Annotated in this window: 51 protein-coding genes, 1 tRNA gene and 1 pseudogene; 27 read left to right on the top strand and 26 right to left on the bottom strand. The window is 67.3% G+C overall.

Features of this window, described 5'->3' with window-relative positions; translation table 11 throughout:
• Together QM682_RS15335 and QM682_RS15330 are read left to right on the top strand one after the other, a co-directional pair.
• A pseudogene (locus QM682_RS15335) lies at positions 1-387 on the top strand (cobaltochelatase subunit CobS); the annotation flags it as partial.
• A gap of 1 nt (position 388) precedes the next feature.
• Complete coding sequence (locus QM682_RS15330) at positions 389-877, top strand: hypothetical protein (RefSeq protein WP_415131272.1); 489 nt, start codon at positions 389-391, stop codon at positions 875-877.
• 67 nt (positions 878-944) lie between these two features.
• Here the strand turns inward: QM682_RS15330 and QM682_RS15325 are convergent, their stop codons facing one another.
• Both QM682_RS15325 and QM682_RS15320 read right to left on the bottom strand, forming a co-directional pair.
• Positions 945-1,337 (bottom strand): type II toxin-antitoxin system HicB family antitoxin, encoded by a 393-nt coding sequence (locus QM682_RS15325; protein ID WP_415131270.1) that lies wholly within the window; start codon positions 1,335-1,337, stop codon positions 945-947.
• The gene (locus tag QM682_RS15320) at positions 1,334-1,534 is read right to left on the bottom strand and encodes a type II toxin-antitoxin system HicA family toxin (protein ID WP_415131268.1); all 201 of its coding nucleotides are present in this window, start codon (positions 1,532-1,534) and stop codon (positions 1,334-1,336) included. The genes QM682_RS15325 and QM682_RS15320 overlap by 4 nt, the downstream gene beginning before the upstream one ends.
• A 75-nt stretch (positions 1,535-1,609) precedes the next feature.
• Between QM682_RS15320 and cobT the strand changes: the two genes are divergently transcribed.
• From cobT to QM682_RS15305, 3 genes are all read left to right on the top strand, one after another.
• A complete protein-coding gene (gene cobT / locus QM682_RS15315; protein ID WP_415131266.1) occupies positions 1,610-3,472 on the top strand; it encodes a cobaltochelatase subunit CobT in 1,863 nt (620 codons plus the stop codon).
• A gap of 65 nt (positions 3,473-3,537) precedes the next feature.
• Positions 3,538-4,551: a hypothetical protein gene (locus tag QM682_RS15310; protein WP_415131264.1), complete on the top strand. Its 1,014-nt coding sequence runs from the start codon at positions 3,538-3,540 to the stop codon at positions 4,549-4,551.
• The gene (locus tag QM682_RS15305) at positions 4,535-6,343 is read left to right on the top strand and encodes an aminopeptidase P family protein (RefSeq protein WP_415131262.1); all 1,809 of its coding nucleotides are present in this window, start codon (positions 4,535-4,537) and stop codon (positions 6,341-6,343) included. The genes QM682_RS15310 and QM682_RS15305 overlap by 17 nt, the downstream gene beginning before the upstream one ends.
• A 720-nt stretch (positions 6,344-7,063) precedes the next feature.
• Here QM682_RS15305 and QM682_RS15300 read toward each other — a convergent pair.
• A complete protein-coding gene (locus QM682_RS15300; RefSeq protein WP_415131260.1) occupies positions 7,064-8,125 on the bottom strand; it encodes a DUF475 domain-containing protein in 1,062 nt (353 codons plus the stop codon).
• Positions 8,126-8,254: 129 nt separating this feature from the next.
• Between QM682_RS15300 and QM682_RS15295 the strand changes: the two genes are divergently transcribed.
• Positions 8,255-8,935 (top strand): DUF1045 domain-containing protein, encoded by a 681-nt coding sequence (locus QM682_RS15295; RefSeq protein ID WP_415131258.1) that lies wholly within the window; start codon positions 8,255-8,257, stop codon positions 8,933-8,935.
• Here the strand turns inward: QM682_RS15295 and QM682_RS15290 are convergent, their stop codons facing one another.
• From QM682_RS15290 to QM682_RS15270, 5 genes are all read right to left on the bottom strand, one after another.
• The gene (locus QM682_RS15290) at positions 8,936-9,889 is read right to left on the bottom strand and encodes a magnesium transporter CorA family protein (RefSeq protein ID WP_415131256.1); all 954 of its coding nucleotides are present in this window, start codon (positions 9,887-9,889) and stop codon (positions 8,936-8,938) included. It lies immediately after the preceding gene.
• Positions 9,890-9,891: 2 nt separating this feature from the next.
• On the bottom strand, positions 9,892-10,842 hold the full coding sequence (locus tag QM682_RS15285) for a 2-hydroxyacid dehydrogenase (RefSeq protein ID WP_415131254.1): 951 nt from the start codon (positions 10,840-10,842) through the stop codon (positions 9,892-9,894).
• Positions 10,842-11,186, bottom strand: a complete 345-nt coding sequence (locus QM682_RS15280) for a tRNA-binding protein (RefSeq protein ID WP_415131252.1) — start codon at positions 11,184-11,186, stop codon at positions 10,842-10,844. The genes QM682_RS15285 and QM682_RS15280 overlap by 1 nt, the downstream gene beginning before the upstream one ends.
• Positions 11,183-11,989 carry a pyrroline-5-carboxylate reductase gene (gene proC / locus QM682_RS15275; protein WP_415131250.1) on the bottom strand — a complete coding sequence of 269 codons (807 nt, stop codon included), beginning with the start codon at positions 11,987-11,989 and terminating at the stop codon, positions 11,183-11,185. The genes QM682_RS15280 and proC overlap by 4 nt, the downstream gene beginning before the upstream one ends.
• An 82-nt stretch (positions 11,990-12,071) precedes the next feature.
• Entirely contained in the window at positions 12,072-12,575 is a 504-nt protein-coding gene (locus QM682_RS15270) for a YbjN domain-containing protein (protein WP_415131248.1), read from the bottom strand.
• Between the two features lie 252 nt (positions 12,576-12,827).
• Between QM682_RS15270 and cobD the strand changes: the two genes are divergently transcribed.
• Complete coding sequence (cobD, locus tag QM682_RS15265; protein WP_415131246.1) at positions 12,828-13,790, top strand: threonine-phosphate decarboxylase CobD; 963 nt, start codon at positions 12,828-12,830, stop codon at positions 13,788-13,790.
• Here cobD and QM682_RS15260 read toward each other — a convergent pair.
• The 3 genes from QM682_RS15260 to QM682_RS15250 all read right to left on the bottom strand — a co-directional run bounded on the left by QM682_RS15260 (position 13,774) and on the right by QM682_RS15250 (position 15,589).
• On the bottom strand, positions 13,774-14,817 hold the full coding sequence (locus tag QM682_RS15260; protein WP_415131244.1) for a 5-(carboxyamino)imidazole ribonucleotide synthase: 1,044 nt from the start codon (positions 14,815-14,817) through the stop codon (positions 13,774-13,776). The two genes, cobD and QM682_RS15260, sit on opposite strands and share 17 nt — an antisense overlap.
• Positions 14,810-15,295 carry a 5-(carboxyamino)imidazole ribonucleotide mutase gene (purE, locus tag QM682_RS15255; RefSeq protein WP_415131242.1) on the bottom strand — a complete coding sequence of 162 codons (486 nt, stop codon included), beginning with the start codon at positions 15,293-15,295 and terminating at the stop codon, positions 14,810-14,812. The genes QM682_RS15260 and purE overlap by 8 nt, the downstream gene beginning before the upstream one ends.
• A 75-nt stretch (positions 15,296-15,370) precedes the next feature.
• Complete coding sequence (locus QM682_RS15250) at positions 15,371-15,589, bottom strand: YdcH family protein (protein ID WP_415131240.1); 219 nt, start codon at positions 15,587-15,589, stop codon at positions 15,371-15,373.
• 158 nt (positions 15,590-15,747) lie between these two features.
• Between QM682_RS15250 and QM682_RS15245 the strand changes: the two genes are divergently transcribed.
• The 4 genes from QM682_RS15245 to QM682_RS15230 all read left to right on the top strand — a co-directional run bounded on the left by QM682_RS15245 (position 15,748) and on the right by QM682_RS15230 (position 18,257).
• Positions 15,748-16,386: a hypothetical protein gene (locus QM682_RS15245; RefSeq protein ID WP_415131238.1), complete on the top strand. Its 639-nt coding sequence runs from the start codon at positions 15,748-15,750 to the stop codon at positions 16,384-16,386.
• Positions 16,387-16,517: 131 nt separating this feature from the next.
• Complete coding sequence (locus tag QM682_RS15240; RefSeq protein WP_415131236.1) at positions 16,518-16,928, top strand: Hsp20 family protein; 411 nt, start codon at positions 16,518-16,520, stop codon at positions 16,926-16,928.
• Positions 16,929-16,941: 13 nt separating this feature from the next.
• A complete protein-coding gene (locus tag QM682_RS15235; RefSeq protein ID WP_415131234.1) occupies positions 16,942-17,169 on the top strand; it encodes a DUF1150 family protein in 228 nt (75 codons plus the stop codon).
• Between the two features lie 440 nt (positions 17,170-17,609).
• Positions 17,610-18,257, top strand: a complete 648-nt coding sequence (locus tag QM682_RS15230; RefSeq protein ID WP_415131232.1) for a Crp/Fnr family transcriptional regulator — start codon at positions 17,610-17,612, stop codon at positions 18,255-18,257.
• A gap of 6 nt (positions 18,258-18,263) precedes the next feature.
• On the opposite strand, the gene QM682_RS15225 is transcribed toward QM682_RS15230, so the two are convergent.
• The 4 genes from QM682_RS15225 to trxB form a co-directional block, all read right to left on the bottom strand.
• Positions 18,264-19,076, bottom strand: a complete 813-nt coding sequence (locus QM682_RS15225) for a glycosyltransferase family 2 protein (RefSeq protein ID WP_415131231.1) — start codon at positions 19,074-19,076, stop codon at positions 18,264-18,266.
• Positions 19,073-19,852 (bottom strand): hypothetical protein, encoded by a 780-nt coding sequence (locus QM682_RS15220; RefSeq protein ID WP_415131229.1) that lies wholly within the window; start codon positions 19,850-19,852, stop codon positions 19,073-19,075. The genes QM682_RS15225 and QM682_RS15220 overlap by 4 nt, the downstream gene beginning before the upstream one ends.
• A 193-nt stretch (positions 19,853-20,045) precedes the next feature.
• Positions 20,046-20,882, bottom strand: coding sequence for a hypothetical protein (locus QM682_RS15215; protein ID WP_415131227.1), 837 nt, complete (start codon positions 20,880-20,882; stop codon positions 20,046-20,048).
• Entirely contained in the window at positions 20,883-21,908 is a 1,026-nt protein-coding gene (trxB, locus tag QM682_RS15210; protein WP_415131225.1) for a thioredoxin-disulfide reductase, read from the bottom strand.
• A 164-nt stretch (positions 21,909-22,072) separates the two neighbouring features.
• Between trxB and QM682_RS15205 the strand changes: the two genes are divergently transcribed.
• From QM682_RS15205 to QM682_RS15195, 3 genes are all read left to right on the top strand, one after another.
• On the top strand, positions 22,073-22,573 hold the full coding sequence (locus QM682_RS15205) for an Lrp/AsnC family transcriptional regulator (protein WP_415131223.1): 501 nt from the start codon (positions 22,073-22,075) through the stop codon (positions 22,571-22,573).
• Positions 22,574-22,735: 162 nt separating this feature from the next.
• Positions 22,736-23,623, top strand: coding sequence for a hypothetical protein (locus tag QM682_RS15200; protein WP_415131221.1), 888 nt, complete (start codon positions 22,736-22,738; stop codon positions 23,621-23,623).
• 207 nt (positions 23,624-23,830) lie between these two features.
• The gene (locus QM682_RS15195) at positions 23,831-24,400 is read left to right on the top strand and encodes a YagU family protein (protein ID WP_415131219.1); all 570 of its coding nucleotides are present in this window, start codon (positions 23,831-23,833) and stop codon (positions 24,398-24,400) included.
• Between the two features lie 752 nt (positions 24,401-25,152).
• Here the strand turns inward: QM682_RS15195 and glmM are convergent.
• The 8 genes from glmM to QM682_RS15155 all read right to left on the bottom strand — a co-directional run bounded on the left by glmM (position 25,153) and on the right by QM682_RS15155 (position 35,313).
• A complete protein-coding gene (glmM, locus tag QM682_RS15190; protein WP_415131217.1) occupies positions 25,153-26,496 on the bottom strand; it encodes a phosphoglucosamine mutase in 1,344 nt (447 codons plus the stop codon).
• Positions 26,493-27,467: a dihydropteroate synthase gene (gene folP / locus QM682_RS15185; protein ID WP_415131215.1), complete on the bottom strand. Its 975-nt coding sequence runs from the start codon at positions 27,465-27,467 to the stop codon at positions 26,493-26,495. Before folP ends, glmM begins: the two co-directional genes overlap by 4 nt.
• Complete coding sequence (locus QM682_RS15180; RefSeq protein ID WP_415131213.1) at positions 27,464-28,240, bottom strand: dihydroneopterin aldolase; 777 nt, start codon at positions 28,238-28,240, stop codon at positions 27,464-27,466. Before QM682_RS15180 ends, folP begins: the two co-directional genes overlap by 4 nt.
• Before the next feature lie 75 nt (positions 28,241-28,315).
• A complete protein-coding gene (locus QM682_RS15175; RefSeq protein ID WP_415131211.1) occupies positions 28,316-28,852 on the bottom strand; it encodes a cell wall hydrolase in 537 nt (178 codons plus the stop codon).
• A 226-nt stretch (positions 28,853-29,078) separates the two neighbouring features.
• Positions 29,079-31,631: a putative PEP-binding protein gene (locus QM682_RS15170; RefSeq protein WP_415131209.1), complete on the bottom strand. Its 2,553-nt coding sequence runs from the start codon at positions 31,629-31,631 to the stop codon at positions 29,079-29,081.
• Between the two features lie 101 nt (positions 31,632-31,732).
• Positions 31,733-33,880 carry a glycine--tRNA ligase subunit beta gene (gene glyS, locus QM682_RS15165; RefSeq protein ID WP_415131207.1) on the bottom strand — a complete coding sequence of 716 codons (2,148 nt, stop codon included), beginning with the start codon at positions 33,878-33,880 and terminating at the stop codon, positions 31,733-31,735.
• Positions 33,880-34,350, bottom strand: a complete 471-nt coding sequence (locus QM682_RS15160; RefSeq protein WP_415131205.1) for a DUF6446 family protein — start codon at positions 34,348-34,350, stop codon at positions 33,880-33,882. The genes glyS and QM682_RS15160 overlap by 1 nt, the downstream gene beginning before the upstream one ends.
• Entirely contained in the window at positions 34,351-35,313 is a 963-nt protein-coding gene (locus QM682_RS15155) for a glycine--tRNA ligase subunit alpha (RefSeq protein WP_415131203.1), read from the bottom strand.
• 86 nt (positions 35,314-35,399) lie between these two features.
• Here QM682_RS15155 and QM682_RS15150 point away from each other — a divergent pair, with 86 nt between their 5' ends.
• Entirely contained in the window at positions 35,400-36,899 is a 1,500-nt protein-coding gene (locus QM682_RS15150) for a peptidoglycan-binding domain-containing protein (protein ID WP_415131201.1), read from the top strand.
• 3 nt (positions 36,900-36,902) lie between these two features.
• Here the strand turns inward: QM682_RS15150 and QM682_RS15145 are convergent, their stop codons facing one another.
• On the bottom strand, positions 36,903-38,351 hold the full coding sequence (locus QM682_RS15145; RefSeq protein ID WP_415131199.1) for a TrkH family potassium uptake protein: 1,449 nt from the start codon (positions 38,349-38,351) through the stop codon (positions 36,903-36,905).
• Between the two features lie 105 nt (positions 38,352-38,456).
• Here QM682_RS15145 and QM682_RS15140 point away from each other — a divergent pair.
• The 3 genes from QM682_RS15140 to truA all read left to right on the top strand — a co-directional run bounded on the left by QM682_RS15140 (position 38,457) and on the right by truA (position 40,498).
• Positions 38,457-38,530 (top strand) — tRNA-Gly (locus tag QM682_RS15140).
• A gap of 244 nt (positions 38,531-38,774) precedes the next feature.
• Positions 38,775-39,719, top strand: a complete 945-nt coding sequence (locus QM682_RS15135; RefSeq protein WP_415131197.1) for a 5-bromo-4-chloroindolyl phosphate hydrolysis family protein — start codon at positions 38,775-38,777, stop codon at positions 39,717-39,719.
• Complete coding sequence (truA, locus tag QM682_RS15130) at positions 39,719-40,498, top strand: tRNA pseudouridine(38-40) synthase TruA (RefSeq protein WP_415131195.1); 780 nt, start codon at positions 39,719-39,721, stop codon at positions 40,496-40,498. The genes QM682_RS15135 and truA overlap by 1 nt, the downstream gene beginning before the upstream one ends.
• On the opposite strand, the gene QM682_RS15125 is transcribed toward truA, so the two are convergent.
• The gene (locus QM682_RS15125) at positions 40,499-41,296 is read right to left on the bottom strand and encodes a sugar transferase (protein ID WP_415131193.1); all 798 of its coding nucleotides are present in this window, start codon (positions 41,294-41,296) and stop codon (positions 40,499-40,501) included.
• A gap of 228 nt (positions 41,297-41,524) precedes the next feature.
• Here QM682_RS15125 and QM682_RS15120 point away from each other — a divergent pair, with 228 nt between their 5' ends.
• The 9 genes from QM682_RS15120 (at position 41,525) to QM682_RS15080 (ending at position 49,236) form a co-directional block, all read left to right on the top strand.
• On the top strand, positions 41,525-41,980 hold the full coding sequence (locus QM682_RS15120; RefSeq protein ID WP_415131191.1) for a universal stress protein: 456 nt from the start codon (positions 41,525-41,527) through the stop codon (positions 41,978-41,980).
• Positions 41,981-42,087: 107 nt separating this feature from the next.
• On the top strand, positions 42,088-42,642 hold the full coding sequence (locus tag QM682_RS15115; RefSeq protein ID WP_415131189.1) for a NifU family protein: 555 nt from the start codon (positions 42,088-42,090) through the stop codon (positions 42,640-42,642).
• The gene (tsaB, locus tag QM682_RS15110) at positions 42,635-43,234 is read left to right on the top strand and encodes a tRNA (adenosine(37)-N6)-threonylcarbamoyltransferase complex dimerization subunit type 1 TsaB (protein ID WP_415131187.1); all 600 of its coding nucleotides are present in this window, start codon (positions 42,635-42,637) and stop codon (positions 43,232-43,234) included. The genes QM682_RS15115 and tsaB overlap by 8 nt, the downstream gene beginning before the upstream one ends.
• Complete coding sequence (locus QM682_RS15105; protein WP_415131185.1) at positions 43,231-43,632, top strand: GNAT family N-acetyltransferase; 402 nt, start codon at positions 43,231-43,233, stop codon at positions 43,630-43,632. Before tsaB ends, QM682_RS15105 begins: the two co-directional genes overlap by 4 nt.
• A gap of 93 nt (positions 43,633-43,725) precedes the next feature.
• A complete protein-coding gene (locus tag QM682_RS15100) occupies positions 43,726-44,712 on the top strand; it encodes a BMP family lipoprotein (RefSeq protein WP_415131183.1) in 987 nt (328 codons plus the stop codon).
• Positions 44,712-46,331: an ABC transporter ATP-binding protein gene (locus tag QM682_RS15095; protein WP_415131181.1), complete on the top strand. Its 1,620-nt coding sequence runs from the start codon at positions 44,712-44,714 to the stop codon at positions 46,329-46,331. The genes QM682_RS15100 and QM682_RS15095 overlap by 1 nt, the downstream gene beginning before the upstream one ends.
• Before the next feature lie 64 nt (positions 46,332-46,395).
• The gene (locus QM682_RS15090; RefSeq protein ID WP_415131179.1) at positions 46,396-47,490 is read left to right on the top strand and encodes an ABC transporter permease; all 1,095 of its coding nucleotides are present in this window, start codon (positions 46,396-46,398) and stop codon (positions 47,488-47,490) included.
• Positions 47,490-48,455 (top strand): ABC transporter permease, encoded by a 966-nt coding sequence (locus QM682_RS15085; RefSeq protein WP_415131177.1) that lies wholly within the window; start codon positions 47,490-47,492, stop codon positions 48,453-48,455. Before QM682_RS15090 ends, QM682_RS15085 begins: the two co-directional genes overlap by 1 nt.
• Complete coding sequence (locus QM682_RS15080; protein WP_415131175.1) at positions 48,439-49,236, top strand: purine-nucleoside phosphorylase; 798 nt, start codon at positions 48,439-48,441, stop codon at positions 49,234-49,236. Before QM682_RS15085 ends, QM682_RS15080 begins: the two co-directional genes overlap by 17 nt.
• Before the next feature lie 114 nt (positions 49,237-49,350).
• Here the strand turns inward: QM682_RS15080 and QM682_RS15075 are convergent, their stop codons facing one another.
• Positions 49,351-49,944, bottom strand: coding sequence for a L,D-transpeptidase (locus QM682_RS15075; RefSeq protein ID WP_415131173.1), 594 nt, complete (start codon positions 49,942-49,944; stop codon positions 49,351-49,353).
• Positions 49,945-50,035: the final 91 nt, after the last annotated feature.

Genomic DNA, 50,035 nt, shown 5'->3' with positions numbered 1-50,035 from the left:
CAGCAGATCAACCAGGGCCAGATGGACCGCTGGTCGCTGGTCTCGACGCTGAACTACCTGTCGCATGACGCCGAGGCCGCCATCGTCCTGGCCAAGAACCCGACCTACAACACCGAAAAGGGCCGCAAGATCATCAACCAGATGGTGACCCTGGCCGACCTGACCCGCACCGCCTTCATGCAGGGTGACCTGTCCACGGTGATGAGTCCGCGCACGGTGATCGCCTGGGCGCAGAACGCCCGCATCTTCGGCGACAACGTAGGTTACGCCTTCCGCCTGACCTTCCTGAACAAATGCGACGAGTTGGAGCGCCAGACCGTCGCCGAGTTCTACCAGCGCCTGTTCGACGAGGAACTGCCGGAAAGCGCGGCGGTCAAGGCGGGGTAGCGTGATCGACGCCTATGCCCATCACAGCGAGCTTACGGAAAAGCAATATACCGCCATCGGTTATATTGTCAGATCTTTCAGCGTGCTTGAACGCGCTATGGGTGTGGCTGCTCTAGATATTTTGGCTTGGCCTAATCCCCTTGACGAGGAGCCGCCTCAGGCAAAGGAAATATGCAAGGCAACGTTCCAAAAACGCTTGAAGCTTTTCTTATCTCACTACCGCGCTCGGATACGCTCCGACCAATGGTCGAATGAGTTCGAATACGGGGTCAGCGATCTTGGTCGCTGGCGAGACGGAGTGTGTCACGGCATTTGGGAGTTTCTGGACCAAGACACAATGCGATTGACGTTCTTCGACCGTGCATCGGCTGACGGTATAACGGCTATTCCAGAGCAGATTGTCAGCACCAAAGAGGTTTTCGGACTCGCCAACGCTGCAAACTATTGGTCGTATATCCTAGAGCAAAAACCATGGCGGAACACCTCATGAAAAAATCCGACAACCCCGCCGATCCGTTCCATAGGGCTCTTACCGAGGCTACCGGCGCCGGGGCGTGCTAATGCCCGCCCTTGATCTCGTTCAGCGCCGCCATGGCGAGGAAGCCCGAGCGGGTCAGGCCCAACTGGCCCGCAGCCGTATCGACCGCCTCCAGCGTTCCCGTATCCATGCTGACGTTGACCCGGCGTTGCCGGGTGCTGCGCCGGACATGCGGAACCGCGATCAGGAAGGCTCCGCCCGCCAGTTCCGGCGCACATTCCGACTTGATCGCGCTCAAGGGGCGCGGCTCGGTCTGGGGCATGTCCTCGAACCACAGTTCCAGCGCCTCGACCGCGTTCGGCAGGATGTCCTTTTCGTCGTCGGCCGCCGAAAAGCAGCCCGGCAGGTCCGGGAAACGGATGCCATAGGCGCTGTCGGCATCCTTTTCGACCAATGCCAGATAGGTTTTCATTCCTTGTCCTCCAGCCAGCCGGCGATGCGGGCGATGCTGCGCGCCGTGCCGATGGGCAGATCCTTTTTCGGGTGCGGCACGATTACGACCCGCCCGTCCTTGCGGAGCTTGTGATGCGAGCCCCGGACGGAAACCTCGTCCCAGCCCTCGGCCGCAAGGCGGCGCAGGATGTCGCGGCTGTTCCGAGGGATTTCCATATGTGTATATATGTGCGCATGGCGCATGCCGTCAAGCCTCTCGACAGTGCTGGTAAACTGGCCCAGAAATAGCCCATGAAAAAATCCGACAACCCCGCCGATCCGTTCAAGAAGGCCCTGACCGAGGCCACCCGCGCCATGGCCGAGGATCACGAGTTGAACGTGACCTTCAGCGCCGATCCCTCGGGCGTCAGCGGCGACACCATGCGCCTGCCGCAGGTCAGCCGCCGCATGACCCGCGACGAGGTGCTGCTGGCGCGCGGCACGGCGGATGCCCTGGCGATGAAGCTGCGCCACCACGACGCCTCGACCCATGCGAGATACGTCCCCGCCGGCCCGATGGCGCGCGATCTGTATGAAGCGATGGAGACCGCGCGCTGCGAGGCGCTTGGCGCCCGCGACATGCCCGGCGCGCTGTCGAACATCGACGCCAAGCTGGGGCAGGAGGCCGACCGCAAGGGCTATGGCCAGATCAAGTCCCCCGCCGACGCGCCGCTGGCCGTCGCGGCGGGCTATGTCGTGCGGCAGGCGGCGACGGGGCGCAAGCTGCCGGCCTCGGCCCAGCATGTCGCCGATCTGTGGCGCCCCTTCATCGAGGAACAGGCCGGCGCCGATCTGGGCCAGGTCCGCCAGGTGCTGGCCGATCAGGCCGCCTTCGCCCGCCTCGCGCGGAAGGTGATCCAGGACCTGGGCTATGGCGACCAGCTTGGCGAGGACCCGGACCAGCCGCAGGAGGACGAAGCCGAGGAGAGCGCCGAGCAGGACGAGGCATCCGGCGACAATCAGTCCAACGACCAGGACGACGACCAGGAGGCCGAGGCCAGCGCCGAGCGCAGCCAGGAGCAGACCCAGGACGAGCGTCAGGCCCAGGTCAGCATGGACGACCAGTCGGACGAGGAAATGGCCGACGAGGCCGAGATGTCCGAGGCCGAGACGCCGCCCGACCTGCCGCCCCCCGTCAGCGAGGCGAATGCCGATTACAAGGTCTTTGCCCAGGAGTTCGACGAGGAGATCCGGGCCGAGGATCTGGCCGATCCGGCCGAGCTGGAACGGCTGCGCGCCTATCTGGACAAGCAGCTTGAGCCGCTGCGCGGCGCCGTCTCGCGCCTGGCGAACAAGCTGCAACGCCGCCTTCAGGCGCAGCAGAACCGCAGCTGGGAATTCGACAAGGAAGAGGGCGTTCTGGACGCCGGCCGCCTGGCGCGGGTGGTGGCGAACCCGACGACTCCGCTGTCGTTCAAGGTCGAAAAGGATACCGAGTTCCGCGACACCGTGGTCACGCTGCTGCTGGACAATTCGGGATCCATGCGGGGCCGGCCGATCAGTATCGCCGCGATCTGCGCCGACGTGCTGGCGCGCACGCTGGAACGGTCGCAGGTCAAGGTCGAGATCCTGGGCTTTACCACCCGCGCCTGGAAGGGCGGCCAGAGCCGCGAGAAATGGCTGGCCGAGGGGCGCCGCGCCCATCCGGGCCGCCTGAACGACCTGCGCCACATCATCTACAAGGCGGCCGACGCGCCCTGGCGGCGGGTGCGCCCGAACCTGGGCCTGATGATGAAAGAGGGCCTGCTGAAGGAAAACATCGACGGCGAGGCGCTGGAATGGGCCCATCGCCGGCTGATCCGGCGTCCCGAGCAGCGGCGCATCCTGATGGTGATCTCGGACGGGGCGCCGGTCGATGACAGCACCCTGTCGGTGAACCCCGCGAATTTCCTGGAAAAGCACCTGCGCGACGTGATCGCCATGATCGAAAAGCGCAAGCAGGTCGAACTGCTGGCGATCGGCATCGGCCATGACGTGACGCGCTATTACCAGCGCGCCGTGACCATCACCGATGCCGAGCAACTGGCGGGCGCGATGACCGAGCAACTGGCCGCGCTGTTCGAAGCCGATCCCAGGAAACGCGCCCGCGCGCTAAGCCAGCGCCGCATCGGCTAACCTTCCTGGCGGGCTTCGCTTGATTGCGCCGGCCCGCCATGCGACCAATGCCCGGATGCGGAGGCATGACCATGTTGCGGATTGGTTTCTTTATTCCCGAATTTCCCGGCCAAACCCATATCTTCCTCTGGCGCGAGCGACAGGCCCTGGCCGAATTGGGGGCCGAGGCAGAGCCGATCTCGACCCGGCCGCCGCCGCGCAAGGTCGCCTCGCATTCCTGGACCGCCGAGGCGCGGGAACGGACCCGCTACCTGACCCCGGTGGGGGCGGCGGGCCTGGCCGGGGCAGCAGCCGAGATGCTGCGCAATCCGTCCGGCACATTGCGGGGCTTGCGCGCCGCGATGCAGGCCGAGGCCAGCGGCGGCGCCAAGGCGCGGCTGCGGATACTTGGCCTGCTCGCCATGGGCGCGCGGCTGAAGCGGATCGCCCGCAAAGAGGGCTGGGGCCATATCCATGTCCATAGCTGCGCCGACAGCCTCAATATCGCCATGCTGGCCGAGCGCCTTGGCGGTCCCAGTTACAGCCTGACGCTGCACGGCCCGACGCTGGAAGGCTATGGGGTGAACCAGCGCCAGAAATGGCGCCATGCCCGTTTCGCCACGATCATCTCGCGCCTGCTGACCAGCCTGGCCCGGCGCGAAATCGGGGACGACCTGCCCGGTTTCGTCAACCTGGCGCCGATGGGGGTGGAGCTGTCCCAGATCCGCCGCGCCAGCCCCTGGCAGCCGCCGCAGCCGGGCGGGCCGGCGCGCATCTTCTCTTGCGGGCGGCTGAATGCGATCAAGGGCCATGACCATCTGATCCGCTCGGTCGAATTCCTGCGCGCCCAGGGCATCGACGCGCAGCCGGAGATCGCCGGCCTGGTCGCCGATCCCGCGCGGGCCCTGGCCCTGGCGCAAGCCTCGCGCGCGCGGACCACCCAGGAACTCCATCACCGCCGCAGCGCCGCAGCGCCGAGGCGGCGGCCGAGAGGCCGGCACGCACCCTGCCCGGCGCCGCCGAGACGATGCGCCGAGGCTGACCCCGACCGACCGCCCCCCGCCATGACGAGAGAGACAAGCAATGTTCCAGGTCTATGACATCGAGAGCGACCCGGCCCGGCATCCGCCGCGCCTGGCCGCGCTGCGGGCGGAACTGGCGGCGCGGGGGCTGGACGGCTTCCTGGTGCCGCGCGCGGACGCGCATCAGGGCGAATATGTCGCCGCCCGCGATGCCCGGCTGGCCTGGCTGACCGGCTTTACCGGCAGCGCGGGCTTTGCCGTGGTGACGCCCGACCGGGCCGGGGTCTTCATCGACGGGCGCTATCGCGTCCAGGTCAAGGCCGAGGTCGATCCGGCGCATTTCACCCCGCTTCCCTGGCCCGACACGCGCCCCGCCGCCTGGCTGATCGAGGCTTTGCCGAATGGCGGCCGCGTCGGCTATGATCCCTGGCTGCACACGCGGCGCGAGATCCGAGAGTTGGAGAAGGGAGTGGCGGCCTCGGGGATCGCGCTGGTGGCGGTCGAGGGCAATCCGGTGGATGCGATCTGGCCCGACCAGCCCGAGGCCCCCGTGGGCGCGGTGCGGCTTTGGCCCGAGGATGTGGCCGGCGAGACCGCGGGCGGCAAGCGCGCGCGCATCGCGGGAATGCTGGCTGCGGCGGGTGCCCATGCCGCCGTGCTGACGCTGCCCGATTCGATCTCTTGGCTTCTGAACATCCGGGGCGCGGATGTGCCGAAGAACCCCGTGGTGCAGGCTTTCGCGATCCTGGAAGAGAATGGCCGCGTGGCGCTGTTCACCGATCCGGCGAAATTCGGCCCCGAGGTGCGCGCGGCACTGGGCAATCACGTCACCATCCTGCCCCATGACGCGCTGACACCGGCGCTGACCAATATCTCGGGGCCGGTTCGGGTCGATCCGGGCAGCGCGCCGGATCAGGTCTTTCGCCTGATCGAAAGCATGGGCACCCCCATCGCCGAGGGACCGGACCCGGTGATCCTGCCCAAGGCGGTGAAGAACACCGCCGAGATCGCCGGCATGCGCGCCGCCCATCTGGAAGACGGCGCCGCCGTGACCGAACTGCTGTTCTGGCTGGACGGGCGGGCGCGGGATCTGGCGGCCCTGCCGCTGACCGAGATCGACGTGGCGGTGAAGCTTGAGGAATTGCGCCGCGCGCGCGGCATCCTGGATATCAGCTTCGACACCATCGCCGCCACCGGCCCGCATGCCGCGATCCCGCATTACCATGTGTCGCGCGCCAGCAGCCTGCGCATCGAGCCGGGCCAGGTGCTGCTGGTCGATTCGGGCGGGCAATACGGCAATGGCACCACCGACATCACCCGCACCCTGCCCATGGGGCCCGTCTCCGAGGCCGCGCGGCGGCCCTATACGCGGGTCCTGCAAGGCATGATCGCGGTGTCGCGCGCGCGCTTTCCCAAGGGGATCGCCGGCTGTCATCTGGACGCGCTGGCACGCGCGCCTCTTTGGTCCGAGGGTATGGATTACGACCATGGCACCGGCCATGGTGTCGGCGCCGGGCTGTCGGTGCATGAGGGGCCGGTCAGGATTTCGCGCGTCTCCGAGATCCCGCTGGAGCCGGGGATGATCCTCTCGAACGAGCCGGGCTATTATCGCGAGGGGAAATTCGGCATCCGCATCGAGAACCTGATCGTGGTCCGCAAGGGGGAAAGCCCGGACGGACGCGAGATGCTGGAATTCGAGACCCTGACCTGGGCCCCCATCGACCGCCGCCTGATCGAGCCCGCGCTGATGTCGCGCGATGAGATCGCCTGGCTGGACCACTATCACGCCGGGGTGCGCGAGCGGATCGGCCCCCTGGTCGCGCCCGAGATCCACGACTGGCTGGACCTGGCGACGCGACCCCTGGGCTGAGGCGGCGGCTTTTTCGGCGCGCCCGGCATGGGGTATTTGGGAAAGCAAAGAAGGCGCCTGCCGCATTTCCCAAGCCGGGCGCGGCGGCGGCGATCGGGGAACGCTTGGGCGGCAGGCCATCCTTTGCCTTCGAGCGGGATGGGGCGGTAGAACTTGCGCGATATCCATGGTTTGCGGACGGGTGCGATACCGCCGCCGCCCATGTCCGGGCGTTCATTGCCTGCGGTGGCGATCCGTCGCGCCCCGTTGGTGGTTTCAAGAATATGGACCGAGCGTGCCTGGTGTCTTTGGCCGTCGCCCTTTCGGGCTTGATCCGATGCGCGCGTCTGTGGCTTCATATCCGCCCCCCGGATGTCGCGCATCGGTGAGAAACGTCACTCAAAGCCCTTTGCGCCTTTTACGCCTTTCGCAGTCCCGCCAGCGGGCCCGCAGACCGAGATGCCGATCTCATCAAGGCATTGCCATCCGAAGCGACCGCCCGATCGGGGGTCGGATATATTCACGCGGGGCCGGTCGGTTAAGCGGCAGGCCAGACCGGAAAACCCTGCGGCAGCGGGATGGAGCATGGTTCCCCAAGAGATCCTTCGGCGTATCGGCCTGACGCCGAGATCCGCGAAGCCGCCTTTCGAACGCCGGCCTGTGTCTTGGAAGCGGCTTCATCCGGCTCATCCTTGATGCTTCCACGCCATTGCGACCACCGCTCGTGGTGCCGTTCGCGTTTCAGGGCGCTTGCACCTTGGCCTCCTCGGGATGGCGGCGGCGCCAGGAGAGCGAGTTCACGAAGGCGAGGCCGATGAAGCAGGCGCCGAGCAGGCCGGTCACATATTCCGGCACGGGCCGCAGGGTCTGGACAAACATCAGGACAGAGAGGATCAGGATCGACCAGAAGGCGCCATGCTCAAGATAGCGGAACTGCGCCAGCGTGCCCTTTTCGACCAGCATCACCGTCATCGCGCGCACATACATCGCCCCGATCCCCAGGCCGATGGCGATGAGGAACAGGTTCTGGGTCAGCGCGAAGGCGCCGATCACGCCGTCGAAGCTGAACGAGGCGTCGAGCACCTCAAGATAAAGGAAGGCGCCGAAGCCGCCGCGCGCCATGTCGCCGGCCGTGACCCCGCCCCAGCGGTCAAGGACATGGCCCAACGCATCGACCATGAGATAGGTGATCACGCCCCAGGTCGCGGCGATGAAGAAGCCATGCTCTTTTTCGTCGGGCAGGAAATGCACCACCGCCATCATGCACAGAAGGACGAAGCCCACCTCCATGCCCCGGATCTCGCCGATCCTGCGCAGCGCGGCTTCGACGCCCTTGATCCAGTCCACCTCCTTGGCGTCGTCGAAGAAGTAGTTCAGCGCGACCAGCATGAGGAAGGCACCGCCGAAGCCCGCGATGGGCAGATGCGCCTCGTGGATGATGGCGGCATATTCGCGCGGCTGGGTGGCGGCGAGGCGCATCGCCTCGACCGGGCCGAGATGGGCGGCGATGACCACGACCAGCAACGGGAACAGCACCCGCATGCCGAAGACCGCGATGATGATGCCCCAGGTCAGGAAGCGCCGCTGCCAGAGCGGCGTCATCTGCCTGAGCTTGTTGGCGTTGACGATGGCATTGTCGAAGCTGAGCGAGATTTCCAGCACCGCCAGCACCGCCGCGATCATCAGGAAGGAAAGCGTGCCCGCCCGCGTGCCCGAATATTGCCAGCCGATAAAGGCCGCCAGCGCAAGGCCCAGGACGGTCACGGCGAAGGGCCAGGTCATATAGCGAATCGTGGATTTCATAACGGCTTCCAGATTGTGGGCCAGCGCCCACAGTCCTAAGGTCGCGACCGGACGCGGGCAAGCCGCGCCGGTCGGGTTTCGCCGCAAGGCCGCCATGTGCCGCCAACGCGGCGGAAGAAAGGACGACGCATGCCCTATCGCCGCTTCGCGATCTATCACCTGCCCGCCGGCCCTCTGGGCGAGTTCGGCGGCGCCTGGCTGGGCTGGGATGCGCGCGAGGGCCGCGCCCTGCCCCGCCCCGAGATCGCCGGTCTGCCCGACGAGGCCGAGACCCTGACCGCCCAGCCGATGCGCTACGGCTTTCACGCCACGCTGAAGGCGCCGTTCCGCCTGGCCGAGGGGCATTCGCCCGAGGATCTGGCCGCGCGGGCCGAGCGGGTCTGCGACCACCTGGTGCCCTTCGCGCTAGAGCTGGAGCTGCGCCGGGACTGGGGGTTCGTCGCGCTGCGCCCGCGCCGCCAGCCGCCCGAACTGATGGCCTTGGAGCAGGTGCTGGTCACGCGGCTGGACGACCTGCGCGCCGCCCTGACCCCCGAAGAGCGCGAGCGGCGCAAGCCCGATGCCCTGCCCGCCGGGGCGCGGCGGCATCTGGACCATTGGGGCTATCCCTTCGTGCTGGACCAGTTCCAGTATCACCTGACGCTGTCGAACGGCTTGCCTTCGGCCGACGCCCAGGCGCTGTGCCACGCGCTTGCGCCGGTGCTGGCGCCGCTGATCCGCGCGCCGATGCCGGTCCAGGCGGTGGCCTTGATGGGCGAGGATGCCGAGGGGCGTTTCCACATGATCCGCGAGATCGCCCTGCGCGGCTGATCAAAGCCAGTTCTTCCATTTCAGAAGCGCCAGCACCCCCACGACCGAAACCGCCATCAGCCCCAGCGCCAAAGGCAGGCCCCAGGGCTGTTCCAACGTCGGGAAGACGCGGAAATTCATGCCGTAGACGCTGGCGATCAGGGTCGGCGGCAGGAAAAGCGCGGTGATCACGGAAAGGATCCGCACCCGTTCGTTCTGTTGCAGCCCGATCATGCCCATGGTCGCGTCGATGGTCATGGCGATGCGCGAGGTCAGGAAATCGGCATGCACTTCCAGCGCCTGGATATCGCGCTGGATCACGGCGCGGATGGCGCGGGCTGCCTGGACCTCGGCGCGGGGTCCCTGGCTGGCCGCGTGATAGACCAGGATACGGTCCATCGACAAAAGCCCCATGCGGATACGGCCGACCAGTTCGGCCTGCTGGCCTATGCTGACCAGCGCGCGGCGCAGATCGGCATCGGCGGGGGCACGGGCCAGCACCTGCCCGGCGGTCGTCTCAAGAATGCGGCTGACGCCTTCGGAAAGATCCGCGAGCCGCCCGACGATTTCCTCGGCAAGGCCCAGGAACACCCGTTCGGGCGTGGCGCAGCCGCTGTTGGAGCGGTCGGCACGGGCGGGAAAGGTCTCGAACGGGCGGGGGGCGTGATGGCGCACGGTGACGAGGCGCTGATCGTTCAGGATGAAGCCCACCGGCATCGAGGTCTGCGTGCCGTCGGGAAGCTGGCCCGGCAGAACACCCGTCATGTAGAGCGTTCCCTGGTCGGTATAGAGCCGGTTCGAGATCTCGATTTCCTCCATGTCGGCCAGCGTCGGCACGTCATAGCCCAGTGCCGTGACGGCGCGGACCTGCGCCTCTAGCGGGCGGTAGAGGTCGATCCAGATCGCCTGGGCCAGATCCGCGCCTGGGTCCAGCAGCGCCAGCCCCGCCCCGGACCTGACATAGGCGTATAGCATGGCTAGTTGACCCGGTCGGGCAGCGCCTGGCCCTGATCCAGCGCGACGAGGTTGCGCAGGGCGCGCAGGGCCATCTCGGTGCGGACCTCTTCGGCGGCGGTGCCCAGATGCGGCAGCAGCGTCACGTTCTCGCGCGCGATCAGGCCGGGATGGACCCGTGGCTCGAATTCGTAGACATCCAGGCCCGCGCCCGCGATCCGGTCCTGATCCAGCGCCTGGACCAGCGCCGCCTCGTCCACCACGTCGCCGCGCGCGATATTGACCAGAATGCCCTGCGACCCCAGATGGCGCAGCGCCTCGGCCCCGATCATGTGCCGCGTGCCCGCGCCACCCGGCACGGCGACCACGGCGAAATCGGCCTGTTCCAGCATCCGCGCCAGGTCCGGCACCTGCTCGGCCGGGAAATCCAGGTCCGAGACCGCCGAGCGGTTATGAAACACCACCCGCATGCCGAAACCGAAATGGCAGCGCCGGGCGACGGCCCGGCCGATCCGGCCCATGCCGATGATGCCGACCGTCTTGCCGCTGACATGGCGGCCCAGAAGCTGGGTCGGCTGCCAGCCGCTCCATTCGCCCCGGCGCAGCAGCCGCTCGCCCTCGCCGGCGCGGCGCGCGGTCATCAGGATCAGGGTCAGGGCAATATCGGCGGTGGCCTCGGTCACGGCATCGGGGGTGTTCGTCACCGGGATGCCCGCCCGCGCCGCCGCCGCCACGTCGATATGGTTGTAGCCCGCGCCGAAATTCGCGATCAGGCGGCAGCGCAGGTCGCCCTGGAACGCCTCGGCGGTGAAGAGGTCGCCCAGGGTCGGCATCACCGCGTCGTAATCGCGCATGGCGTCGCGCGCCTCGTCCGGGGTCAGGCCATGGCCGCGCTCCAGGATGGTGGCGTCAAAGCGGGATTTCAGCGCCCTCTCAGCCGCGGCAGTCATGCGGCGGGTGACGAGGATGCGCATCAGAACATCCTCCCGCCCTCGGGAACGGGCTGGTCGGGGGCGATCAGCACCACCTCGCCCGAGGGGTCGGGCAGTCCCAGCACCAGAATCTCGGACATGAAGGGGCCGATCTGGCGGGGCGGAAAGTTCACCACGGCCAGCACCTGCCGGCCGATCAGCGCCTCGGGCGTGTAATGCGCGGTGATCTGGGCCGAGCTTTTGCGGATGCCGATCTCGGGGCCGAAATCGACCCAGAGCTTGATCGCCGGGCGCCGCGCCTCGGGGAAGGGCTCGGCGCGGGTGATGCGGCCCGCGCGGATGTCCACGCGGGCGAAATCGTCCCAGGAGATGGGGCCTTCGCTCATTTTCCCAGTTCCCGGCCGCGTTCGGCGGCGGCGGCGATGGTCGCGCGCATCAGGGGCGGCAGGCCGTTTTCCGGGTTCATCAGCACGTTCAGACCCGCCGCCGTGGTGCCGCCGGGAGAGGTGACGTTCTCGCGCAGCCGGGCGGGGTCTTCATCGGCATGGACGGCCAGCGCGCCCGCCCCCGCGACGGTGGCGCGGGCCAGCTCCAGCGCCAGGTCCGGGGCCAGGCCCTCGGCCACGCCCGCCGCCGCCATCGCCTCGATCATGTGAAAGACATAGGCCGGACCCGAGCCGGAAAGCGCGGTCACCGCGTCCATCTGATCCTCGGATCGCAGGCGCACGACACGGCCCACCGCCGAAAGCAGCGCCTGGGCCAGATCCAGGTCGGCGGCATCCGCGCGGGAATTGCCGATGATCGCGGTGATGCCCTGGCCGATCGCGGCGGGGGTATTGGGCATCGACCGCACGATCGGCGCCTCGGGGAAAGCCCGCTCATAGGCGGCCATGGTGACGCCCGCCGCGACCGAAACGACCAGCGTGTCGGCGCCCACCTTCAGCCGGGGCAGCACATCCGCCATCATCTGCGGCTTGACCGCGATGACCAGCACGGCCGGCGCCTCGGGCAGCGCGCCGTTCACGCAAATGCCCAAGGCGGACAGATCGGGCCGGGGCTTGGGCTCGACCACATGCACGGATTGCGGCAAAAGCCCGGTCTTGAGCCAGCCGTCCAGCAGCGCCCCGCCCATCCTTCCGCAGCCGATCAGCACCAGCCCGCGCGCGTTCACATCCGAAATATCCGCCATGTTCGGCCCCCTTCATCCTGTCCGGGCCGGGCGGCCCGTGCCTTTCGTTTGAACCATAAGCGGCGGGGGGTGGAAAGGGGCCTCAGGCGCGGCCGTAAGCCTGGGACATGGCGATGCCCATGGCCTGTTCTGGCGTGGCGTCGCCCCAGCAGGCAAGCTGGAAGCAGGGATAAAAGCGTTCCGCCCCCTCGACCGCGCTGCGAATCATCTGGTCGATCTGCGAGGGCGCGGCCATCACATCGCCCGAAAGCACCAGGCCATAGCGCCAGACCATCAGCTTCTGCGCCGTCCAGAAGGTAAAGCCGCCGTCCCAAACCTCATCATTGGCAAGGTTCAGCACCTCGTAAAGCGCGGGCAGCTTTTCGGCCGGCGGATCCATGTCGAAGGTGCAGATCAGCCGCAGCACCTCTTCGCGGGGCGACCAGGCAAGGGTGATGGAATAGGTCCGCCATTGGCCTTCGACGGCCATGGCGATCTGGTCTTCGGCCAGACGGTCGAAATCCCATTCATGATGCGTGGCGACGGATTCAACGATGTCGATCGGATGGATCTCGTCGCTATGGATGAAATCATCAAGCTGCGCCATGTTCCTCCCTGCCTTTCCAGAGTGGGGCCGGCCCTAGATCTGCGGGCCATGACTACACCCGGCGTAGTTTTCCAAATGCGCCTACCATATATCGTGTTCCGCTTCCATGAGGGTGTAAAGGGGAAATTCGGTTACTCCCCAGGTATTTTCCGCGACCGCGCCTACTTGACCGCCCCGACTTGACCCGAGCCTTGCAAGCGGGTTCAAGGCCCGGGCGATGCACGGGGATGCAGGGCACGGGGATGGGCAAGAATGCGCGATCACGGCGGCGATATCGACAGGGCGGCGCGGCGCTTTGGCGGCAAGGGGTGGATCGACCTGTCCACCGGGATCAACCGCAGGCCCTGGCCCGCCCCCGCCCCCAGCCTCCACGCGCTGACGGCGCTGCCGACGGCGGCCGACACGGCCCGGCTGATCGAGGCGGCGAGCCGGGTTTACGGCGCTGCTCCGCCGCGGATCCTGCCACTGGCCGGCGCCTCGGCCGCGATCCAGTTGCTGCCGCATGTGGTCCCCGGCCGCCGCGCCACGGTGCTGGGGCCGACCTATAACGAGCATGCCGCCAGCCTTCGCGCCGCCGGCTGGGACGTGGCCGAGGTCCTGGCGCCCGGCGATCTGGGGGGCGACCTGGCGGTGCTGGTCAATCCGAACAATCCCGACGGGCGCAGCTTCACGCCCGGTCAGATCGCCCGGATCGCCGCGCAGGCCGGGCATCTGCTGGTCGATGAAAGCTTCGCCGATCCCCGGCCCGATCTGTCTGTGGCGGGCGCCCTGCCCCCGAATGCCACGGTGCTGCGCAGCTTCGGCAAGTTCTGGGGGCTGGCGGGGCTGCGGCTGGGCTTTGCCGTCGGTGCGCCCGCGCTGCTGGACGCGATGGCGCGGCGCGCCGGTCCCTGGGCTGTGTCAGGCCCCGCTCTGGAAATCGGCGCGGCGGCGCTGGCGGATACCGGCTGGCGGTCCGAGACCGTGACCTGGCTTTCCGAGGCGGCGCTGCATCTGGACCAGATCGCCTTGGGCGCGGGCTGGACGCTTCAGGGCGGCACGCATCTGTTCCGGCTATACCGGACCCCGGACGCGCAGGCGGCGCAGGACCGGCTGGCCCGCGCCGCGATCTGGAGCCGCATCTTTCCCTGGCATCCGCATTGGGTCCGGCTGGGCATCCCCGGCGACAGCCAGGAATTCGACCGGGTAAGACAGGCGCTTACAGCAGCCGGTTGACATGACCCATCTTGCGGCCGGGGCGATGCGCGCCCTTGCCGTAAAGATGGACCTGGGTGCGGGGACGGCGCAGCAGTTCGGGGATGCGCAGCACGTCCTCGCCGATCAGGTTCTCCATCTCGACATCGGCATAACGCTGGCCGTCGCCCAAGGGCAGGCCGGCCACGGCGCGGATGTGCTGCTCGAACTGATCGACGGCGCAGCCCGCCTGGGTCCAATGGCCCGAGTTGTGGACGCGCGGCGCGATCTCGTTCACCACCAGCCCGGCGCGGGTCACGAACAGTTCGACCCCCATGACGCCGACATAATCCAGCGCATTGACGATCCGCGCCGCGATCAGCACGGCATCCGTCAAAAGGCCCTGCGGCAGCCCGCAAGGCACGGTGGTGACACGCAGGATGCCCTCGCGATGGACATTCAGCCCCGGATCATAGGCCGAGACCTGGCCGTCCGCGCCCCGCGCCACGATCACGCTGATCTCGGCCTGGAACTCGACGAAGCCCTCAAGCACCGAGGGCGCGCCGGTCCAGTCGCGCTGATCCGCCGCCTTGAAGCGGATCTGCCCCTTGCCGTCATAGCCCATGCGGCGGGTCTTCAGGATCGCGGGCGCGCCCAGTTCGGCCAGCGCGGCGGGCAGATCGGCCTCGGTTTCCACGTTGCGATAGGGCGCGGTGGCCAGGCCGATGCCGGTCAGGAAATCCTTTTCCGTCAGCCGGTCCTGCGACACCGCCAGCGCGCGGCGGTTCGGACGGATCGGGCGGATCGATTCCAGCAGGTCCAGCGCCGCCGTGGGCACATTCTCGAATTCATAGGTGATGACATCGACGCCCTCGGCGAAGGCGCGAAGCGCGGCCTCGTCCTCATAGGGCGCGGTCGTCACGGCATGGGCCACGTCGCCCGCGGGGGCGGATCCCGGCTCATAGATATGGGTGCGATAGCCCAGCCGGCTGGCCGCGACGGAAAGCATGCGGCCCAACTGGCCGCCGCCCAGGATGCCGATGGTGGCGCCGGGTCGCAGTTCACTCATCGCGCGGCTCCTGGGGGATGGAATCGGAAAGCGCCTGCCGCCAGGCATCCAGCCGCGCGGCCAGTTCCGGGTCCGAGATCGCCAGTATCCCCGCCGCCATCAGCCCGGCATTGGCCGCGCCCGCCGCCCCGATCGCCATGGTCGCGACCGGATAGCCCTTGGGCATTTGCAGGATCGAGTAAAGCGAATCGACGCCCGAAAGCGCCCTGGTCTGGACCGGCACGCCGATCACCGGCACGCGGGTCTTGCTGGCCATCATGCCGGGCAGGTGCGCGGCGCCGCCCGCGCCGGCGATGATCACCTTCAACCCGCGCGACACGGCGCTTTTCCCATAATCCCAAAGCCGGTCCGGGGTGCGATGGGCGCTGACGATGCGGGCCTCATAGGGGATCGCAAGCTCGTCCAGGATGGCGGCGGCCTCGCGCATGGTGGGCCAGTCCGACTGACTGCCCATGATGATTCCGACGGCTATGTCCATGACCTTGCCCCTTGCGTCGCCCCGGTATGCCCCGCCCTAGCGCGGGAGCCCGCGCGATGCAATCCGGCCGCGCTCTCAGGCGATGATGTCGGGGGTCAGTTCGTCCTCAAGACGGGCGATTCGGTCCTTGAGCGCCAGCTTTTGCTTCTTCAGCCGCTGAAGCGTCAGCGAATGGGTCAAGGACTGGCTGGACAGCGCCGCGATCGCTTCGTCAAGGTCGCGATGCTCGCGTCGCAGCACATCCAGCCGGGCTCGGGCGATATCCTCGTGCGACATTTCGTATTCGGCATTCATCATCGGGCCTCGGGCTGGACTGGGCCGGTTATACCGCAGCGATTCCGGCTTGTTAATGGCCTTGGCGGAAAGCACCGTGCAGGCGCGGCGAAAAGGCTTGCACGAAGACCCCGCCCCGGAGAAAGCTGGCGCCAGCCCCAAGGAAAAAGGAACCCGCGATGACGCTTCCCGACCGCCTCGGCCCCGCCGCGCTGGCGCTGCTGGCCTGCCTGTCCGCGCCGGCCTGGGCGCAGCCAGAAGACCAGATGCAGCTTTGCGTGAACTCCTGCCTGTTTCATTACGGCCCGGCCTCGAACCCCGCCTATGCGGCCTGCGTCGCCCAGCAATGCGAGGAGACGCCTCCGCCGCGCGCGACCAAGCCCCAGGCCCCTGCCAAGCCCCAGGCCCCAGCCCAGGCCCAGACCAGGCCCCAGGCCCCGGCGAAATCCCGGCCCCAGGGCTGGACCACGGGCCGCACAGACGCCGGGCGCACGCATCTGGCGCAGGTGCAATCCGGGCGGCTGACGCTGATCTATATGTGCCAGAAGGGCAGCCAGGGTCTGATCGCGGTGCAGGGGCTGGCCGGCTCTGCCGGATCGACGCGCATCGCCATCGACGGGCGGCGCATCCCGCAGCCCTTCGCGGCCAAGGACGGGCTGCGGGCGGCCCCGGCGCCGTCCGGCTCGGCCCTGCTGCGCGGCCTGCTGAGCGGCGCCTCGGTCGAGGTCTCGGACGACCGCGGCGGCGGGCGGCTGCCGCTGGCGGGTTCGGGCAAGGCGGTCGGGGCCACGCTTGCCGCCTGCGGCCTGCGGCCATGACGCCCCCTTGCTTTCCGGCCCTTGCTTTCCGGGCCTTGTTTCCGGCCGGGCCAGTTCGCATATTATCCTCAGGCGGGGTCGCCTGAACGGGACCTCGCGGCAAACCGTCGCTTCTTCAGGACAGGGCGCATATGACCAAGATTTCGCTGGCCGCTCACCCGTTTCTCCTGGGCTTCGACCAGCTCGAACGGCTGGCCGAGCGGGCCGCCAAGGGCGCCGAGGGCTATCCGCCCTATAATATCGAGCATCAGGGCCAGAACGGGTTCCGCATCACCCTGGCTGTCGCCGGCTTCTGCGAGGGGGATCTGGCGCTGACGCTTGAGGATCGCCAATTAGTGGTCCGGGGCCGTCAGGCCGAACCCGAGGAGGGGCGCGTCTTTCTGCACCGGGGCATCGCCGCCCGCGCCTTCCAGCGCAGCTTCGTCCTGGCGGACGGGGTCGAGGTGGTCTCGGCCGGGCTGGAAAACGGCCTTCTGAACATAGACCTGCGCCGTTCGACGCCGGAAAGCATCGTGCAAACCATACCGATCAGCCGCAAGTGAAAGGGGATCGCAAATGAACGAGAAATTCGATTTTGGCCCGGAAGCTTCGGGCAACACCGTCTATATCCGCCGGGTCGAGATGGCCAGCCTGCCCGACGATGTGCGCAGGCAGGTGCCCGATGCCGATGCGCTTTACGCCGTCCACGGCATTGACGGAGAGCGGCTGGCCCTGGTTCGCGACCGCAACCTGGCCTTCCTGCTGGCGCGTCAGAACGCGCTCAGCCCGGTCAGCGTCCACTAATCCGCACCAATCGCACCAATCGCCAAGACCCCGCACCCCTCCGGCGCGGGGCTTTGCGTTGTCCAGCGCCCCCCGTGATGCCTTGCCGGACCACTCTGCGTCTTTCCGGCCGGCAGGGCTGAAAAAAAGTTACCAGAATGTTAACAAATGCATCTCAACTGTCGGCTGGACGACACTTCATGCGCATCTTTCGGTTTATCAGTATCTGACGTTTGAGGATCCATTTCAGCGTAAAGTGTTAGCCAGGTCCGGATCCTCGAACGTCATCGTGCGCGAAATCTCATCGAAGATCCGCGACGGCTGGCTTAAGCGAAATGGTCTTTTCGTCTCTTGCGTTTTCTGCTGTTCTGGAAAGGCAGGATTGACGTAAGCATTTATACATGACCCCACCTCCCCGTCGATACGCGCCGCAAGCCGCCGCCGCTCGTAGAATTGAGACCATGCCGCTGCGCGGCCTCAGACCCGCGCTTCTGGCCGGCCTGTCCGACGACGAGCGCATGGCCCTTTTCAGCGAATGCACGCCCCTTCACTTCGCCGCAACGGCCGAGATCCTGTCCCAGGGCGAACCCGCCCCGGCCGCCTTCCTGATCGTCAAGGGCCGGGTCGAGGTCACCTTCCTTGACGACGACGGCAACCAGGTCATGGCCCATATCGCCGTCCCCGGCGAAGTCATGGGCGAGGTCGAGATGCTGTCGGGCAAGACATGCGCCGCCACCTGCCGCGCCCAGGCGGGAACCGACCTTCTGATGTTCAGCGAAGCGATCCTGCTGAAATATTTGCCGGTGGCCTCGGTGCTGCGGAACTTCGCAAGCATCCTGCATAGCCGGCTGGTGCGCGACACCATGCTGCATGCCATCGCCCAGTATTATCCCGCCAAGGCCCGGATCTGCATACACCTGCATCGCCTCTCGGGGCGGGACAAGGACATCTCGATCAGCCAGTCCCAGCTTGCCCTGCTGGCGGGTTGCACGCGCCAGACCGTGAATGCCACGCTGGCCGAATTGCGCGACCAGGGCGTCATCGAACTGGGCCGGGGCCAGATCAAGGTGCTGGACCCGCACCGGCTAAGGTCGCTGGCTGAAACGTGAGCACGATCAGGACAGGTGGGGCCAGCCGTAATGCGCCAGCATCGCCCCCAGCGCGCGGTCATTGCCGTCGCCGGCAAGGTTGGTGCCGCGCAGGTTCTGCGCCTGACTGCCGGGCCATTCGGTGATTCGGAAGCGCCCGCCGATCTTTCGGGGGCATGACCCCGCCATGCGGTGCATCCAGTAAAGCCAGATGTCATCCGCCAGAGGCGCAAGCCGCTGGAACAACGCCGCATCGGTCACGTGGGGGTGGAATACGCCCGGCGCGTAAAGGACGCCCCCCACCCCGGTCGGAAAGACCAGCGGCCCGGATTGGGGCCGGTCGGTATTGCGCCGCCATTCGCCATAGGGGCGCGGCATCTGCCCATCCATCACGACCAGATGCGCGCGATGACAGACGATGCCCGACCCGGCCTGCGCGACCAGCCCCGCCAGCCAGTCTGGACCGTAGTAAACGTCGTCATCGGCGGTGACGACATGCGCCTCGGGGGCTTCCAGAAGCGTCGGCACGATCTTCTTGTAGCTGCGCCAGTTCGGGCAGATCCGGGTCTCGACATCCAGGGCCCGGATCTCGGGGGTCAGCCGTTCCTCGTCGCCCGCGTCCAGCCACAGGATCACCCGGTCCGCCGCGACGCTTTGCGTCAGGATCGAGCGCAGCACCAGATGCAGCCCGGCGAATCGTGCCGGATAGCTGGTCAGGCTGACCACCAGCGGCCCCTTCAGCCCATGCGCCCGGCCCCGGCCGGGGCGGGCCATGATCTCGGCCTGGGCGGCGCGGATGCGGCGGGCCTGCTTCCAGTCCCGAAAGGCGGCGGCGATCATCCCTGCCAGGCCCGGCGCAGCCAGTCGATATTGCCGATGCGGCGATACCAGCGATTGCTGCGCCCGGCGAAGACATCCTCCATCTTGGGCTCACCCGCGAAAAGCACGATCCGCGCCCCCGGCGGCAGCCTGGGATCCCAGAGATAGCTCAGCAGGTTGCGCCGCATGCAATGGTTCTTGAAGCTGACGCACCAGTCCCTGGGCCAGTAATGCAGATGGCCATGCGCCTCTAGCTGGGCGCTCTGGAACTGCTGGCTGATCTCGTAATCCCGCGTCGCCGCCGCCGGATCGGCCAGATAGGCGTCCAGGATATAGGCATGCGCGCCCACGCGATAGCGAAAGACCGAACTGTTGCCCACCGAATGCAGGAAACGGTCGCGGCCCGGATTGATCCGGCGCAGCGGCTTCGGGCGAAACAGGTCGTCGTCGCGGATGATGAAGAAATCGCCCGGCAGGTCGAAGAACGGCCCAAGGTCATCGACCACGACCAGATCCAGGTCCAGAAACAGCGCCGTCATCCCGGCGAAGCCGCCCAGGTCGGGGCGATGCAGCGCCAGCTTGCGCCAGCGCGTATCCCCGTGGCCCTTGGGCAGGCCCAGCTCGGGCAGAGGCAGCGCCTCGACGCCGGGGTCGATGCCGTTGGCGTCGTCGGTGAAGCAGATGAAGCGATGCGGCCGGGCCAGATGGCGGCGAACCTGGCGATAAAGGCGGTTCACATCCTCGGCCCCGTAAAGCGTCCCCCATTTCATCGTCAGGATCAGCACCGGCTCGGTCATGGCAGCTCCTTTTGCGCTGTCCTTGCGATAGGCCAAGCCCGTGGTCCGGTCAACGCCAAGCGGCCGGGATGGGCGGGAAGCGAGTCCGCCGGACCGCCAAGGTGGGCAGGATCGCGCGGTGCCCGGATTACGGACGGGACGGCACGCATCCGGCGGCGGCTGCGGACCAGCGGGCAATCACACAGCCGTCAGGCTAACGCGGCAGGATCACGATGCCCGGAGCTTCGGGCAGGACAGGACAAGGCGCGTCCAGCACCAGATGGGTCGCCCCATGGCTGCGTGCCAGAACCGCCAGCCAACCCGCATTCCCCCACATCCGCCGGGGCACCCGCACCAGCGGCGCGCCCGTGCCGCAAAGCCTGGTTCCAGACAGACCGGACCCAGAGGCAACCGTTTCCAGTGCCCCGGCCCCCAATGTCCCGGCCTCGGACGCCCCAGCCTGGGGCACGAGGACCAAAAGCGCCGCGTCCAGCGCCGCCGCACGGGCCTGGGCCTGGACCAAAACCTCCGCCGATCCGGGCCAGGCAGCGCAGGGCACGGCCAGCACCCGCTGCGCGCCCGCCTCGCGGAACCGGGCACGCAGCGCGTTGGGACCGGGCGGCGCCGGGGCGGCCAGACCCTTGACCGGACCGGCCAGCCATGTCTCGGCATCCTCGCGCCAAAGATCGGTGATCGACAGGATCGCCACCGCGCGCCCCGCCGCATCGGCCAGGGCGATGTCCAGCCCCGGATGAATCTGGGCCGGATGAACCTGGGATGCGAAATCCGGGCCGACCGCCAGCGCCAAAGGCCCCGGCCACCAGTCGCCGCCCGCCAGCCGCCCCGTCGCGCGCAGGGCCTGCGTCTCGGCCTGCCCCAGATAGCCACGCAAGGGCGCGAAGCCCCCGCCCAGAAGCAGGTCCAACTCGGCCCGCTGATCGCCGTCCAGAACCCAGGCCGGCAGCCGGGCCGCCTGTGCCCGCAGCGCCTCGGCCGCCTCGGGGCCGACCAGCAGCGGCCGCAGCGGCGCCAGATGCGGCGGCAGCGCCATTCAGGCGGTTTGCGCGGCGCCGATCTCGGCGGCCTCGGGATCGGGCGCGCCGGCCATGTCATGCCCGGCCAGCCAGCGTTCCGCATCCAGCGCCGCCATGCAGCCCATGCCCGCGCTGGTCACCGCCTGGCGATAGACATGATCGGTCAGGTCGCCCGCCGCGAAGACGCCGGGGATCGAGGTCCGGGTGCTGCCCGGCTCGACCTTCACATAGCCGCCGCTATGCAGTTCCAACTGATCCCTGACCAGTTCCGAGGCCGGAGCATGGCCGATCGCCACGAACAGCCCATCGGCCGTGATCACCTGCTCGGTCCCCAGGCTCACATGCCGGACCTTGATCCCGGTGACGCCCAGAGGCGCCTCGGTGCCCTGGACCTCGGCCAGTTCGTGATCCCACAGAACCGAGATCTTCGGATGCCGGAACAGCCGCTCTTGCAGGATCTTCTCGGCCCGCAGGCTGTCGCGGCGATGAACCAGCGTGACCTTGCTGGCGAAATTGGTCAGAAACAGTGCCTCTTCGACGGCGGTATTGCCGCCGCCCACGACGACCACCTCGCGGTTGCGATAGAAGAAACCGTCGCAGGTGGCGCAGGCCGAAACGCCGAAGCCCTTGAACTTCTCTTCGCTTTCCAGTCCCAGCCAGCGGGCTTGGGCGCCGGTGGCCAGGATCACGGCATCGGCGGTGATCGTCGCACCCGAATCAAGATGGGCGACAAAGGGCCGCGCCCCCAGATCCAGCCGCGTCACCGTATCGACGAAGATGCGCGCGCCCATGGCCTTCGCATGCGCCTCCATCTTGACCATCAGGTCCGGTCCCTGGATCTCGGTCTCGCCGGGCCAGTTCTCGACCTCGGTTGTGATGGTCAGCTGCCCGCCCGGCTGCATGCCCTGGATCAGCACCGGAGACAGCATCGCCCGCGCGGCATAAACGGCGGCGGTATAGCCAGCCGGCCCCGAGCCCACGATCAGCACGCGGCTATGGGCGGGCAGGACGGCATCGGGCAGTTCGGCAGAGGCATGGGACATGAAAGCTGGACCTTTTTCTTTGCGCCGCTTAGGTAATCACCCCCGCCGCCTCATGCAATGGAAGAAGCCTTCTTTGCGGTCGCGGAAAGAATATTGCGCGCAACCGCCCGGCGGGGTAGCTTCCGACATGCAATCGGCCGGAGAACCGGCCCAAGAGGAATGATATGAGCGGCGCCCGACTTGACGACATCGACCGGAAAATCCTTGCGGAACTGCAAGCCGACGGTCGGATGACCAATGTCGAGCTGGCGCGGCGCGTCGGCATCTCGGCACCGCCCTGCCTGCGCCGCGTCCGCGCGCTGGAAGAGGCGGGCTATATCCGGGGCTATCACGCCGATATCGACGCGCGCGAACTGGGCTTCGAGGTCCAGGTCTTTGCCATGGTCCGCCTGCTCAGCCAGTCCGAGCGCGACCTTTCCGCCTTCGAGGGGCTGGCGCGCGGCTGGCCGCTGGTCCGCGAATGCCACATGCTGAACGGAGAGATCGACTTCATCCTGAAATGCGTCTCGCCCGACCTGCCGAGCTTCCAGCGATTCCTGACCGAGCACCTGACCGCCGCGCCCAATGTGGCCTCGGTCAAGACCTCGCTGGTCATCCGCTGCGCCAAGGACCAACCGGGCGTGCCCTTCGAGGTGGTCGAGGCGCGGGCCGCGGCGGCGGGATAAACGACGCCTTGCGTTCTTGGCGGTCATCAGGCTTTGGGAAATCACGGCGGCCCTGATTGCGCTGGACGGCGCGGCGAAACAGCGTCGCCGCGGGCTTCAGCGGTTACGCGACAGACATCGGCTTTGACTGTATAGTCAGCCCCCGTCAAATGCGGGTTTCCAATGAATATCGCACTGTCGGCCAACTTCGGCCGGATCATGATTTTTCTGGCCGTCCTCTTGCAAGCGATCGGCAAGGTGATGTTCGGCACATGGCTGACGGATATTCCGTCTGCCTTTTTCGTCTTCATCAGCTTCGCGCTTACCGCCGCCCTGTTTCTTGGACTATCGCGCAAAGGCGTGGGTGAAACCGCATGGGGTCCACTGCTGCTCCTGAACGCCAGCACAGCCCTAACCTTCCTGAGCTTCTTCCATGCCCTGAAGCTCATCGAGCCGGCCATCGTCGGTGCCGTCGAAATCGGCATCGGCCCGATCCTCGCCGTCGCGATCTCTCTGGCGCTGACCGGCGAGCGCCCCGCAGCCCTGCGCGTGGTGGTTTGTTTCGGCGTTCTGGCCGGCTGCGCCATCTTGGGCTTTGCCGCCCTGCAAGGAAGCGGTTTCGCGACATTGGGCCGGAACGCCTGGCTCGGCCTGTCGGCAAGCGTTGCTGCCGGCGTCGGCGCGGTGCTGATAACCATGGCCTCCAAGTCGCTGCTGAACCGTGGATGGAGGTTCGGCGCGGTGCTGGCCCACCGCTTTTATCTCATCCTGCCTGTCTCGATGGCGTTGGCATGGGGAACGAATATCGCCGCCGTGGAGTGGTCCGGTTGGCTGGTCGCGGCCCTGCTGCTGGTATCGGCGGTGGGCGTTCTTGGCCCCCTTTATCTGCTGCAAGTCGGCATTGGCCGCTGCGATCCCTACACGGTGATGGTGACAATGGCAGCTTTGCCCGTCCTCACCTTCATCATTGAAGGCTTCTCACCGCTCTATACATGGTCATGGCCGACAGCGGCCGGGCTGGTGGTCGTAACCGCTTTCCTGCTTCTCGATATCGCCGCGAAGCGCTCATAGATCAAGAGTTTGGCGACGGAAACGGCAACTGCGCGAAATGCCGCTCTCATTGCAACAGCGACACGCTTCCATGCTCGGAAGACACGAGCTGTTTTCACTGTTTGATTTAAATCATTGCTCTGGCCTGTGTTCTCGCTAACGCTGCAAATGCAGCAGGCCGACATGCTCTGCACCACAGTAAGCAATAAAGCATAGGATGTTTCACATATGGGCCAGAACAAGGTCAACCTTCAAACCAAAGTCAACGTCCAGGTGATCGTCTGGACGACGCTGATCGGCGGGTTCTTCAGTTCGCTTGTCAAATGGGGGTCCGAGGTCAACACACCGCCGAGGGTGCCGGGTGAGGTTTCTCCGCCCGGCGCGCATATCGACAGCTGGCTCGGCTGGCTTGGGATCAATTCGCATTCGCTCGACTACGTTTATCAGGGCGTGAACGTCGCGGGCGCGGTGACGCTGTATCACTGGCTGTTCAGCTTCGCGTTCGCCTTCGTCTATGTCGTCTGGTCGATCTGGTGGCCGACGATCCGGCTTTGGTATGGGGCGCTTTTCGGCATCATCATCACCGTGGCCATGCACGGCTTCCTGATCCCGCTGCTTGGGTTCCGCAACCCGGTCTATGCCAATGGCGCCAGGGGCTGGCTATGGAATCTCAACTCGGCCGAATTGTGGAGCGAGTTTCTTGGCCATATCTACTGGGGCGCTTCCATCGAGGTCTGCATGATCGCGGTGCTGGCCTATTTCGCCCGCCCGATCAGAGGCGAGTGGGTCGCACCCTGACCGGACAGGCCAAGGACCGGCCTTAGCTATCCCGATCCATGGCCCGCCGCACATCCCCAAGGTGGTTTGCAGGGAATATCCCGAAACCCGCGACGGATCGGCGATGCCCCGAGAAACAGGGCTTCTCGTGTCATGCATCCTTGTCGCAAGTGGCATCGCACTTGCGGCATGGTCCGTGGTGGAAAGCACCTGGAGCGAATGGCGGCGATGTCCCGCATAAAGCACACCCGCCAAACCAGCATATGTCCTTTGATCAGACGACCCCAGGATGGCCTCTATCCAAGGAACGCGCGCGCCCTGCGGGCTTTGCGGCAAGGGCTGTCGCAAAGCCGGTGGGGTTGCGCGGACGAAGTCATCAACCACCGCCACGATTTGGAAGCGGCGGCCGCCGGTCGGCCATTCCGACGCGAAATCCAGCGGCCAGCGCAGCTTCGGCATCAGCGTCATCGGGCCATCGCGCCAAGCCCCTCGCGGGATCCCTTCCACTTCACAGCCGTATCGGCCCAAAGCGTCAGGGCATTCCCTGGTCACGGGGAAACCCGTTCACCTGTTGCGGGCGATTGCTCCGCCCCGCCGCATGACGTGATCCGTCGCTTGCCGGCAAACGCCCTCCCCAGGTTTCGAAGGCGGGCTCATGATTATCCTTCCATCCAGAAAAGATCACGATCAGCACCTTGACGAAACCCAGGCGCTTCGGGGTTCAGCCGAAACGCCCTTCCGCTTTCCCAACACCCAATTCCGGCGCCCGATGCTCAGGCGGCTTTCTCGACCGCCGCGACGATGCCGTCCACGACCTCGCGCAGGATCCGCTCGTCCTCGGCTTCGGCCATGACCCGGATCAGCGGCTCGGTGCCGGACTTGCGGATCAGGATCCGGCCCGAGCCCGCAAGCCGCACCTCGGCCCTAGCGATCTCGGCCTTGACCTCATCGGCGGACAGCGGATCGGCCCCGGCCTTGTAGCGCACATTCTTCAGCATCTGCGGGACGGGCTGGAACTGCGCTACCAGTTCCGAGGCCCGCCGCCCGCCATCGGACAGCGCCGCCAGGAATTGCAACCCGGCGATCAGCCCGTCGCCGGTGGTGGCGTAATCGGTCATCACGATATGGCCCGACTGCTCGCCGCCCAGGTTGAAGCCCGCGCCGCGCATCCGCTCGACCACATAGCGGTCGCCCACGGCGGTGCGCTCAAGCCGCAGGCCCCGGCCTTGCAGGAACCGCTCAAGCCCCAGATTCGACATCACCGTCGCGACCAGCGCCCCGCCGCGCAGCCGGCCCTGCTCGGCCCAGCGGCCCGCCAGCAGCGCCATGATCTGGTCGCCATCGGCCACCTGGCCCTTTTCGTCGATGATCATCACCCGGTCGGCATCGCCGTCCAGGCTGATGCCCAGATCGGCGCCATGTTCCAGCACCATCCGCGCCGCCGCCTCGGGATGGGTCGAGCCGACGCCGTCGTTGATGTTATGCCCGTTCGGAGCGACGCCCAGGGCAATCACCTCGGCGCCCAGTTCCCAAAGCACGTCCGGCGCGGCGCGATAGGCGGCGCCATTGGCGCAGTCGATCACCACCTTCAGTCCGTCCAGCCGCTGCCCCGAGGGGAACGTCGTCTTCGCATATTCGACATATCGCCCGCGCCCGTCCTCGATGCGCTTGGCGCGGCCGATGCTCTGGGGCGGGGCCGGCTCGACCGTTCCCGCGACGATGCGCTCGATCTCGGCCTCGGCCTCGTCGGACAGCTTGAACCCGTCGGGGCCGAAGAACTTGATGCCGTTATCCGCCGCCGGATTGTGGCTGGCGGAAATCATGATCCCCACATCCGCCCGCATCGAGCGGGTCAGATAGCCCACCGCGGGCGTCGGCACCGGCCCCAGCAGCAGCACGTTCATGCCCGTGCTGGTCAGCCCCGCCGTCAGCGCGTTTTCCAGCATATAGCCCGACAGGCGCGTGTCCTTGCCGATGACGACGCGGTGGTGATCCTCGCCCTTGCGGCGGAAATAGCGCCCGGCGGCGGCGCCCAGGCGCAGCGCCATCTCGGCGGTCATGGGATAGGCGTTGGCGCGGCCGCGCACGCCATCGGTCCCGAAAAGCTTCCTGCTCATATGTCCCCCCCGGTCACGGCCCGCCATAGGGCAAGGCCCTGCCTTGTTTCTTCCACGTCATGGACGCGGTGGATCTGTATGCCCTGCGCGACCCCGGCCAGGGTCACGGCCAGACTGCCTGCCGCCCGGTCCTCGGGGCGCTCGGCGCCGCCGATGGTCCCGATGAACTTCTTGCGCGAGACGCCCAGAAGAAGGGCGCAGCCCAGCCCGTGATAGATCGAGATCCGCCGCAGGATGGCCAGATTATGCCCCTGGTTCTTGCCGAAACCAATGCCGGGATCGATCACGATCCTGTCGCGGGGGATGCCCGCCGCCTCGGCCCGCGCGATCCGCGCCTCCAGCGCGTCGTAAACGTCCAGCAGCACATCGCCATATGAGGGATTTTTCTGCATGGTCTTCGGCACACCCTGGGCATGCATCAGGCAAAGCCCCACACCGGCCTTCGCCACCGTCGCGGCCATGTCGGGATCGAAATCCAGGCCCGAGACATCGTTGACCAGCCCCGCCCCCTCGGCGATGGCCGCCGCCGCGACCCGTGCCTTCCGGGTATCGACCGAGACCGGGGCCAAGCCCGCGACGGCGGCGATGACGGGACGGATACGGTCGATTTCCTGCGGGATCGGCACGTCCTCGGCGCCGGGGCGGGTGGATTCACCGCCAATGTCCAGGATCTCGGCCCCCGCCGCCGCCAGCGCGCGCGCATGCGCCCCACCGTCATAGCACCCGCCATCGGAAAAGCTGTCCGGCGTCGCGTTGACGATGCCCATGATCCGGGGACGGTCCAGCGAAAGCCCCAGCACCGGCGCAGGCAGGGCGGTCAGGCGGGCCAGCACCTCGGGCGGGGCGTCCGAGACGATCCGGGGCGCCGCGCCGCGCCGCAGCAGCTCGAATTCCGAAAACCGCAGCCAGCCACCGGCCAGTCGCCAGCGGCCATGCGCGGCGGGAATCGGGCGGAAATAGTCCCGCGTCACAGCCGGGCCTGCGGCAGATCCGGCGGCGCCTGGGGCGGATCGACGCCTTCGGGCATGGCCCAGCCAAGGTCCGATGCCCCCAGCCGCCGCGCCAGCCAGATCGCCAGCGCCTGCGGCTCGGGCGCAAGATCCGCCACGTCGCGCACCATCCGGGCGGGCGCCCAGACCACGGCGCGCCCCTCGGACGCGGCCCAGTCCAGTTCCGTCCGGCTGTCGGCCACGGTCAGCCCCAGCCGTCCGGCCAAGGCCCAGGCGGCCTGGTCCAGCGCCAGCAGCCGCACCTCGCGCGCGTGGCCGCCCTGCGGCAGCGGCAGGCCCGGATCGGCGGGCACCAAAGCCAGCGCACCCGGCGGCAAGGCCAGGTCGCGGCCGTGATAGATCACGCGGATCGGCGCCGCCGCCTGCTCGGCCTCGACGCGGGCCTGGCGGCGCACCAGCGTCACCCCCAGCGCGCCCGGCACGCGATCCAGCTTTTCGACCGAGACCTGGACCTGGGCCGCGCGCGGATGCGCCAGGATCTGCGCCGCGATCCGCTCGGCCAGGGTTTCCAGCAGGTCATAGCGGCGATCCGCCAACCCCGCCGCGACCGCGCCGGTCAGGATGTCATAGCTGAGGATGCGGTCCACCTCGTCATCGACGCCGATGACCGGCCTGGCCAGCTCCACCTCGATATTGAAGCGCAGGCGCTGCTTCAGGCCACGCTCGGTCTGGAAGGCGCCGATCTCGGCCGAAAGGACGTGATCGCGCAAATGGATGCGGTCGGGATGTTCCATGCCCCAGTCATTGCAGAAAAAACGGCCCCGCCGCAAGGGACGGGGCCGTCTGCATGGCTTGCCTGCGCCGCAAGATCAGTTCGAGGCCAGGCGCTGTCCCGAGCGATAGAAGATATGGCCGCCGATGCGCGTCGTGCGCTCAAACTTGCGCGACCACGAGGGTTTCACCCCGCCGGTATGGAAATAGGTCGCGCCATTGGTCAGGTCGCGCGGCGCACCCAGAAGAGCGGCCTTGGCGATCTGCTGGACGCGGGCATAGGTGCCGCCCTCGCGGATGCGGGCTCTTTTGTTATAGGTGAACTGACCGCTTTGATTGACCACGCCGCAGACCGTCTTGGGAAAGCGGGGATGATCGACGCGGTTCAGGATGACTTCGGCCACGGCGCGCAAGCCGGCCGAGCCTTCGCCACGGGCTTCGAAGTAAAGCGCCTCGGAGAGGCACTGAAGATCTTTCTGGCTGACATTCGCAACCGTTTCCGCGGATGCGCGGTTGCCGGTCTGATAAACGATGCGTTGCTGGTTATCCGCAAGAGCGGGTAGAGCCACAACCGAGGGCAGCACGAGCGCAACACACAGGGAAACGCGCGCCAGCCACGACTGAGGTGTCGACATGTTGAACCTGTTACAAAGGGCCGGGGAGTGGTCACTGTCCGGGCGGTGAGTGGGCCATTCGAGCCCTTGTCTGGAAGTCAAAGGACAGAAAACGTTCCCCCGGCGCTACCCCACTTGGGCGCAAGACGGCAAAACCGGCCCAAATCGGCCGTTTTGGGCGGAAACTCGCCGGGTGAAAAAGCGGCTACGGGCAAGAACCGGCCAAGAAGCGCCCGGCCTGCGACCTTCAGCCGAGGCCGGCCTCGCCGTTTTCGCGCGCCATCAGAATCGATTCCTGCGCCGCGGCAAGACGCGCGACCGGCACCCGGAAGGGCGAGCACGAGACGTAACTTACCCCCGCCCGCAAGCAGAAGGCGATCGATTCCGGGTTGCCGCCATGTTCGCCGCAGACCGAGATGGTGATGCCGGGCGATTGCGCGCGCGCGCGCTCGGTGCCGATGACGACCAGTTCGCCCACGCCCTCCTGGTCCAGGATGTGGAACGGGTCCTCGGCATAGACGCCCTGGCCGACATAGGTGCCCATGAAGCGGCCGGCATCGTCGCGCGACAGGCCATAGGTCATCTGCGTCAGATCGTTCGTGCCGAAGGACAGGAAGGCCGCATGTTCGGCGATGTCGCCCGCCCGCAACGCGGCGCGGGGCGTTTCCACCATGACGCCCAGGCGATAGGTGAAATCCTTGCGGGTTTCATTCCTGACCGCCGCTGCTACGGCGTCGATACGGTTCTTGACCAGTTCGACCTCACGCCGGGCGCTGACCAGGGGGATCATGATTTCGGGGACCACCGCCTCGCCGTTCTCGCTGGCCAGCACGGCGGCCTCGAAGATGGCGCGGGCCTGCATGTCGTAGATCTCGGGCACGGTGATGCCCAGCCGCACGCCGCGCATGCCCAGCATCGGGTTGAATTCCGACAGCGCCTCGACCCGGCGCGTCACGTCCGAAAGGGGCAGGTCGAGGGATTCGGCCAGTTCGCGCATCCCCTCGCGGTCATGGGGCAGGAATTCATGCAAGGGCGGGTCGAAAAGGCGGATCGTGACCGGGAAACCCGCCATAATCTCGAAGAGCTTGGCGAAGTCGCCCCGCTGCATCGGCAACAGCCGCTCAAGCGACAGGCGGCGATCCTCGGGCTTGTCGGCGAAGATCATCTCGCGCATGGCGGGCAGGCGCTCGTCATCGAAGAACATATGCTCGGTCCGGCACAGGCCGATGCCCTGGGCTTTGAACATACGCGCGGTGCGGGCATCCTCGGGCGTGTCGGCATTGGCGCGAATCTTGATGCGGCAATGCTGGTCGGCCCATTCCAGAAGCTGGGCGAAGCTGTCGTCCAGCGCGGGCTCCAGCATCTCGGCCGCGCCGACCAGCACCTCGCCCGAGGTGCCGTCGATGGTGATCTCGTCGCCCTCGTGCAGGACGCGGCTGCCCACGGTCATGGTGCGGGCGCGGGTGTCGATGCTGATCCCCGAGGCACCGACGATGCAGGGCAGGCCGATGCCGCGCGCGATCACCGCCGCGTGGCTGGTCATGCCGCCCCGCTCGGTCAGGACGGCGACGGCGGCGTGCATGCCGCGGATATCCTCGGGAACCGTCTCGCGACGGACCAGGACGCTGTGCTCGCCCCGCGCCTCGGCGGCCTGGGCGGCGGCGGCGGTGAAAACGATGCGGCCCGTGGCGGCGCCGGGGCTGGCATTGATGCCGCGCGCCAGGATGTCGCGCGGCGCGCGCGGGTCCACCTGATGGTGCAGAAGGTCGGAAAGCGCGCGCGGCTCGACCCGCATGATCGCTTCCTCGGGCGGGATGATGCCGTCGTGGCCCAGGGCGGTGGCGATGCGCACGCTGGCGCGCGAACTGCGGTTGACGCGCACCGCGTCGATGATCGACAGCGCCCCGTCTGCGACGACGAATTCGATCTGCATCTCTTCGCGCAGGCGCTCGCGCGCGGCGACGCCGAAGCGGACCAGATCGGCGAAGACCTCGGGCGCGGTCTCTTCCAGCGAGGGGCCGCGCGGGTCGCGGGTCAGATACAGCGTTTCTGCCCCCGCGCCCACGGTGCGGCCCTGGCTTTGGCCACGGAAGCGCCCGGTGATGCGCGGCAGGCCCGTGACCGCATCGGCGAACTGGATCGTGCCCGAGCCGGTCAGCCCCGGCCCGATCGCCTGAGCCATGCGCTGGACCACGAGACCCAGCGGCGCATTCGGCGGCGCGCCCTTGGCCTGGCGCAGAAGCCGCGCGGTCGGCCCTTCCCAGGCGCGCGCCATCGAGCGCAGCACCTCGGCCAGTTGGCGGCCGGGATCCTGGGGGAATTCCTCGTCCGTCTCGTCCTCATAAGCGGCAAGCGCGTCGCGCAGGCTGCCGTCGCCATCCGAGAACATGTCGGGATCCAGCCGCGCGACATGGATGGCATAGGATTGCACGAAGCCCAGATAGATCGCATCGGCAGCGGCCCGGCCCAGGCTTTCGACCAGCCCGGCATGGCGGCGGTCGTTGATGCCGACATTCAGGACCGTGCCCGGCCCGCCCCAGGCCGGATTGACCGCCGAGGGCCGCACGCTGACCAGGCCCTGCGCCTGGTCGATGATCTGGGCAAGCCGCCCCCGGTCGGGCAGGTGCCCCGCCGAGATGGCGCGCACCGCATCCGCCGACAGCGCGAAGCTGACCGGCACGGGCAGGTCCATCCGCACCAGCCGTTGCAGGCATTTCGCCCGCCAGCCGTGGCGCGCGGTCCTGACCCCCGAGGAGGGGGTGATTTCAAGAAGGGCTTCGGGATCGTTCAGTCCGGTCATGGTGGCGCCACCTTAGGCACGGCCCGCGCCGCGCTGCAAGGCCGAAGCGCGGGGGCTGACTGCCCCCGCACCCCCGTGGATATTTGTCCAGGAAGAATGGCTTATCCTTCGACCCTGGTGAAATCGGCGATCAGCCGCCCGGTCTCGCGGATACGCGAGAGCAGGTTCAGCCGGTTGCGGCGGGTGATCTGGTTGTCGGTGTTGATCTGCACCGCCTCGAAAAACGCGTCGATGGGCGCGCGAAGCGTGGCGATGCCCTGGGTGGCGGCCTGAAAATCCTCGTGCCGGACGGCCTCGCGGATCGCGGGCTCGGCGCGGTCGAGGGCGGCGAAAAGCGCGCGCTCCTGGTCGGTCTCGGCGAATTTCGGGTCGGCGCCGAAGCTGTATTCGACGCCGTCCTTGTCCTCGGCCTGGGCGAGGATGTTGCCGGCGCGTTTCAGCCCTTGCAGCAGGTTGGTGCCGTCCTGGGTTTTCAGCGCATCGTTCAGGGCAGTGGCGCGGTTGACCAGCAACACGAGGTCGTCGTTGCCGGGCATGGAGAGCACGGCGTCGATGATGTCGTGGCGGATGTTCTGGTCCTTGAGGAAGACCTTGAGGCGGTCGTGGAAGAAGGCGAGGATGTCGGTGGCACGAGGGCCGATCCAAGTAACGTCCATTTCTTCGCTGGTCAGGTCTGTGGCAAGGGGGGCATTTTCATACCAATCACCAATGCCAGTATTGCTCAACGTCCATAGATGCTCTGAGAAGCTCTTCAGCAAGGACATCCGCACCCCATTCCCCAGCACCAGCCGGATCACCCCCAGCGCCGCGCGGCGCAGGGCGAAGGGGTCTTTCGAGCCGGTGGGCTTTTCGTCGATGGCCCAGAAGCCGGTCAGCGTGTCCAGCTTGTCGGCCAGCGCCACAGCCACCGAGACCGGCGCCGAGGGCACGGCATCGGAGGGGCCAAGCGGCGAATAATGGTCGCGGGCGGCATCGGCGACCTCGGCGGACTTGCCGGCCTCAAGGGCGTAATAGCGGCCCATCGTGCCTTGCAGTTCGGGGAACTCGCCGACCATGGCCGAGCGCAGGTCGAGTTTCGCGATCCTCGCGGCGTCCTCGGCCTGATCCGCATTAGCGCCGACCAGCGGCGCGATTTCGCGCGCCAGCGCGGCGATCCGCTCGATGCGATCCGCCTGCGAGCCCAGCTTGCTCTGGAAGGTGACGGATTTCAGCCCCTCGGCCCAGTCCGCCATGCCCGCCCGCGCCTCGCGCAGGTCGTTGTCCCAGAAGAAGGCCGCGTCGGACAGGCGTGCCGCCAGCACGCGCTGGTTGCCTTTCAGGATCGTCTCGCCATGGTCGAGGGTCTCGATATTGGCGACGGTGACGAAGCCCTCGATGCGGCCGGTTTTCGGATTGCGGGCCGAGAAGAACTTCTGATGTTCCTTCATCGAGGTTTGCAGCACCTCGGGCGGCAGGGACAGGAAGCGGTCCTCGATGGCGCCCATCAACGGAACGGGCCATTCGACCAGGCCCGCGATCTCGGCCAGCAGGGCGTCGTCGGGCACGATCTCCCAGCCGCGGGCGAAGGCGAGGTTGGCGGCCTCTTGCCGGATCGCGGCCTCGCGCTCGGCCGGGTCCAGCATGACCTTGGCGCGGCGCAGCTTGGCGGCGTAATCATCGAAACCCGAGACGGTGAAGGCGTCGGGCGCCATGAAGCGGTGGCCGCGCGTGGTGTTGCCCGAGGCGATGCCCTCGATTTCCAGGGGCACCACCGAGGCGCCGGCCTCGTCGCTCAGCAGGCAGACGATCGAATGCAGCGGGCGGACCCAGCGCAGCGCGCCCGCGCCCCAGCGCATGGATTTCGGCCAGGGGAAGTCGCGGATGGCGGCTTCCAGCACCTCGGCCACGATTTCGGACGCCGGGCGGCCGGGCTTCTGGATCACGGCGAACCAGACCTGGCCCTTCTTGTCGTCGCGGGCTTCCAACTGGTCCCTGGTCAGGCCGGTCGAGCGCAGGAAGCCTTGCAGCGCCGCGTCGGGGGCGTCGGTGCGTGGGCCCTTGCGTTCCTCGCGCGTGGTCGGGCTGTGGGCGGTCAACCCCTCGACCGCCAGGACCAGGCGGCGGGGGGTGCTGAACGCGCCCGCGCCGGCATAGGTCAGGCCGGCGCCCACCAGCCCGTCGGTCACCAGCTTCTTAAGGTCTTCGCGCGCGCGGGCTTGCATGCGCGCCGGGATTTCTTCCGAGAACAGCTCGATCAGAAGGTCGGGCATCAGTCCATCACTCCGCGTTCGGGGGTCTTGTCGTTGAATTGCTGCCAGCCATAGGCGCGGCCGTCGGGATAGACGGCGATCACGCGATCCACGTCGGGGCGTATTTCGGGCTGGGCCAGATAGGCTTGCGCCGCGCCCGAGGCCAGGTCGGCCCCGATCCGCGCGGCGTCGAAGCAGGAAAACCAGTTCGGCCCGATCAGCGGCGTGGGCTGGGGGAAGGCTTCGGCATCCTGTGGCAGCGGCTGGGTCAGGTGAAAGCAGGCCCGCCAGCGGATGGGCGAGCTGGAGGCGTCGATCGCCTCGACGCCATCGGTGGCCAGCGGCACCGGCCTGCCACCCGCGATCACCGTCAGCGCGACCGCCGAGGGGTCGAGCCGGTCATAGAAGCCGTATTCCTGCGCATACCAGACGCCCACGCCCGCCGCGACGGCGGCGCCCAGGATCAGCAGCGCAGGAATGCGGCCGTTCATTCAGGCCCCCGCCGGAAATGCCGGCAGAGCCTCGCCCGTCGCGGCCGAGGTGGTGACGAACAGATCGGCGCAGCGTTTCGCCAGCGCCCGGACGCGGCCGATATAGGCTTGCCGTTCCGTGACCGAGATCACGCCGCGCGCGTCCAGCAGGTTGAACAGGTGGCTGGCCTTGATCGCCTGGTCATAGGCCGGATGGGCCATGACGATGCTGCGCCCCGCCGCGTCGCTGTCCGGTGCGCTCAGGATGCGGTCGCACTCGGCCTCGGCATCCTTGAAATGTTGCAGCAGCGTCGCGGTATCGGCCTGGTCGAAGTTCCAGCGCGAATATTCCCGCTCGGCCTGGCGGAAGATGTCGCCATAGCTCAGCGGGATCGGGCTGGAAGGCGCGTTGAAGGGCATGTCCATGACATGCTCCACCCCCAGCACATACATCGCCAGCCGCTCCAGCCCATAGGTCAGTTCGCCCGAGACGGGTCGGCAATCATGCCCGCCGACCTGCTGGAAATAGGTGAACTGGCTGACCTCCATGCCGTCGCACCAGACCTCCCAGCCCAGACCCCAGGCGCCCAGCGTCGGGCTTTCCCAGTCGTCCTCGACGAAGCGCACATCATGGATCATCGGGTCCAACCCGATGGCTTTCAGGCTGCCCAGGTAAAGCTCCTGAAGGTTCGGCGGGCTGGGTTTGACGATGACCTGATACTGATAGTAATGCTGAAGCCGGTTCGGATTCTCGCCGTAGCGGCCATCGGTCGGGCGGCGCGAGGGCTGGACATAGGCCGCAGCCCAGGGCCGCGCGCCCAGGGATCGCAGCGTGGTCGCCGGGTGGAAGGTGCCCGCGCCCACCTCCATGTCATAGGGTTGCAGGACGGCGCAGCCCTGGGCCGCCCAATAGGATTGCAACCGCAGGATTATGTCCTGAAAGCAGACGGGTTTCGCCGTCTGATTGTCCTGGGGGCTGGTCATCGCGGTTTCCTTCGGCATAACTGGCAGGAAAGGTCAGCCGCCTTCTAGGCAGAGGGCGGCGCGGGGTCAATGAGACGGAGGTTCGGATGCGGCGCTTTGCGGTGATCTTGGGTATGGCATTGCCGGCTATGGCGGGCACGGGTGCCTGGGCCGAGGATGTCGTGATCCGCATCGAGGCCAAGCGCGGCACGGACGCAGCCCAGCTTGCGGCGGAAAGATGGGCCGCGCGGTTTCCCGATGTGGTGACATTTCCGATGGCCGAGGGCTGGGTCGCCATCGCGCTGGGGCCGATGCCGCGCGAAGAGGCCGCGCCGCGCTTGCAGCAGTTGAAGCAGGAAAGCAAGGTGCCGGGCGACAGCTTCCTGTCTCCGGCCCAGGGCCGCAACCTGACCCGGCTGGCGGGCGCGGCCCCGGCCCCCGCGACGCCCGAGCCCCCCGCCGCCCCAGCCATCGGCAGCGCCTCGACCTTCCCACAAGGGGGGCCTGCGCCAAAGGCCGAGACCGGGGATGAGCCGCCCCTGGGCGATCTGGCGGGCGAGGATGCCCCGGCGGTGGCTGTGTCCGCTCCGGCTGCGCCCGAAATCGCACCGGAAGCCGCGCCCGAACCCGCCGCGCCGCCGCAAGTCGTCATCCGCATCGAATCCAGTTCGGACCCCTCGCGCGCCGAGGCCGCGCTTGTGAAATACCGGACCGCCCTGCCCGAGGCCGGGCTTTGGACCCTGCCCAATGGCCGCAGCGCCGTGGGCTTCGGCCCGATGGACGAGGCGACGGGCAAGGCGTGGCTGCGGGCGCTGAAATCGGCGGGCACGGTGCCGGGCGACGCCTTCCTGGCCGATGCGGATGAGATGGGCGAGATCCGCCTGATCGGCGGCAAACCCGAACTGGGCGCACCCCTGCCCGAAGGCGCCGCCCCCCTGCCCCTGCCGCCGCTGGACCAGATCCAGCGCGCGCTGCGTTGGGCCGGGCATTACCAGGGCGCCATCGACGGCAAGGACGGGCCGATGACGCAGAAGGCCATCGCCGAAGAAATCGTGCGGCTGCGCGCCTCGCCCGATCCGGGGACGGCCATGGCCGAACTGATCCGCCGCCGCGACGCCTGGCGCACGGAAAGCGGCCTCGTGGAACTGCGCGACACGCATACCGGCCTGTCCCTGCCCGCGCCGATGGCGAAGCTGCAATTCGACCGGGCCGAGCGGGCACTGTCGATCTATGGCCCCAGGGACGGCTCGGGCGCGGCGCTGATCCTGTTCTCGCAGCCCGGTGGCCAGCAAGAGATGCTGGACCTCGCGGGGCTGGTCACGGCCTTGGGCTGGGTGCCCGCGCCCGAACGCCAGGTGGCGCGGGGCAGCGTCATCCTGGACGGGCACAACCAGACCCATCTGGGCCATGCCGAGGGCCGCGTCGTCGATGGCCAGGTCCAGGGCTTCGTCCTGATCTGGCCGATCCAGGACGGCGACCAGGCGCGGCGGATAAGCGCCGAGATATCGGACCACCTGACGCGCTTCACGCCAAGCCAGGCCCAGGATCCGGCCACGTCGCCGGAGGTGCCCGCGACGCCCCAGGTGGCGCCCGCCGGCAATCCCTGACGCCTAGCTGCGCCAGAAGCGCGGCAGGAACAGGACGAAGACGGTCAGAAGTTCCAGCCGGCCCAGATACATGCCCAGCGTCATCATCCATTTGGCGGCGGTGGGCAGGTCCGTCACGGCGCCATACTCGGACAGTTCCGGCCCCCACATCACGCCCACATTGGCGATGGCGGTCCAGGCCCCGGTCAGGGCGGTGCGCGGATGCAGGCCCGTCATCGCCAGACCGACGATCAGAAGCCCGAAGGTCAGCATGAAGAGCGTGAAGAAGGACATCACCGAATCAACCACGTCCTGATCCAGCGGCTGGCCATCGTAAAGCAGCGGAAAGATCCGGTGCGGCGATCGCATCCGGCGGATCTGCGCCTTGACCGCCTGGACCAGCACCAGATAGCGAAACACCTTGACCGAGCACGAGGTCGAGCCGGTGCAGCCCCCGATCAGCCCGACGATGATCAGCACGACCAGCGGGAAATGCCCCCAGGTCGTCGTGTTGGTCGAGGCGAAGCCGGTGCCGGAAAAGGTCGAGATGACGTTGAACGTGGTTTCGCGGATCACGTCCAGGGGATGCCTCGCCTCTAGCCAGAGCAGGCGATAGATCACGATCGAGGCCACCGCGTAGAACGTCCAGCGCAGATAGGCGCGGATCTGGATATCCCGCCACATCGGCTGGGCCGAGCCCCGGATCAGTTGCACCATGCGGATGAACGGGATCGATGCCAGCACCATGAAGAACGAGGCGGCATATTCCGGCGCCCCGATATAAGGTCCGAAACTGCTGTCGTAATTCGAGAATCCCCCGGTCGAGCAGGTGGAAAGCGCCAGCACCAGCGCGTCGAACCCCTCCATCCCCAGCAGGATATAGGTGATCATGCAGGTCGCGGTCAGCGCGATATAGACGCCCGTTGTCTCGCGCGCGATGTCGAAGGCGCGGGGCAGGATCTTGCCCAGCGTGTCGAAACCCTCGGAGCGGAAGAACTGCATGCCGCCGACCTTCATCACCGGCATGAAGATCATCGCGACCACGATGATCCCCAGCCCCCCGGCCCAGTTCAGGAAACCGCGCCACAGGTTGGTGCCCTTGGGCAGACCGTCCAGCCCCGAAAAGACGGTGGTGCCGGTGGTGGTCAGGCCCGACATGGCCTCGAAATAGGCGTCGGTAAAGCCGACATGCGGCGCGCCGATGACAAAGGGAAGCGCGCCCACCGCCGGCAGCACCGCCCAGATCGCGGCGGTCAGGAGAAACGCCTGCTCCAGCGTCAGGGCTTTGCTGGCATCTGCGGTGGCCAGCGTGACCAGCCCGCCAGCCAGCACGCTCAGCATCCCGGCCTCAAGGAAGCTGCGCCAATGCGGGTCCCCACCCCACCAGTCGACGATCATCGGCAGGACCATCGCCGCGCCCAGCGTGGTGACCAGCTTGCCGATTGTATTGGCCACGGGGCGGATGTCGATCATGCCCACCTGCTTGCCGCGCGCCATGGCCTGCGTCAAGGCAGCGCGCGGACCCGGCCTTCAGGTGCTTGCAAGCCTGTGTCCAACTGCCTATAGATCATGGCCGATGCGGGTGTAGCTCAATGGTAGAGCAGCAGCCTTCCAAGCTGAATACGTGGGTTCGATTCCCATCACCCGCTCCACTCCCCAAATCGCGGCCTTCTGTCCCACGGTCCTTAGGCCACACCGTCCTTGGATCTCACCGCCATTGACGCCCGCCCTTCCGTTCAGGGCGCGCGCCACCTATATGCGTTGCGTTGAAACACGCCGTTTCCGCAACCGGCCGAAAGGATCTAGATGTCCCGCAAAGCGACGCAACGCCTGTCCTTTTTCCTGCTGATGGGGCTGACCCTTTATGCCGCCCTCTGGGGCGCGGGCTAGCGGGCCATGGCGAAACGCTTCGGGGACCGCTTCTCGCCCGGCGGCATCCGGCTGGACGGCAGCGAACAACGCCCAATCGCCCGGCCCGAGCCCGGCCAGATCCGTCATCCGCTGGAATCGCGCACGCGCTGGATCACCATCATGGCCGTGCCGCTTCTGCTCAGCGCCTTCTGGCAGGAACCCGTGGGCATGGCGAGCCAGCTTGCGGGCTTCGGCGCGATCGCCTTCGGCATGGCCCTGACGCGCGAGGGGCTGCGGGCCGAGGCGGCCTATGACGCCCGCCGCGCCGCGCGCCGCCCGGCCTTTCCCCGCAAGCTTTTCGGCGGGGTGCTGGCGGCCCTTGGCCTGGGCCTGGGCGCCTGGGCGCCGGGCGCTGAAACGGGCGCGGCGGTGATCGGGCTGGCGGGGCTTGCGCTGCATTTCCTGGCCTTTGGCCCCGACCCCATGCGCGACAAGGGGATGGAAGGCATCGACAGCGCCCAGCAGGACCGCGCCCGCCGCATCATCGCCGAGGGCGAGGCGCATCTGAAAGCCATGCAGGACGCGATCCTTCGCACCGGCGACCGCCGCCTGGAGGCGCGGGTGGGCCTGTTCGCCGCCACCGCGCGCGAGCTTTTCGCGCGGGTCGAGGAGGAGCCGGGCGATATCGGCGCCAGCCGCCGCTATCTGGGGATCTATCTGCAAGGGGCGCGGGACGCGACGGTGAAATTCGCCGATCTTTACGCCCAGACCCACGATCCCCGCGCGCGCCTGGATTATGAGACCCTGCTGAGCGATCTGGAAACCGAATTCGCCGCCCGCAGCCGCAAGCTGGCCGACGGCAGCCGCAGCAATCTGGATATCGAGATCGGCGTGCTGCGCGACCGCCTGGCACGCGAGGGGGTGGCGACGCGGCCGATGACGATGGACGATCTTCTGCTCCGCCCCGAGGGCGAGAAACCGCGCCGCTGATGCCCCGCTTCGCCCTGCTGATCGAATATGACGGCGCCCCCTTCGCGGGCTGGCAGGCCCAGGCCGAACAGCCCAGCGTTCAGGGCGCCATCGAGGCGGCGCTGGCCCGGCTGGACCCCGGCTTTGCCGCCGGCGCGCGGATCGCGGCGGCGGGACGCACCGATGCCGGCGTCCATGCCACGGGACAGGTGGCCCATGCGGATCTGCTGCGCGACTGGGACCCGTTCCGGCTGTCCGAGGCGCTGAACTGGCACCTGAAGCCCGCCCCGGTAGCGATCCTGGCCGCCGCCCGCGTCCCCCAGGATTTCCACGCCCGATTCTCGGCCCATGAGCGGCGCTATACCTTTCGCCTGGTCGCCCGCCGCGCGCCGGTCACGCATGACCGGGGCGCGGTCTGGCAGGTGCTGAACCCGTTGGATAGCGGCGCCATGCGCGCCGGCGCGGCGCATCTTCTGGGCTTGCGGGATTTCACCACCTTCCGCTCGACCATGTGCCAGTCGAAAAGCCCGGTGAAGACCCTGGACGAGATCCGCATCGAGGAGATGGCGATCCCGCAGGGCGTCGAATACCGCTTTCACCTGCGCGCGCGGTCCTTTCTGCACAATCAGGTGCGCTCGATCGTGGGCACTCTGGAGCGGGTGGGCGCGGGGGCATGGCATCCCGACCGGGTGGCGCAGGCCCTGGCGGCGCGCGACCGCGCGGCCTGCGGGCCGGTCTGCCCGCCGCAGGGGCTTTATCTGACAGGCGTAGGCTATCCGACAGACCCGTTCACGGGCTGATCATTCGGCGGGAACGCCCAGGGCCTGCGGGACCGGACGCGCGGGGGTATTCGCCGGAATGGCCGGCGTCGTGGCCGTGACCCTGGCCAGCTTCGCCGAAGCGATCCGCTCGGCCGCGGCCGAGGGCTGGCGGCGGGGCTTGCGGCCCTGCCAATGCGGAATCACCACCGTCATCACCGTGTGCCACAGGATCCACAGATCAACGCGCAGATTGCGGCGGCGCTGATAAATCAGGTCCAGCCGCAGCTTGGTCGGCAGGCAACGGCGGTAATAGGCGGCCTCGGTCGCGTCAGCGGTCTTGCAGCGCGCCATGATCCGATCCTCATGCGCGTGATAGATCATCGTCGCAAGGCCGGTCACGCCAGGGCGATTCTTCAGCACCTGCCCATAAAGGGTCGGAAAACGCTCGACATATTCCCGAAGCGGGGGGCGCGGGCCGACAAAGCTCATGTCGCCGCGCAGGATGTTGAAAAGCTGCGGCAACTCGTCGATGCGGGTGCGGCGCAGGAAACTCCCGACGCGGGTGATGCGCCAATGCTTGTGCGCCCCGGTCGCGCCGGAATCGGCGTCATGGCGCAGCATGGTGCGGAACTTGAGCAAATCGAACTGCTCGCCCGGCGCGCGCATGCGCGGCGCGACATAGAACAGGGGCCGCCCCTGCATCACCAGCAACACCGCCGCGACGATGCCCATGACCAAAGACAGCGGGATCAGCAAAAGCAGCGCGAAAACCACGTCGAAGGCCCGCTTGCGCCAAGTCATTCCGATGCGCTCGGCGGGCTGGACCGGCCTGGACATGCTGCGGCCATCGACCGGGGCAAGGTCGCAAAGATCAGCTCTGTCCCAATCATGGCGAATTGTCACAGTTCGGATCCCGTCCCTTGCGGCCTGCTTCTTAGCGTTTTGCCCTAACATAGGGCCATTCAAAAGCAAATGTTCGCAAGCGCGATCTGCGACAGTCTTGCGAAACCGTGTCCTTTCGGCCAGTCTTCGCGCATTGGCCGGAAATTGCCGACGGGTGGAGAGATGCGGAAATTCCTTGTCGTTCTGGACGATACGCGCGAATGTCTGAACGCAATTCGCTATGCCGCGATGCGGGCCGCGAAGACGAATGGCGGGGTGCAGGTCCTGGCCGTGATCTCGGCCTCGGACATCCAGCACGGCCTGGGCGTGGCCGATGTGATGCGCGCCGAAGCCTATGAGCGAATCCAGGCCCATTTCGACGTATATGCCAAATGGATGCGCGACAGGCCCGGCATCGAGCCCGAACTTATCGTGCGCGAGGGCGAGCCTGCCACCGAGCTTCTGGCCCAGATCGGCCACGATCCCGAGATCGGCGTGCTGGTGCTGGCCGCTTCCAGCGACAGTGCCGGGCCGGGGCCTCTGGTCACGCGGATGATCCGCGAGATGCCGACGCTGCCCTGCCCGATCACCATCGTGCCGGGCGACATGTCGCGCGAAAGGCTGGAAAAGATCACCTGAACCGGGCGGGGCTGGAAAAATGCGATCCGGCCGGGAACCGGGGGGACGGGCTTCGACTTGACTTGCCCCCCTGCCAATCCCCATATCCCCGGCAAAGGAGCGCCCCGATGTTCATCCAGACCGAGACCACCCCGAACCCCGCCACGCTGAAATTCCTGCCCGGCGAAACCGTGCTGGAAAGCGGCACCGCCGATTTCCCCGAGGCCGAATCGGCCGGAGCCAGCCCGCTTGCCCGCCGCATCTTCGCGGTGCCCGGGGTGACGGGCGTGTTCCTCGGCTCGGACTTCGTGACCGTGACCAAGGCCGAGTCGGCGCTCTGGGACCATCTGAAACCGTCGGTCCTGGGCGCGATCATGGAGCATTACCAGTCCGGCGCGCCGGCGATCGAGGGCGCCGCCCAAAGCGCCCATAACGACCAGGCTGGCCCGGATGCCGAGATCGTCACCCAGATCAAGGAGCTTCTGGACACCCGCGTGCGCCCCGCCGTGGCCCAGGACGGCGGCGACATCACCTTCCACGGCTTCGACCGGGGCGTGGTCTATCTGCACATGCAGGGCGCCTGCGCGGGCTGCCCCTCGTCGACCCTGACGCTGAAGATGGGGATCGAGAATCTGCTGCGCCACTATATCCCCGAAGTGACCGAGGTTCGCCCCGTTGGCTGAGCCTCTGGTCCTGGGCTTCGACACATCGGCCGCGCATTGCGCGGCCGCTTTGCTGCTGGGCGGGCGGGTGCTGGCCAGCCGCGATGAGGCCATGGCCAAGGGCCAGGCCGAACGGCTGTTCCCCCTGCTGCAAGAACTGCTGGACGAGGCCGGCCGGAACTGGGCGCAGCTTGCGGTAATCGGCGTCGGCACCGGGCCGGGGAATTTCACCGGCATCCGAATCGCTGTCGCCGCCGCGCGCGGACTGGCGCTGTCGCTGGGTATCCCCGCCATCGGCGTCGGCGGTCTTGAGGCATCGGCCCTGGACTTGCCGCGCCCCTGCCGCATCCTGATCCCCACACGCGCGGATCAGGTGCTGTGGCAGGATTTCGGCCCGCAGGGGGCCTTGACCGCCCTGCCCGCGCAGGACCATCCCCAGGATCTGCCCCCCGGCCCGCCCCCGGCCCGGCCGCTTTATCCGCTGGCCGAGGCCATCGCCCGGATCGCGCTGGCGCGACGCGAGATCCCCGGCCTGCCGCGCCCGGCACCGATCTATCTGCGCCCCGCCGATGCCGCCCCCGCGCGCGACCGTGGCCCGATCATCCTGGCATGAGCGCGAATCTGCTGGCCGATCTGCATCTGCGCTGCTTCGGCACCCATCCGCGCCCCTGGTCGGCGGCCGAGATCGAGGATCTGCTGTCCAGCCCCCTGAATTTTCTTCTGACCGCGCCCCAAGGCTTCCTGATCGGCCGCACCATCGCCGACGAGGCCGAGTTGCTGACCCTGGCCGTGGCCCCGGAAACCCGCCGCCAGGGCATAGCGCGTGGGCTGTTGCGCGATTTTCAGGCAGAGGCGCGGACGCGCGGCGCGGCGCTGGCTTTCCTTGAGGTAGCCTCGGACAATGCGGCCGCACATGCGCTTTACCTTAGCGATGGCTGGGCGGATGCGGGATTGCGGCGCAACTATTACGCCCCCGGAATCGATGCGATCTTGATGCGGCGCGGGTTCTAAGCTTGCACAAGCCGGTTGACGGCCTCGGGTCCTTGCGCATGATCCCCTGATCACCGGGCTGAATCGCCCGCAAAACAGGTTGAGGTCCGTATCATGTCGTTGATGAAATCCCTTATGGCCGGAGCCGCCCTGGCGCTTTCGCCGCTGACCGCGCTTGCGGACCCGGCCCTGATCTTCGATCTGGGTGGCAAATTCGACAAATCCTTCAACGAGGCCGCCTATGAAGGCGCCGAACGCTGGAAGGCCGAGACCGGCGGCACCTATAAGGAACTGGAGATGCAGTCCGAGGCGCAGCGTGAACAGGCGCTTCGCCGCCTGGCCGAGACCGGCGCCAATCCGGTGGTGATGACCGGCTTCGCATTCGGCGAAATCCTGAACAAGGTCGCGAAGGACTATCCCGACACGAAATTCGTCAACATCGACACGGTGGTCGAACAGCCGAACGTGCAATCCGTGGTCTTTGCCGAAGAGCAGGGCTCGTATCTGGCCGGCGTGATGGCGGCGAAAGCCTCGAAGTCGGGCACGGTCGGGTTCATCGGCGGCATGGACATCCCGCTGATCCACAAGTTCGAATGCGGCTATGCCCAAGGCTTCAAGGCCACCAACCCCGAGGGCAAGCTGGTGATCAACTATACCGGCACCACCCCCGCCGCCTGGAACGACCCGGTCAAGGGTGGCGAACTGGTCAAGGCCCAGATCTCGCAGGGGGCGGACGTGATCTATGCGGCGGCGGGCGGCACCGGCATCGGCGTGTTGCAGGCGGCGGCCGATGCGGGCATCCTGTCGATCGGTGTGGACAGCAACCAGAACCACCTGCATCCGGGCAAGGTGCTGACCTCGATGGTCAAGGGCGTGGACAATTCGGTCTATGAGGCGTTCAAGGCCGGAACCGACGTGCAGCCGGGGATCAAGCTGATGGACCTGGCCTCGGGCGGGGTGTCGGTCGCCATGGACGACAACAACAAGCCCCTGATCACCGACGAGATGACCGCCGCCGTCGAGGCCGCGACCAAGGGCATCGCCGATGGCTCGATCAAGGTGCATGACTACATGGCCGACAACACCTGCCCGGTGCAGTGATGCCGGCGGCCGACGGCAATGAGACGCGCGCCCCCGCAATCGAATTGCGGGGGATCTCCAAGGCGTTCGGCCCGGTGCAGGCCAACAAGGGCATCGACCTGTCGGTTCCGCGCGGCAGCATCCACGGCATCATCGGCGAAAACGGAGCCGGGAAATCGACGCTGATGTCGATCCTTTACGGCTTCTACCGACCCGATGCGGGCGAGATCCTGATCGGCGGCAAGCCCACCGCCATCGTCGACAGCCAGACGGCGATCCGCGTGGGCATCGGCATGGTATTCCAGCATTTCAAGCTGGTGCAGAACTTCACCGTTCTGGAAAACGTCGTCCTGGGGGCCGAGGATGGGGGCCTTCTGCGTCCCTCTCTGGCGCGCGCACGGGGCGAGTTGAAGCGGCTGGCCCAGGAATACGAGCTTCAGGTCGATCCCGATGCGCTGATCGAGAACCTGTCCGTCGGCCACCAGCAGCGGGTCGAGATCCTGAAGGCGCTTTACCGCCAGGCCGAGATCCTGATCCTGGACGAGCCGACCGGCGTGCTGACCCCGGCCGAGGCGGACCACCTGTTCCGCATCCTCCGCGGGCTGCGGGACGAGGGCAAGACCATCATCCTGATCACGCACAAGCTGCGCGAAATCATGGAGATCACCGACAATGTCAGCGTGATGCGACGGGGCCAGATGGTGGCCTCGGTCAAAACCGCCGAGACCAGCCCCGCGCAACTGGCCGAACTGATGGTCGGCCGCAAGGTGCTGCTGCGCGTGGACAAGGCACCCGCCACGCCCGGCGCGCCCATCCTGGAAATCCGGGGCCTGCGCATGGTCGATGCGGCGGGCGTCGAGCGGCTGCGCGGCATTGATCTGGACATCCGGGCGGGCGAGGTCCTGGGCATCGCGGGCGTGGCCGGGAACGGCCAGAGCCAGCTTCTGGAAATCCTGGGCGGCTATCCCGAAAAGGGCGCCAAGCTTGAGGGCCGGATCAGCCTGAAGGGCCAGAACCTGCCGCTGACCGGCTCGGACGCGCGTGCCCGGCGGGTGGGGGGCGTGGGCCATGTCCCCGAGGACCGCCAGGTCGAGGGGCTGATCATGGATTTCGCCGCCTGGGAGAACGTCGCCTTCGGCTATCACGACGCGCCCGAGTTCAATCATGGCGTGCTGATGGACAATTCCGCCATCCGCGCCGACGCTCAGGGCAAGATCCAGCGTTTCGACGTGCGGCCTCCGAACCCGGATCTGGCGGCCAAGAATTTCTCGGGCGGAAACCAGCAAAAGGTCGTGGTGGCCCGCGAGGTCGAGCGCAACCCGGACCTGCTGCTGATCGGCCAGCCCACGCGGGGCGTCGATATCGGCGCGATCGAGTTCATCCACAAGCGGATCATCGAGCTGCGCGATGCGGGCAAGGCGGTGTTGCTGGTCTCGGTCGAACTGGACGAGATCCTGGCGCTTTCGGACCGGATCGCGGTGATGTTCGATGGCCGCATCATGGGCGAGCGCCTGCCCGAAGAGGCCACGACCGCCGATCTGGGCTGCCTGATGGCCGGGGTCGACCCCGCCGTGACGCCGCCCGGTCAGTCGATTCCGCCTGCCGCGACGGCCGGTATCGGCCCCGAGGGAGTTGCCTGATGCGGCGTCGCGTGCCTCCGGCGGGGATATTTGAACAAGAAAGAATTTGGGCGGGGATGCGCTGATGGACCGAATGCCGAAATGGGCGGATGTGATACTGACGCCGCTGATCTCGCTGTTGCTGGCCTTCGCCATATCGGCCCTGGTGATCCTGGCGATAGGCGAAAGCCCGGTCGAGGCGCTGAAGGTCATGGTCGAGGGTGCGCTCGGCTCCAGCTACGGCTGGGGTTTCACACTGTATTACACGACGAATTTCATCTTTACGGGACTTGCGGTGATGGTCGCCTATCACGCGGGCCTGTTCAATATCGGCGGCGAGGGGCAGGCGGCAATGGGGGGGCTGGGCGTCGCGTTGGCGCTGCTTTACATCCCTTGGCCGCATTGGGCGCTGGCCCTGCCCGCCGCCATGATCGGGGCCGCCGGCTTCGGCGCGCTTTGGGCGCTGATCCCGGCCTGGCTGCAAGCAAGGCGCGGCAGCCATATCGTGATCACCACGATCATGTTCAACTTCATCGCGGCGGCGCTTCTGAACTATGTGCTGGTGAACCTGCTGCGCCCCGTGGGTAGCATGGACCCTGCCTCGGCGCGCTTTCCAGACGCGGTGCATCTGCCGAAGCTGTCCGATCTGGCGCTTGGCCTGGGCATGCAATGGGGCAAGAACACCCCCGCCAACGTGACCTTCTTCGTCGCCGTCGCCGCCTGCGTCCTGATCTGGCTGCTGATCTGGCGCACGCGCCTTGGCTATGAAATCCGCGCCTTCGGCAAGTCCGAGCGCGGCGCGATCTATGCCGGGATCTCTCCGGTCAGGATCACGGTCGTCGCCATGCTGATCTCGGGCGGGTTGGCGGGCCTGATGGCCGTCAACAACGTCATGGGCGAGGCCGAGCGGCTGGTCCTGAACGCCGTCGAGGGAGCGGGCTTCATCGGCATCGCCGTGGCGCTGATGGGCCGCAACCATCCTTTCGGCGTATTGCTGGCGGCGCTGCTTTTCGGCTTTCTCTATCAGGGCGGTGGCGAGCTTGCGCTTTGGACCACGATCCCGCGCGAGTTGATCGTCGTGATCCAGGCGCTGGTCATCCTGTTCACGGGCGCGCTGGACAATCTGGTCCGCATGCCACTTGAGAAGCTTTTCATGGCCATTCGGCGCAAGGGGGCATGATGGATTTCCCGACGATCATCCAGATCCTGGACAGCGCCGTGCGCCTGATGGTGCCCCTGCTGCTGGCATGTCTGGCCGGACTTTACTCCGAACGTGCCGGGGTTTTCGACATCGGGCTAGAGGGCAAGATGCTGATGGCGGCCTTTGCCGCCGCCTCGGTCGCCTATGCCACGGGCAGCGCCTGGCTGGGGCTTGTGGCGGGAATGGCGGGCGCGCTGGCGCTGGCGCTGATCCATGGCGCGGCCTCGATCACGTTCCGGGGCAACCAGCTGATTTCGGGGGTGGCGATCAACTTCCTGGCCTCGGGACTGACGGTGCTGCTGGGGCAGAAGATCTTCGGACTGGGCGGGCGCACCCCCTCGCTGGAAGGCGCCGCGCGCTTCAATGAGATCACGCTGCCCTTTGCCGACCTGATTCGGCCCACGCCGGTGATTGGTCCGATCTATGCCGATCTCATTTCGGGGCATACGGTGCTGGTCTATCTGGCCTTCGCCCTGGTGCCGCTGACCTGGTGGATACTTTATCGCACCCGCTTCGGGCTGCGGCTGCGGGCGGTGGGCGAGAACCCGGCCTCGGTAGATACGGCGGGCGTCTCGGTCACGCGGCTGCGCTATGCGGCGGTCCTGATCTGCGGCGGGCTCTGCGGGCTGGCGGGGGCCTATCTGGCCACCGGCATCTCGGCGGGCTTCGTCAAGGAGATGACGGCGGGCCGGGGCTATATCGCGCTCGCCGCGCTGATCTTCGCCAAATGGCGGCCATGGGGCGCGCTGGGGGCGACCTTCCTGTTCGGCATCCTCGAAGCCCTTGCGAACCGCTTCCCGAACCTGGACCTGGGCTTTATCACCGTGCCCTCGATGTTCATGAACGCGCTGCCCTATATCCTGACCGTTTTCATCCTGGCCGGCTTCGTCGGACGCGCCGTCCCGCCTCGCGCCGGAGGCGAACCCTATGTCAAGGAGCGCTGAGCTTGCGCGCCTGATCAAGGCCCGCGCCGGGGATCGTGCGCCGGAACATGCGCTGATCCTCGGCTCGGGGCTGGGGCATCTGGCCCAGGCGGTGGAGGGGGTCGAGATCCCCTATTCCGACTTGCCCGGCTTTCCCCATGCCGGCGTCTCGGGCCATGTGCCGGCATTGGTGATCGGACAGTTGGAAGGCCGGCGCGTGGCAGTTCTGGGCGGCCGGGCGCATTATTACGAATCGGGCCGCGCCGATGCGATGCGCCCGGCGCTGGAAACCCTGAAGGCGCTGGGATGCGAAAACCTCATCCTGACCAATGCGGCGGGCAGCCTGCGCCCCGAGATGCCGCCCGGATCGCTGATGCTGCTCTCCGATCACATCGCCTTCGCCGGCGCCAACCCCCTGATCGGCGAACCGTCCGAGGCCCGCTTCGTGCCGCTGACCGACGCCCATGACCACGGCATCCGCGCGGACTTGCGGGCCGCCGCCCAGGCCGAAGGCGTCGCCCTGCCCGAGGGGGTCTATTGCTGGTTCTCGGGTCCAAGCTTCGAGACCCCGGCCGAGATCCGCGCCGCCAGGATCCTGGGCGCCGACGCGGTGGGCATGTCCACCGTCCCCGAGATCATCCTCGGCCGCTTCCTCGGACTGCGCTGCGCGGCGGTCTCGGTCATCACCAATATGGGCGCCGGCCTCTCGGATGAGCGGATCAGCCATGAGCATACCAAAGCCATGGCCCCCCTCGGCGCGGCCAAGCTGGAGCGCATCCTGCGCCGCTACCTGCGCGGCTAGGCCCCAGCTTCTTTCTTGCCTAAATATCCCCGCCGGAGGCTCCGACAGCGCCATCGGCACCGCCTTCGCCCGCCAGGCGGAACAGCCGAACCCGCAGCGGGTCCGGCCATTGGATCAATAGACATAAACCGGCGTGCCCACCGGAACCTGCTCGTAAAGATCCATCACCGCCTCGTTGCGCATGCGCAGGCAGCCATTCGACACCGCGCGGCCGATCGAATTCGGCTCGGTCGTGCCATGGACGCGGATCGAGGTGTCGTTGCCCTTGGCGTCATAAAGATAAAGCGCCCGCGCGCCCAGCGGATTGGTCGGCCCACCCGGCATGCCGCCAGCCCATTTGCCGTATTGCTGGGGCTTGCGCTTGATCATCGCGGGCGTGGGGGTCCAGCTCGGCCATTCGGTCTTGCGGCCAACGGTGGCGCGGCCGCGCCAGATCAGCTCGTCCTTGCCGACGGCCACGCCATAGCGGATGGCCCGGCCCGGCGCGACGACATGATACAGGAAAAAGTCCTTCGAGACCACGACGATGCTGCCCACCTCGAAATCGGGGCGAATCGCCACTTCGGTGGGGGCATAGGGATCGACCTTGGGCTGGACCTTGGCCGGGACCTTGGCCGGGGCGGCGGGCATGGCCTGGCCCTGCGCCATACCCAGCGCGGGCGCGGCGAGCAAAGGCAGGGTCAGCATCAGCATCTGACGACGGTTCATGTTCACTTCCTGGATACGGGCTGCTTTTCCTTGGCGGTAACGACTTGCTCGCGGGGGATCAACTCAAAGCGCCGTGACGCGCTTGAATGAC

Origin of the sequence: Paracoccus sp. (in: a-proteobacteria), from assembly GCF_047605025.1 — a bacterium.
Lineage (GTDB): Bacteria > Pseudomonadota > Alphaproteobacteria > Rhodobacterales > Rhodobacteraceae > Paracoccus.
This window is presented reverse-complemented; position numbering and strand designations above follow the sequence as displayed.

Excerpts from the sequence above, each read along its gene's own strand:
- QM682_RS15270 (WP_415131248.1), bottom strand. The coding sequence starts at position 12,575 with ATGGCGCAGCTTGATGATTTCATCCATAGCGACGAGATCCATCCGATC.
- QM682_RS15300 (WP_415131260.1), bottom strand. The coding sequence starts at position 8,125 with ATGAAATCCACGATTCGCTATATGACCTGGCCCTTCGCCGTGACCGTC.
- QM682_RS15230 (WP_415131232.1), top strand. The coding sequence starts at position 17,610 with ATGCCGCTGCGCGGCCTCAGACCCGCGCTTCTGGCCGGCCTGTCCGAC.
- QM682_RS15260 (WP_415131244.1), bottom strand. The coding sequence starts at position 14,817 with ATGAGTGAACTGCGACCCGGCGCCACCATCGGCATCCTGGGCGGCGGC.
- QM682_RS15235 (WP_415131234.1), top strand. The coding sequence starts at position 16,942 with ATGAACGAGAAATTCGATTTTGGCCCGGAAGCTTCGGGCAACACCGTC.
- QM682_RS15245 (WP_415131238.1), top strand. The coding sequence starts at position 15,748 with ATGACGCTTCCCGACCGCCTCGGCCCCGCCGCGCTGGCGCTGCTGGCC.
- QM682_RS15310 (WP_415131264.1), top strand. The coding sequence starts at position 3,538 with ATGACCATGTTGCGGATTGGTTTCTTTATTCCCGAATTTCCCGGCCAA.
- QM682_RS15205 (WP_415131223.1), top strand. The coding sequence starts at position 22,073 with ATGAGCGGCGCCCGACTTGACGACATCGACCGGAAAATCCTTGCGGAA.
- QM682_RS15175 (WP_415131211.1), bottom strand. The coding sequence starts at position 28,852 with ATGTCGACACCTCAGTCGTGGCTGGCGCGCGTTTCCCTGTGTGTTGCG.
- QM682_RS15080 (WP_415131175.1), top strand. The coding sequence starts at position 48,439 with ATGTCAAGGAGCGCTGAGCTTGCGCGCCTGATCAAGGCCCGCGCCGGG.
- QM682_RS15325 (WP_415131270.1), bottom strand. The coding sequence starts at position 1,337 with ATGAAAACCTATCTGGCATTGGTCGAAAAGGATGCCGACAGCGCCTAT.
- cobT (WP_415131266.1), top strand. The coding sequence starts at position 1,610 with ATGAAAAAATCCGACAACCCCGCCGATCCGTTCAAGAAGGCCCTGACC.
- cobD (WP_415131246.1), top strand. The coding sequence starts at position 12,828 with ATGCGCGATCACGGCGGCGATATCGACAGGGCGGCGCGGCGCTTTGGC.
- truA (WP_415131195.1), top strand. The coding sequence starts at position 39,719 with ATGCCCCGCTTCGCCCTGCTGATCGAATATGACGGCGCCCCCTTCGCG.
- QM682_RS15155 (WP_415131203.1), bottom strand. The coding sequence starts at position 35,313 with ATGACCAGCCCCCAGGACAATCAGACGGCGAAACCCGTCTGCTTTCAG.
- proC (WP_415131250.1), bottom strand. The coding sequence starts at position 11,989 with ATGGCGGATATTTCGGATGTGAACGCGCGCGGGCTGGTGCTGATCGGC.
- QM682_RS15075 (WP_415131173.1), bottom strand. The coding sequence starts at position 49,944 with ATGAACCGTCGTCAGATGCTGATGCTGACCCTGCCTTTGCTCGCCGCG.
- QM682_RS15115 (WP_415131189.1), top strand. The coding sequence starts at position 42,088 with ATGTTCATCCAGACCGAGACCACCCCGAACCCCGCCACGCTGAAATTC.
- QM682_RS15200 (WP_415131221.1), top strand. The coding sequence starts at position 22,736 with ATGAATATCGCACTGTCGGCCAACTTCGGCCGGATCATGATTTTTCTG.
- QM682_RS15215 (WP_415131227.1), bottom strand. The coding sequence starts at position 20,882 with ATGGCGCTGCCGCCGCATCTGGCGCCGCTGCGGCCGCTGCTGGTCGGC.
- QM682_RS15125 (WP_415131193.1), bottom strand. The coding sequence starts at position 41,296 with ATGTCCAGGCCGGTCCAGCCCGCCGAGCGCATCGGAATGACTTGGCGC.
- glyS (WP_415131207.1), bottom strand. The coding sequence starts at position 33,880 with ATGCCCGACCTTCTGATCGAGCTGTTCTCGGAAGAAATCCCGGCGCGC.
- QM682_RS15150 (WP_415131201.1), top strand. The coding sequence starts at position 35,400 with ATGCGGCGCTTTGCGGTGATCTTGGGTATGGCATTGCCGGCTATGGCG.
- QM682_RS15090 (WP_415131179.1), top strand. The coding sequence starts at position 46,396 with ATGGACCGAATGCCGAAATGGGCGGATGTGATACTGACGCCGCTGATC.
- QM682_RS15100 (WP_415131183.1), top strand. The coding sequence starts at position 43,726 with ATGTCGTTGATGAAATCCCTTATGGCCGGAGCCGCCCTGGCGCTTTCG.
- QM682_RS15135 (WP_415131197.1), top strand. The coding sequence starts at position 38,775 with ATGGCGAAACGCTTCGGGGACCGCTTCTCGCCCGGCGGCATCCGGCTG.
- QM682_RS15240 (WP_415131236.1), top strand. The coding sequence starts at position 16,518 with ATGACCAAGATTTCGCTGGCCGCTCACCCGTTTCTCCTGGGCTTCGAC.
- QM682_RS15160 (WP_415131205.1), bottom strand. The coding sequence starts at position 34,350 with ATGAACGGCCGCATTCCTGCGCTGCTGATCCTGGGCGCCGCCGTCGCG.
- QM682_RS15320 (WP_415131268.1), bottom strand. The coding sequence starts at position 1,534 with ATGGAAATCCCTCGGAACAGCCGCGACATCCTGCGCCGCCTTGCGGCC.
- QM682_RS15180 (WP_415131213.1), bottom strand. The coding sequence starts at position 28,240 with ATGGAACATCCCGACCGCATCCATTTGCGCGATCACGTCCTTTCGGCC.
- QM682_RS15290 (WP_415131256.1), bottom strand. The coding sequence starts at position 9,889 with ATGCTATACGCCTATGTCAGGTCCGGGGCGGGGCTGGCGCTGCTGGAC.
- QM682_RS15170 (WP_415131209.1), bottom strand. The coding sequence starts at position 31,631 with ATGACCGGACTGAACGATCCCGAAGCCCTTCTTGAAATCACCCCCTCC.
- QM682_RS15120 (WP_415131191.1), top strand. The coding sequence starts at position 41,525 with ATGCGGAAATTCCTTGTCGTTCTGGACGATACGCGCGAATGTCTGAAC.
- QM682_RS15145 (WP_415131199.1), bottom strand. The coding sequence starts at position 38,351 with ATGATCGACATCCGCCCCGTGGCCAATACAATCGGCAAGCTGGTCACC.
- QM682_RS15285 (WP_415131254.1), bottom strand. The coding sequence starts at position 10,842 with ATGCGCATCCTCGTCACCCGCCGCATGACTGCCGCGGCTGAGAGGGCG.
- QM682_RS15305 (WP_415131262.1), top strand. The coding sequence starts at position 4,535 with ATGTTCCAGGTCTATGACATCGAGAGCGACCCGGCCCGGCATCCGCCG.
- QM682_RS15220 (WP_415131229.1), bottom strand. The coding sequence starts at position 19,852 with ATGACCGAGCCGGTGCTGATCCTGACGATGAAATGGGGGACGCTTTAC.
- QM682_RS15250 (WP_415131240.1), bottom strand. The coding sequence starts at position 15,589 with ATGAATGCCGAATACGAAATGTCGCACGAGGATATCGCCCGAGCCCGG.
- QM682_RS15095 (WP_415131181.1), top strand. The coding sequence starts at position 44,712 with ATGCCGGCGGCCGACGGCAATGAGACGCGCGCCCCCGCAATCGAATTG.
- QM682_RS15085 (WP_415131177.1), top strand. The coding sequence starts at position 47,490 with ATGGATTTCCCGACGATCATCCAGATCCTGGACAGCGCCGTGCGCCTG.
- trxB (WP_415131225.1), bottom strand. The coding sequence starts at position 21,908 with ATGTCCCATGCCTCTGCCGAACTGCCCGATGCCGTCCTGCCCGCCCAT.
- QM682_RS15195 (WP_415131219.1), top strand. The coding sequence starts at position 23,831 with ATGGGCCAGAACAAGGTCAACCTTCAAACCAAAGTCAACGTCCAGGTG.
- QM682_RS15280 (WP_415131252.1), bottom strand. The coding sequence starts at position 11,186 with ATGAGCGAAGGCCCCATCTCCTGGGACGATTTCGCCCGCGTGGACATC.
- purE (WP_415131242.1), bottom strand. The coding sequence starts at position 15,295 with ATGGACATAGCCGTCGGAATCATCATGGGCAGTCAGTCGGACTGGCCC.
- QM682_RS15105 (WP_415131185.1), top strand. The coding sequence starts at position 43,231 with ATGAGCGCGAATCTGCTGGCCGATCTGCATCTGCGCTGCTTCGGCACC.
- glmM (WP_415131217.1), bottom strand. The coding sequence starts at position 26,496 with ATGAGCAGGAAGCTTTTCGGGACCGATGGCGTGCGCGGCCGCGCCAAC.
- QM682_RS15295 (WP_415131258.1), top strand. The coding sequence starts at position 8,255 with ATGCCCTATCGCCGCTTCGCGATCTATCACCTGCCCGCCGGCCCTCTG.
- QM682_RS15225 (WP_415131231.1), bottom strand. The coding sequence starts at position 19,076 with ATGATCGCCGCCGCCTTTCGGGACTGGAAGCAGGCCCGCCGCATCCGC.